The sequence below is a fragment of the Streptomyces sp. LBL genome, assembly GCF_029893585.1.
In the GTDB taxonomy this organism is placed as follows: Bacteria; Actinomycetota; Actinomycetes; order Streptomycetales; family Streptomycetaceae; genus Streptomyces.
Genome location: NZ_JARXYX010000037.1, coordinates 57,672 through 106,847 on the forward strand (window position 1 = coordinate 57,672; position 49,176 = coordinate 106,847).

General features: G+C 70.7%; 34 protein-coding genes and 1 pseudogene (1 of these 35 cut by a window edge). 19 read left to right on the forward strand and 16 right to left on the reverse strand.

Translation table 11 applies throughout. The features are described 5' to 3' along the window. Positions 1-516, reverse strand: partial view of a serine/threonine-protein kinase gene (locus M2271_RS34990; RefSeq protein ID WP_280891462.1) — the 5' end (the start) only. 720 nt of this gene lie to the left of the window's left edge; 516 of the gene's 1,236 nt are visible here — the first part of the coding sequence; the start codon lies at positions 514-516; its stop codon lies beyond the left edge, outside the window. Positions 517-651: 135 nt separating this feature from the next. Further along, positions 652-2,382: a serine/threonine-protein kinase gene (locus tag M2271_RS34995; RefSeq protein ID WP_280891463.1), complete on the reverse strand. Its 1,731-nt coding sequence runs from the start codon at positions 2,380-2,382 to the stop codon at positions 652-654. 412 nt (positions 2,383-2,794) lie between these two features. On the opposite strand from M2271_RS34995, the gene M2271_RS35000 reads away from it, so the two are divergent. From M2271_RS35000 to M2271_RS35020, 5 genes and pseudogenes are all read left to right on the forward strand, one after another. Further along, complete coding sequence (locus M2271_RS35000; protein ID WP_280891464.1) at positions 2,795-6,739, forward strand: FtsK/SpoIIIE domain-containing protein; 3,945 nt, start codon at positions 2,795-2,797, stop codon at positions 6,737-6,739. A 481-nt stretch (positions 6,740-7,220) separates the two neighbouring features. Beyond that, positions 7,221-8,615 carry an ABC transporter substrate-binding protein gene (locus M2271_RS35005; RefSeq protein ID WP_280891465.1) on the forward strand — a complete coding sequence of 465 codons (1,395 nt, stop codon included), beginning with the start codon at positions 7,221-7,223 and terminating at the stop codon, positions 8,613-8,615. A 48-nt stretch (positions 8,616-8,663) separates the two neighbouring features. Next, positions 8,664-9,977 carry a sugar ABC transporter permease gene (locus M2271_RS35010; protein WP_280891494.1) on the forward strand — a complete coding sequence of 438 codons (1,314 nt, stop codon included), beginning with the start codon at positions 8,664-8,666 and terminating at the stop codon, positions 9,975-9,977. Then, a complete protein-coding gene (locus M2271_RS35015) occupies positions 9,974-10,855 on the forward strand; it encodes a carbohydrate ABC transporter permease (RefSeq protein WP_280891466.1) in 882 nt (293 codons plus the stop codon). The genes M2271_RS35010 and M2271_RS35015 overlap by 4 nt, the downstream gene beginning before the upstream one ends. Positions 10,856-11,435: 580 nt before the next feature. Continuing rightward, positions 11,436-11,876 (forward strand): annotated as a pseudogene (locus M2271_RS35020) (hypothetical protein); the annotation flags it as partial. On the opposite strand, the gene M2271_RS35025 reads toward M2271_RS35020, so the two are convergent. Continuing rightward, positions 11,866-12,279, reverse strand: a complete 414-nt coding sequence (locus tag M2271_RS35025; RefSeq protein ID WP_280891467.1) for an organic hydroperoxide resistance protein — start codon at positions 12,277-12,279, stop codon at positions 11,866-11,868. The pseudogene M2271_RS35020 and the gene M2271_RS35025 overlap by 11 nt on opposite strands. Before the next feature lie 120 nt (positions 12,280-12,399). Between M2271_RS35025 and M2271_RS35030 the strand changes: the two genes are divergently transcribed. Continuing rightward, positions 12,400-12,942 (forward strand): MarR family transcriptional regulator, encoded by a 543-nt coding sequence (locus tag M2271_RS35030; RefSeq protein ID WP_280891468.1) that lies wholly within the window; start codon positions 12,400-12,402, stop codon positions 12,940-12,942. 50 nt (positions 12,943-12,992) lie between these two features. On the opposite strand, the gene M2271_RS35035 is transcribed toward M2271_RS35030, so the two are convergent. Beyond that, on the reverse strand, positions 12,993-14,594 hold the full coding sequence (locus M2271_RS35035) for a glycosyltransferase family 39 protein (RefSeq protein WP_348539220.1): 1,602 nt from the start codon (positions 14,592-14,594) through the stop codon (positions 12,993-12,995). A 384-nt stretch (positions 14,595-14,978) separates the two neighbouring features. On the opposite strand from M2271_RS35035, the gene galE reads away from it, so the two are divergent. Together galE and M2271_RS35045 are read left to right on the forward strand one after the other, a co-directional pair. Then, positions 14,979-15,971 carry a UDP-glucose 4-epimerase GalE gene (galE, locus tag M2271_RS35040; protein ID WP_280891469.1) on the forward strand — a complete coding sequence of 331 codons (993 nt, stop codon included), beginning with the start codon at positions 14,979-14,981 and terminating at the stop codon, positions 15,969-15,971. A 265-nt stretch (positions 15,972-16,236) separates the two neighbouring features. Then, positions 16,237-16,905: a DUF1707 domain-containing protein gene (locus M2271_RS35045; protein ID WP_280891470.1), complete on the forward strand. Its 669-nt coding sequence runs from the start codon at positions 16,237-16,239 to the stop codon at positions 16,903-16,905. Positions 16,906-17,065: 160 nt separating this feature from the next. Here the strand turns inward: M2271_RS35045 and M2271_RS35050 are convergent, their stop codons facing one another. Next, complete coding sequence (locus M2271_RS35050; RefSeq protein WP_280891471.1) at positions 17,066-17,692, reverse strand: TetR/AcrR family transcriptional regulator; 627 nt, start codon at positions 17,690-17,692, stop codon at positions 17,066-17,068. A gap of 292 nt (positions 17,693-17,984) precedes the next feature. Here M2271_RS35050 and M2271_RS35055 point away from each other — a divergent pair, with 292 nt between their 5' ends. Together M2271_RS35055 and M2271_RS35060 are read left to right on the forward strand one after the other, a co-directional pair. Then, positions 17,985-18,908 carry an ABC transporter permease gene (locus M2271_RS35055; protein WP_280891472.1) on the forward strand — a complete coding sequence of 308 codons (924 nt, stop codon included), beginning with the start codon at positions 17,985-17,987 and terminating at the stop codon, positions 18,906-18,908. Next, positions 18,901-19,782, forward strand: a complete 882-nt coding sequence (locus M2271_RS35060) for an ABC transporter ATP-binding protein (RefSeq protein WP_280891473.1) — start codon at positions 18,901-18,903, stop codon at positions 19,780-19,782. Before M2271_RS35055 ends, M2271_RS35060 begins: the two co-directional genes overlap by 8 nt. A 204-nt stretch (positions 19,783-19,986) precedes the next feature. Here the strand turns inward: M2271_RS35060 and M2271_RS35065 are convergent, their stop codons facing one another. Next, complete coding sequence (locus M2271_RS35065) at positions 19,987-24,921, reverse strand: NAD-glutamate dehydrogenase (RefSeq protein WP_280891474.1); 4,935 nt, start codon at positions 24,919-24,921, stop codon at positions 19,987-19,989. A 649-nt stretch (positions 24,922-25,570) separates the two neighbouring features. On the opposite strand from M2271_RS35065, the gene M2271_RS35070 reads away from it, so the two are divergent. Further along, a complete protein-coding gene (locus tag M2271_RS35070; RefSeq protein ID WP_280891475.1) occupies positions 25,571-26,137 on the forward strand; it encodes a DJ-1/PfpI family protein in 567 nt (188 codons plus the stop codon). A 265-nt stretch (positions 26,138-26,402) separates the two neighbouring features. On the opposite strand, the gene M2271_RS35075 is transcribed toward M2271_RS35070, so the two are convergent. Both M2271_RS35075 and M2271_RS35080 read right to left on the reverse strand, forming a co-directional pair. Next, the gene (locus M2271_RS35075) at positions 26,403-27,068 is read right to left on the reverse strand and encodes an HAD family hydrolase (protein WP_280891476.1); all 666 of its coding nucleotides are present in this window, start codon (positions 27,066-27,068) and stop codon (positions 26,403-26,405) included. 156 nt (positions 27,069-27,224) lie between these two features. Further along, positions 27,225-27,740, reverse strand: coding sequence for a hypothetical protein (locus M2271_RS35080; protein ID WP_280891477.1), 516 nt, complete (start codon positions 27,738-27,740; stop codon positions 27,225-27,227). Between the two features lie 361 nt (positions 27,741-28,101). Between M2271_RS35080 and M2271_RS35085 the strand changes: the two genes are divergently transcribed. Beyond that, positions 28,102-28,977 carry an Rv3235 family protein gene (locus M2271_RS35085; protein WP_280891478.1) on the forward strand — a complete coding sequence of 292 codons (876 nt, stop codon included), beginning with the start codon at positions 28,102-28,104 and terminating at the stop codon, positions 28,975-28,977. Between the two features lie 194 nt (positions 28,978-29,171). Here the strand turns inward: M2271_RS35085 and secA are convergent, their stop codons facing one another. Continuing rightward, complete coding sequence (gene secA / locus M2271_RS35090) at positions 29,172-31,982, reverse strand: preprotein translocase subunit SecA (protein ID WP_280891479.1); 2,811 nt, start codon at positions 31,980-31,982, stop codon at positions 29,172-29,174. 279 nt (positions 31,983-32,261) lie between these two features. Here secA and M2271_RS35095 point away from each other — a divergent pair, with 279 nt between their 5' ends. After that, on the forward strand, positions 32,262-32,834 hold the full coding sequence (locus M2271_RS35095) for a GNAT family N-acetyltransferase (RefSeq protein WP_280891480.1): 573 nt from the start codon (positions 32,262-32,264) through the stop codon (positions 32,832-32,834). Between the two features lie 60 nt (positions 32,835-32,894). Continuing rightward, positions 32,895-34,091, forward strand: coding sequence for a crosslink repair DNA glycosylase YcaQ family protein (locus tag M2271_RS35100; RefSeq protein WP_280891481.1), 1,197 nt, complete (start codon positions 32,895-32,897; stop codon positions 34,089-34,091). 18 nt (positions 34,092-34,109) lie between these two features. Here M2271_RS35100 and M2271_RS35105 read toward each other — a convergent pair whose 3' ends face one another. The 7 genes from M2271_RS35105 to mtnA all read right to left on the reverse strand — a co-directional run bounded on the left by M2271_RS35105 (position 34,110) and on the right by mtnA (position 43,159). After that, positions 34,110-34,856, reverse strand: coding sequence for a response regulator transcription factor (locus M2271_RS35105; protein ID WP_280891482.1), 747 nt, complete (start codon positions 34,854-34,856; stop codon positions 34,110-34,112). Between the two features lie 204 nt (positions 34,857-35,060). Beyond that, entirely contained in the window at positions 35,061-35,753 is a 693-nt protein-coding gene (raiA, locus tag M2271_RS35110; RefSeq protein ID WP_280891484.1) for a ribosome-associated translation inhibitor RaiA, read from the reverse strand. A gap of 312 nt (positions 35,754-36,065) precedes the next feature. After that, entirely contained in the window at positions 36,066-37,157 is a 1,092-nt protein-coding gene (locus M2271_RS35115; RefSeq protein ID WP_280891485.1) for a ComF family protein, read from the reverse strand. Between the two features lie 238 nt (positions 37,158-37,395). Beyond that, positions 37,396-39,120 (reverse strand): LpqB family beta-propeller domain-containing protein, encoded by a 1,725-nt coding sequence (locus M2271_RS35120; protein ID WP_280891486.1) that lies wholly within the window; start codon positions 39,118-39,120, stop codon positions 37,396-37,398. An 85-nt stretch (positions 39,121-39,205) separates the two neighbouring features. Next, positions 39,206-41,320, reverse strand: coding sequence for an MtrAB system histidine kinase MtrB (mtrB, locus tag M2271_RS35125; RefSeq protein WP_280891487.1), 2,115 nt, complete (start codon positions 41,318-41,320; stop codon positions 39,206-39,208). A 1-nt stretch (position 41,321) separates the two neighbouring features. Continuing rightward, positions 41,322-42,011, reverse strand: a complete 690-nt coding sequence (mtrA, locus tag M2271_RS35130) for a two-component system response regulator MtrA (protein ID WP_280891488.1) — start codon at positions 42,009-42,011, stop codon at positions 41,322-41,324. 8 nt (positions 42,012-42,019) lie between these two features. Next, positions 42,020-43,159 (reverse strand): S-methyl-5-thioribose-1-phosphate isomerase, encoded by a 1,140-nt coding sequence (gene mtnA / locus M2271_RS35135; protein ID WP_280891489.1) that lies wholly within the window; start codon positions 43,157-43,159, stop codon positions 42,020-42,022. Positions 43,160-43,299: 140 nt separating this feature from the next. Between mtnA and M2271_RS35140 the strand changes: the two genes are divergently transcribed. The 5 genes from M2271_RS35140 to M2271_RS35160 all read left to right on the forward strand — a co-directional run bounded on the left by M2271_RS35140 (position 43,300) and on the right by M2271_RS35160 (position 49,012). Beyond that, on the forward strand, positions 43,300-44,658 hold the full coding sequence (locus M2271_RS35140) for a hypothetical protein (protein WP_280891490.1): 1,359 nt from the start codon (positions 43,300-43,302) through the stop codon (positions 44,656-44,658). Positions 44,659-44,800: 142 nt separating this feature from the next. After that, positions 44,801-45,514: a DUF4129 domain-containing protein gene (locus tag M2271_RS35145; RefSeq protein ID WP_280891496.1), complete on the forward strand. Its 714-nt coding sequence runs from the start codon at positions 44,801-44,803 to the stop codon at positions 45,512-45,514. Further along, positions 45,511-46,713, forward strand: coding sequence for a DUF4350 domain-containing protein (locus M2271_RS35150; protein ID WP_280891491.1), 1,203 nt, complete (start codon positions 45,511-45,513; stop codon positions 46,711-46,713). The genes M2271_RS35145 and M2271_RS35150 overlap by 4 nt, the downstream gene beginning before the upstream one ends. Continuing rightward, a complete protein-coding gene (locus M2271_RS35155) occupies positions 46,713-47,702 on the forward strand; it encodes a MoxR family ATPase (RefSeq protein ID WP_280891497.1) in 990 nt (329 codons plus the stop codon). Before M2271_RS35150 ends, M2271_RS35155 begins: the two co-directional genes overlap by 1 nt. Further along, a complete protein-coding gene (locus M2271_RS35160; protein WP_280891492.1) occupies positions 47,702-49,012 on the forward strand; it encodes a DUF58 domain-containing protein in 1,311 nt (436 codons plus the stop codon). The genes M2271_RS35155 and M2271_RS35160 overlap by 1 nt, the downstream gene beginning before the upstream one ends. Positions 49,013-49,176 lie beyond the last annotated feature (164 nt).

Genomic DNA, 49,176 nt, shown 5'->3' on the forward strand with positions numbered 1-49,176 from the left:
CGTCGCCCGGGTCCGCTTCGGCGAATCGATCAGCTTGGCCACCCCGAAGTCGGTCAGCAGCGCCGGATGGGAGCCCCCCGGACCGAGCGGCCCCTGCATGTCGAGCAGCACGTTCTCCGGCTTGACGTCCCGGTGCACGACCCCGGCCGCGTGCGCGGCCGCCAGTGCGTCCGCCACGTCCGCCACGATGGCGACCGCCGCCTCGGGCGAGAGCCGCTTGTCCCGGTCGAGCCGGGTGCGCAGGTCCGTGCCCCGGACCAGGTCCATGACCAGCGCGAGGTCGTTGCCGTCCACCACGAGGTCCCGTACCGAGACCACGTTCGGGTGCTCCAGGCCGAGCAGCGCCGTGCGCTCCTGCACGAAGCGTCCGACGAGCTCCTGGTCGGACGCGAGGTCCTCGCGCAGCAGCTTGACGGCGACGGGCCCGTCCGGTCCCTCACCCAGCCACACCGTGCCGGCGCTGCCCCGCCCGAGGATCTGGTGGGCGGTGTACCGGCTGCCGATCTTCCGTGCCAAGGCTGCTCCTACAGACGCGTGTTGTCGCTAAAACTACGCGCCGGAAGAGCCAACCTTCACCGCGGAGACGGAAATCACCCGCCAGGTGTCGACAAATCCCGAAGCTCACCGCCGGGAGAGTCCTACCGGAGAGTCCTAGTTGGAGGAGCCCCCGCTGAGATCATCGATGAATCCGGTCACCTTGCCGAACCAGTCACCGAGCTGCGCCCAGTAGCCCTTGCCCGTCCCGATCCAGTCCTGGAGCGGGCTGAACTCCCAGACCAGCCAGCTCGCGACGAACAGGATGATGATCGTGAACAGGCAGCCCTTGAGGCAGCCCAGGCCCGGGATCCTCATCCGGTTGGCGCTGCGCTGCCGCGGCTCGCGCGGCTCGCGCGGGGCCCGCCGCGGCTCCTGCCGCTCCGGCGGCGGCGCGTACCGCTGCGGCTGCGGCTGCTGCCGGGGCTGCTGCTGCGGGGCGTACTGCTGGGGCTGCTGCTGCGGCTGGCCGTAGCCGGGTTGCGCGGGCTGCCCGTAGCCGGCCTGCGGAGGCCGCTGCTGAGGCTGCTGCTGGGGCTGTTGCTGAGGGGGCCGCTGCTGCGGCCGGGCGACCTGCCGCTGGGGGCGGCGGCGCAGCGGGTCCTCGTTCGGATCGAGGTACTGGACCTGCGTCTGCTCGTTGCGGTCACGGGCGGCGCGCAGCTGGTTCTGCCAGGGGTGCGGATCCTCGGGTCCACCGGACTGCCCGGGCTGCCCTGGCTGCTGCCCCGGCTGCCCCGGCGGCAACGGCGGCATGACGGCGGTCGGGTCCGCCGCGCCCCGGTTGGGGAGGACGGCGGTGGGGTCGGCGGCGCCCACGGGGCCGCCGGTGTGCGGCAGGACGCTGGTCGCGGCGGCGGGGTCGTACGCACCCGCGCCGTGCTGCAGCACCTGCGTCGGGTCGGCGGCGCCGGGCGCCCCCGGGACGGCCGCCGGGGTCGGATCGGGCGCCAGCAGTGCGCCGACGCCCTCGGCCGCGGCGATCTGCGCGGAGTTCGCGTGCACGCCGATGCCCTCGGCGACGGTGCGCAGGCCGCGGGCGAGGCTCTCGGCGCTCGGCCGTTCGTCCGGGTTCTTGCGCAGACAGCGCTCGATGACCGTCCACAGCGGGCCGGGGACCGTGGAGGGGCGGCGCGGTTCGGCGTTCAGGTGCTGGTACAGGACTTCGAGTGCCGTGTCACCGGCGAACGGCGGACGACCGGTGACCAGCTCGTACAGCAGGATGCCGGCACCGTAGATGTCGACGGCGGAGGTCTGCGGGCGACCCTCGGCGGACTCGGGCGCTATGTACGCGGGCGTGCCGACGAACTCGTGGGTGCGGGTCAGTCCGGGCGAGTCGGCCAGTCGGGCGATGCCGAAGTCGGTCAGCAACGGGTGCAGCTGGTCGCCGTACTGCCGGAGCAGGACGTTGGCCGGTTTCAGGTCGCGGTGGACTACGCCGTCCGCGTGACTGGCGGCGAGCGCGTCGGCGATCTGGGCGGTCAGCAGCGCGGCGCCGACGGGGCTGAAGGGGCCGTTCTCGCGCAGGTAGCGGTGCAGGTCCGGGCCCTCGACGAGGTCCATGACCAGGGCGAGCAGATCACCCTCGACCACCAGGTCGCGCACCCGCACGATGTTCGGGTGGGTCAGCCGGAGCAGGACGGAGCGCTCCCGCAGGAACCGCATCACGATGTCGGGGTCGTTCGCGAGTTCCTCCTTGAGGACCTTGATCGCGACGGTCTCCCCGGGCTGGCCCTGCACGGCCGCCTCGGCACCGGCGGCCTCGCGCTGGCGTGCCCGCCAGACGGTCCCGGTGGCACCGCGTCCCAGCGGCTCCTCGAGGAAGTACTTGCTGCCTACCGGCCGCACGTCATGCGCTCCCTGCTGCTTGCCTGTGTCCCGAGCTGCTTGCCTGTGTTCCGACCTACTGTAGTGCCGCCCCGCAGGACGGCAGCCTGTCGTCCGTCTGCGCCTCTTACGTACGGCTTGCCGTAGTTGTTCGAAGGAAAGACGCTCGGCCCGGTCGGCTGGTTGCCGGGTTCGGACGTGACCGATCTCAAGCGGCCCCCGTTGGGGCACCGGTCGGGCACTTTTGCGGGCAGAGCCGACCATTCAAGATCATTTGGTGCCGGGGGGCGGGCGCGTTGTCAGTGACAGGTGCGAGGATGCCTTCCGTACTGGCCGACGTGCTCGTGGTGGTGGGGGAAGTCCGCGGTGGGGGACCGCCGGGGCAGCTTCACCCCTGTCGCGGGCGCCCGCGCGGAAGGGACCGCTGACGGCGATGCAGATCCGGCTGACCGTCGTAGACCCGCAGGGCCCGCCCGATCGGGCGCGGGGCCACGCCGCGAGCTGCGATGTGCTGGTCACGGCACCCGCGGGCACCGCCCTGGCCGCGGTGGCGTCGGCGCTCGCCTCGGCGGTCTCCGCAGGCGACAGCCCGCTCGTGTTGTACGCCGGCGGGGAGCGGCTCGACGCCCAGCGCTGCACCCTGGGCGAGCCCCCGCTGATCGACGGCGCCGTGCTGTCCCTGGGCACCCCGGGCGAGCCGGAGGCCCACCCCGAGCTGGACGACGCCCCGACCCAGCTCCAGGTCATCGCCGGCCCGGACGCGGGCGGGGTCCATCTGCTGCACGGCGGCCAGATCCACCTCGGCCGCTCCGCCGACGCCGACGTCCCGCTCGACGATCCGGACGTTTCCCGGCTGCACTGCGCGGTGACGGTCGCCGCCGACGGCCGGGTCTCGGTCGCCGACCTCAACTCCACGAACGGCACCACGCTGGACGGCACCCGCGTGAGTACCCGCCCGGTCCGCTTCGCCCCGGGCGCCCTGCTGCGGCTCGGTGAGTCGGCCCTGCGGCTGGCTCCGGCCGGCGGCCCGGGGGCCCGGGTGCGGACGGCTCCGGACGGCGAGGGGCACGTGCGCGTGCCGACCGCCGACGGTACGGGGGACGACCCGGCTCCGGGATCCGGGTCCGAGGGCGGCCCCGCCCCCTCCGGCCGGACTCATCACGCGTACGGCTCGGCGGGCCGGAGGGCCTCGACACGCGCCTCGGGCGCCCAGGGCAACGGCCCCGTCGAACCACCGCCGGTCGCACCCGACGAGGGCGGGGCCCCGCACATCGGGGCCAGGGGTGCGCGGCCGTACGGCCGGACGAGCGCCGTCCCGCGGGACGGCTCCGGCGCGGGGCCCGGCGACAGCGGCGCGACCCACGCCGGGCGGTTCGGGGTGGGTGGCGTGGACGGCACCTCGGTACCCGGAGACCTCGGACAGACCCGCGGCGGTGCGTCCGGGGCCGACCACCCGCCCCGGGGTGTCTCCGGAGACTTCGGACAGCCCCCTGTGGAGTCGCCGCCCGGGGCGGATCCCTACGGCATCCGCGCGGGCCACGACCACGGAACCACCCGGGGACACGGGCGGGAACACGACCAGGGACACGGCCGGGACGACGGGTACAGCACGACGGACGACGGGTACAGCACGACGGACGACGGCACGGACCCCGCGGCCGCCGCCGAAGCCGGCCGCCGCAAGGGAACCCCTCTCCGGGGCACCGACGTCCCGCAGGGCCTGCGCAGACGCGGCGGCCTCTCGGCCTGGGCGCGTCGGCTGACCGGAGGACGCGGCGACCAGGACCCGACCGCGCGCGGGGTGTACGACGACGACGCCGAGGACACCGCCTCTCCCCCGGCGGAGCCCGAGCTCCTCGCCCCGCACTCCCAGGCCCCCGAGACCTGGCCGGACCCGGCGGCCCTGCTGCTCACCGCCCTGGGCCCCGGACCGCGCCTGTGGGAGCGCGGCCCCGGCCACCCGGAGGCGCTCACGGTCCGGTTGGGCACGGCGGACCGGGCGGCGCCCGACGGCTCGGGGCTGCTGCCCCTGGTGCCGGTGACCACCGATCTGCGCGAGGTCGGGGCGCTCGGGCTGGCGGGTCCGCGCGCGCGGCTCGCGGGGCTGGCCCGCGCGGTCGTCGCCCAGCTCGCCGCGCTGCACTCCCCCGAGACCCTCGAAATCGTCCTGATCAGCACGGACCGCTCCCGCCCCGTACAGGAGCGCACCGCCGAGTGGTCCTGGCTGGGCTGGCTCCCCCATACCCGCCCGGGACACGGCCAGGACTGCCGCCTCCTCCTCGCCTACGACCGCGAACAGGCCACCGCCCGCACCGACGAACTCCTCCGCCGCCTGGAGGACCACCTGGCGGAGGCGGGGTCCGGAACGCGGACGGCGCTCACCGCCGGCGCGGCCTCGGGGGCGGGCAGGCGCCCGTCCTGGGCCCGGGACGACGCCGGGGCGGACGCGAACGGCGAGGCGGGCGGCTTCCCCGGCCCGTACACCGTGGTCGTCGTGGACGGCGATCCCGGCGGCGCCGCCGTGCGGGAAGCGGTGGCTCGGCTGGCGCTCGAAGGCCCCCGGGCCGGGATCCACGTCGTGTGCCTCGCCGAGACGGCACCCGCGTCGCCCGCGTCCCCGGTGACGGAGACGTACGGGGCGGCCTGCGCGGCGGCCCCGGCGTTCCGGGACTGCGGTGCCGTCGCCCTGCTGAGCGGGGATGTGGCCACGGCCCTGCGGCTGATGCGGGTGGCGCGGACGGGGACGGAGCCTGCCGGCGCCGGGCGTGACACGTCCCGGACGGGCGCGGGACCGGACCGCTCTCGGACAGGAACGCCGGCAGACGCACCCGCCGCCCACGCCGACACCGGTCCCGGCCTCGCGGGACACGGTCCCGGCCCCACGGGACACGGTCCCGGCCCCACGGGACACGGCCCGGGCCTCGCAGGACACGACCCCGCGGTCGTCGGCGCCCCGGGAACCCACCCCCCGACACACGGCCCCATACCCCCCGGCACCGTCGCCGCCGTGGACGCCGTCTCGCTCGCCTGGGCCGAGCGGTTCGCGCGGGCGTTGGCGCCGTTGCGGGCGGAGGGCACCGCCGGTGGGCGGCACCCGAGAGTGTCGGCCCCGCTGCCCCGGACGGCCCGGCTGCTGGACGAGTTGGGGCTGGCCCGGGCCACCCCGGCGTCCCTGATGACGCGGTGGGCGGACGCGGCCGACGACACGGAGTCGCTCGGCGGACGGGCCTGGGCGGTGCTCGGTGCCGGACCACGCGGCCCGATCTGCGCGGACCTCGCGGCCGAGGGCCCGCACCTGCTGATCGAGGGACCGCCGGGCAGCGGACGTACGGAGCTGCTGCGGGCGGTGGTCGCCTCTCTCGCCGCCGCCGAGCGCCCCGACCGGCTGAGCATGGTCCTCATCGACGGCCGGGACAGCGTGGGCACGGACGGCGGCGGCCACGGCGAAGGCCTGCGGGTCTGTACGGACGTACCGCATGTCACCACCCATCTGACCGCCAACGACCCCGTGCGCATGCGGGAGTTCGCGCAGTCCCTGAGCGCCGAGCTGAAGCGGCGCGCGGAGTTGCTCGGTCGGTCCGGCTTCGCCGAGTGGCACACCGGCCGCGAGTTGTCGGGCCGCCTGATAACTCAGCGCACCCCGACGGCCCGCGGCACGACCGCGGCCGGGACGGACACGAAGGCCGCACCCGGGACCTGCGCCAAGAACGGCACCGCCACAAACCCCGACCCGGCCCCCAACCGCAACCCCACCTCCGCCTCCGCCTCCGCCTCCGACGATCACAACGGTGACCTCGACAGCGTGCCCAATCCCACCCTGCGGCTGCGCCCGGCGGCCGCTCGTCGTCGGCCGGAGGTGGCCCCGCCCCTGCCTCGGCTCGTGGTCGTCGTCGACGACCTGGACCTGCTGGTCTCCCCGGCGCTGGGGTCGCGGGGCAGGCCCGCGGCCGGGTCGGTGATACGCGCGCTGGAGGCGGTGGCCCGGGAGGGCGAACGGCTCGGCGTGCACCTGGTGTCCGCGGCCGGCGTCGACGGTCGTACGGCCCAGTCCGAGCCGGCGAGAAGGGCCACCCTGCACGTCACCCTCGACGCCCCGGCCTCCGGCCCGGACGAACCGGCACCCGGGCGTGGCCGCCTGACCTGGTCCGACGGACGGACGACCGTCTTCCAGGCCGGCCGGGTCACGGGCCGTATCCCCCGCACGGCGACCCTGCGCCCCACGGTCGCCCTCCTGGAGTGGGAACGCATGGGAGACCCCCCGGCCCGCCGCCCCGTCCGCGAACTGGGCAACGGTCCGACGGACCTGGCCCTCCTGGCCAGTGCCCTGGAGCGAGCGGCAAGAGAAGTCTCGGCAACGGCGGTTCCGTCGCTCCTGTGACCGATCTGCCGAAGCGCCGTCGCCCCGGCTGCCGTAGCCGCCGTCCCGGAGCGGCGGTTGGACCGGCACCGAACTGCTGTCGCGCCGTCACCGAGCTGCCGTAGCCGCCGAGGCCGCCGTAACCAAGCTGCTGTTACGCCGTCACCGCACCGCCGTAGCCGCCTAACCAAGCTGCTGTTACGCCGTCACCGCACCGCCGTAGCCCCCGCTACCCGAGCGGCCGTCAATTCTGACTCGGACAAGCTCAATTGGGCCCGTCCGGCAGAGGAGGACGAGGCGTTCAGGCCGATTGCGGGTGCCTCCGGGAGCCGGCGGCCCCCCGGTTGACACGAGCCGCACCCACCCCGCACCTGGTCACGACGGCATTACGATCTTCCGCTGGACACCGGATGCCATCTTGCCGCCTCCAACTCCCGGGCGTAGACCAGACCGCACGGGACAGCGCTCGAACGTTCGACGAGGCACCAAGAACGGGGCAGTGATGCACAGCAGGAGAATCACCATCCGGGCACATCGGAGCAGGGCCGCGAAAACCGCAGCCACAGTCGTCGCGGGAGCCCTCGCGCTCACGCTCACCGGCTGCGGAGGCGGCGACGACGGCGACAAGGGCGACGGAAAATCGGGCGGCGGCGCCACCGAGAGCGGCAGCTCCCTCCAGCTCCCCAAGCTCGACGGCCAGACCCTGGAGGTCGCAGCCGTCTGGACCGGACCCGAGCAGGAGAACTTCACCAAGGTCCTGAAGGAGTTCGAGAAGCGCACCGGCGCCAAGGTCGACTTCGTACCGACCGGCAACAACACCTCCACGTTCCTCGGTACCAAGATCCAAGGCGGTCAGCCGCCGGACGTGGCGTTCCTGCCGCAGGTCGGCGTGCTGCACCAGTTCGCGCAGAAGGGCTGGATCAAGCCCCTCGGCGCCGAGGCACAGGCCCAGCTGGACAAGAACTTCTCCAAGGGCTGGAAGGACCTGGGGGCCTACCAGGGCAAGCAGTACGGCATCTACGCGAAGGCCGCGAACAAGTCTCTGGTCTGGTACAACACGGCCGCCTTCGAGGCCGCGGGGATCACGGACCCGCCGAAGACGTGGAAGGACTTCATGTCCACCGCGCAGACGCTGTCCGACGCCGGCTCCCCGGCCGTCTCCATCGGCGGCGCGGACGGCTGGACGCTGACGGACTGGTTCGAGAACGTCTACCTCTCCCAGGCCGGCCCGGAGAAGTACGACCAGTTGGCCAAGCACGAGATCAAGTGGACGGACCCGTCCGTCAAGCAGGCGCTCACGACGCTCGCCGAGCTGTGGGGCAAGGACACCCTGATCGCGGGCGGCCGCAAGGGCGCGCTGGCGACGGAGTTCCCGAAGTCGGTCGTCCAGGCCTTCTCCGGTGACACTCCGGCCGCGATGGTCTTCGAGGGCGACTTCGTCGCCGCGAACATCAACGCCGACACCAAGGCGAAGATGGGCACGGACGCCAAGGTCTTCCCGTTCCCGGCGGTCGGCGCCGACTCCCCGGTGGTCAGCGGCGGTGACGTGGCCGTGGCCCTGAAGGACGGCAAGGGCCCCCAGGCGCTGCTGACGTTCCTGGGCTCGACCGACGCGGCCGAGATCTGGGCGGCGCAGGGCGGCATCCTCTCCCCGAACAAGGAGATGGACCCGAACACGTACAAGGACGACGTGACCCGGGGCATCGCCAAGGCGCTGATCGACGCGGGCGACAACTTCCGTTTCGACATGTCCGACCAGGCACCGGCGGCGTTCGGCGGCACCCAGGGCATCGGCGAGTGGAAGGACCTGCAGGACTTCCTGAAGAATCCGGGGGACGTGGCCGGCGCCCAGCAGAAGCTGGAGGCCGACGCGGCCAAGGCCTACAAGAACGGCTGACGGTTCATGTCGTCCGCCGTGGCGAAGACGGCGGAGGGCGCCGGCGCGATGCCGACGCCCTCCGCCGCACCGCGTAAGAGCGTGACGAGGAGCCGGTGGTGGGTGGCGCTGCTGTTCCTGCTGCCCGCCCTGGTCCTCCTCGGCGCGCTCGTGGTCTACCCGATCGGGTACTCGATCTGGCGCAGCCTCTACGACGCCGACGGTTCCGGGTTCGTCGGCCTGGACAACTACGTCGACATCTTCACCACCGACTCGACACTCACCGCGGTCCGCAACACCGCGATCTGGGTCGCGGTCGCCCCGGCCCTGGTCACCGCGTTGGGGCTGATCTTCGCGGTGCTGACCGAACGGGTGCGCTGGGGAACGGCGTTCAAACTGGTCGTCTTCATGCCGATGGCGATCTCCATGCTGGCCGCGGGCATCATCTTCCGGCTGGTGTACGAGCAGGACCCGGGACAGGGCGCGGCGAACGCGGTCGCGAAGTCGATCCACGACACGTTCGTGTCGTCGTCGGTCTATCCGAAGGCCCGTCCGAACGTCGCGGCGAGCGACCTGAAGCCGTCCGGTGGCGGGTCGTTCACCACGACCGGCGCGGTGAAGGCGGGCACCCCGGCTCTGCTGCCTCTCGTGGGCATCGCTCCGAACAAGCTCCCGGGCAGCCCCGAGAACGCCAGGGCAGCGAGCGGCTCCGGTGTCACCGGCACCGTCTGGCTGGACTTCAAGCTGGGCGGCGGCGGGACGAAGGGGCAGGTCGACGCGGGTGAGAAGGCGCTGAAGGCCGTCACGGTGGAGGCGGTGAAGGACGGCAAGGTGGTCGCCTCCGCCAAGACCGGCGCCGACGGCACCTTCCGCCTCCCCCAGGACGCCGACGGCGCCCGACTCCGGCTGCCGGGCTCCAACTTCGCGGCGCCGTACAACGGCATCGACTGGCTGGGCCCGACGCTGGTCACCCCGTCCATCATCGCCAGCTACGTGTGGATGTGGGCGGGCTTCTCGATGGTGCTGATCGCGGCCGGGCTCGCGGGCGTGGACCGCAATCTGCTGGAGGCGGCCCGGGTGGACGGCGCCAACGAGTGGCAGGTGTTCCGCCGGATCACCGTGCCCATGCTGGCGCCGGTCCTGGTCGTCGTCCTCGTCACACTGATGATCAACGTGATGAAGGTGTTCGACCTCGTGTACATCATCGCCCCGCAGCCCAGCCAGGACGATGCCAACGTGCTGGCACTGCAGTTGTTCCTGTCGTCGTTCGGCGGGGGCGGCAACTACGGCGTGGGCAGCGCGATCGGTGTGATCCTGCTGCTGCTCGTCCTTCCGGTGATGTACGTGAACATCCGCCGGTTGCGGAAGGAGCGTCAGCGGTGACCACTCTCGAAACGTCCGTGCGCGCCCGGCGTTCCCTCGCCGCGCGGGTGGCGAGCGGTGCGGCGGGCGGGGTGATGCGGGTCTTTCTGATCCTCGTCGCCGTGTTCTGGCTGGTGCCGACGTTCGGCCTGCTGGTGTCGTCGTTGCGCGAGCCGACCGACATCGCCTCCTCGGGCTGGTGGAAGGTGTTCACCGCGCCCGGCCAGCTGACCGCCAAGAGCTACCAGACGCTGCTGGAGAACGACGCGATCACCAGCTCGCTGTTCAACACCATCTGGATCACCGTGCCGGCGACGCTGCTGGTGGTGCTGATCGGCGCGATGGGCGGATACGCCTTCGCGTGGATGGACTTCAAGGGCCGCGACTGGTGGTTCCTGGTGGTCGTAGCGCTGCTCGTGGTCCCGGTGCAGGTGGCGCTGATCCCGTTGTCGGATCTGTTCGGCAAGATCGGAATCTTCGGCGACATCATCGGCGTGGTGCTCTTCCACGTCGGCTTCGGACTGCCGTTCGCCATCTTCCTGTTGCGTAACTTCTTCGCGGAGATCCCCCGGGAGCTCCTGGAGGCGGCGCGGCTGGACGGCGCGGGCGAGATCAGGCTCTTCGCCACGGTGGTGATGCCGCTCGCGGCCCCCGCCCTGGCGTCCCTGGGGATCTTCCAGTTCCTGTGGGTGTGGAACGACATGCTGGTGGCGCTGGTGTTCTCCAATGCGGAGTCGCAGCCGCTGACGGTGGCGCTGCAGCAGCAGGTACGGCAGTTCGGCAGCAACATCGAGATCCTGGCGCCCGGCGCGTTCATCTCGATGGTGATCCCGCTGGCCGTGTTCTTCGCGTTCCAGCGGCAGTTCGTGTCCGGCGTGATGGCAGGCGCGGTCAAGTAGCCCGCACGGCAAGCGAATTCGGAAGGAGGCGGGCCGTCACCGGCCCGCCTTCGGACGGTCACGGATGTTGACGGACGTTACCGGACATTGCCGGACGGTCGCTGACGTTGCCGTACGGTCACGGGCGGTGCCGTACATTCACGGACGTTGTCGCATGTCCACTGGCAGTCCCCCGTATGCAGCACACACCGTAACCGGGTCATTCCATCGGCTGTTTCCGGGCAGAACGCCCGCGCTCGCGTCGACCCATGGATGTGCCGTGCCCCGGTTCAGTGTCATTGCCCCCGCGTACCGGGTTAAGGCGCACCTGCACGAGTGTCTGGCATCGGCGCTCCGTCGCATCGCCCGCGCCTGCTGCCGCCGTCGCCGCACCCCGGGCCACCCCGTCCCCGCCCGTACCCGCCTCCGGCACACCCTCGTCCACCTGGGGCTGCACCGCACGTTCCGCGCACTCCAGTGGTCGTCCACCGCGCACCGCCGGGGCGTCAAGGCGACCGTCCGTCTCCTGAAAGCCCTGCCTACCACCGCCCTCCGTCTGCACTACCGCGTCCAGTCGCGCCAGCGCACCGACCGCGCGGCCTGCGTGGACTTCCTCACCGTGCAGGCGGGGGCGGTCGTCCAGCGCACACTGGATCCGGTCGGCTTCGCGCAGCCGCCGCGCTGGCCGGAGTACGCGTGGGCCGCGCGGCACATCGGGTCCGGCGAGGTCGTGATCGCCGACGGCTACCACGCCGTCCACGCGATCGCGGGCTACGGCCCGAACCTCGCCGCGCCCGCCTGGCCGGACCCGGCGCTGGACGAGCGGGAGCGGCTGCGGCGGCTCACCGACGTCCGCGCCTACCTCGCCCCGACGTCGACCCGCGCCGAACGCACGGCCGTCGTCCGCCGCTATCACGTGCGCTGGCTGCTGCTCACGCGCTGGCACCCGATGCCCGAGGAGGCGGTGGTGGTCGCGTGGAGCGCGCGGACGGGTGAGGTGCCGGCACGGGTCGGGCGAGGCCTTCCCGGGATTACTCGATGACGAGGTCGACCTCGATGTTGCCGCGGGTGGCGTTGGAGTAGGGGCAGACCTGGTGGGCCTGCTCGACCAGCTTGCGGCCGGTGGCCTCGTCCACGGTGTCGGGCAACTCGACGCGGAGGGCGACCTTGAGGCCGAAGCCCTCACCCTGCTTGCCTATGCCGACCTCGGCGGTCACGGCGGCGTCGCTCACGTCGATCTTGGCCTGACGGCCGACGGCGCCGAGGGCGCTGCCGAAGCAGGCGGCGTAACCGGCGGCGAACAGCTGCTCCGGGTTGGTGCCCTGACCGTTGCCCCCCATCTCCACCGGGATGCCCAGCGCGAGGTCCAGGGTGCCGTCGGAGGAGACGGCACGGCCGTCCCTGCCGTGGGTGGCGGTGGCGACAGCGGTGTAGAGCGCGTCCATGGAAACCATCCCTCTCGAGTTCACGTTGCGGCGGCCTGCTCCGACCGCCTCACGAAGACAAGTAGAGCACACAATTCAATTGTGCACAACTAAATGGCCCGCAAGGGCTATCCTGGACACATGAAAGGCCTGACCTCGACCTCGACGACTCCATCCGGCACCGCCACCGACGCCGCTACCGACGCCGCCGTCGCCGTCCCTCCTGAAGAGAACTGGCTGCGGCTGGACCGCCAGATCTGCTTCTCCCTGCACGCCGCCTCCCGCGCCTTCAACGGTGTCTACCGCGTGATCCTCAAGGACCTCGGTCTCACCTACCCGCAGTACCTGGTGATGCTGGTGCTCTGGGAGCAGGGAGAGCTGCCGGTCAAGAAGCTCGGCGAACACCTGCGGCTCGATTCCGGCACGCTCTCTCCGCTGCTCAAGCGGCTGGAGGCGGCCGGTCTGGTACGGCGTGAGCGCAGCGTCCGTGACGAGCGCTCGGTGGACGTACGGCTGACCGAGGAGGGCGTGGCGCTGCGCTCGCGTGCGGTCGAGGTGCCGCGCCGGATCGGCGGCGCGACCGGCGTCGACCTCGACGAACTCCGCGACCTGCGCGAGCGTCTCGACCACCTCACGTCGATGCTGGACTCGGCGGCGCTGGAGGAGACGCCGGCGTGCGAGTAGGTGGGGGCGCGGGCAGGTGAAGGCGTACGGGCAGGTGAAGGGGCGGTGGCTCAAGGTCGGCGGACGTAGAGGCGGAGGGTCACCCCACCCTGCACGGTGTACGTCCGGGACTTCTCGGGCACGAAGCGCTCCCGCAGCACGGCGAGCTTGACACGCTCGGCCGGATCGCGCGGGGACCAGTGCCCACGCAGGGCGTACGGCTCGGCCACGACCCACACCCGGCCCACCGCCGCCAGCCTGCGCCGCAACGCGTCGGTCCCGATCTCCCGCCCGTACAGCGTCCCCGACCGGGACCCCGACTCCCCCAACGCGATGTCCCAGGCCCCCCGGAACCCCTTCGGATACGCCAACGCCGGCCGCCGCGCGATCAAGGGCAGGAACAACACCGGTTCCCCCGGACGTACTTCCCGGTGGACAAGGGCGGAGACGACCGCGAGATCGTCGGGCCGGCCGGCCGGGGCGCGATCCTGACGGTAGAGCGGGAGGTACTGAACAAAGACGAGCCCGATCACCAGGGCACCGGCGAGGGTGAGGGCACGGGAGACCGACGGACGGCGCCTGACCGCCTGTTCAGTGAGCCGCCCCTCACCGGACCGCAGACGCCGGCCCTCAGCGGACCGCAGACGCCGCCCCTCACCGGACCGCAGAGGCCCGCACCCGTCGTGCCGCACCCCCACACGGTCCCGCACCCGAGTCCCGCACCCCAGCCCTTCCAGTACCGCCGCCACCCGATCCGCCCCCGCCGCCACCAGCAACGGCACCCCCACCAGCGCATACAGCACGTACCGGTCGTCGTACATCGGCTTCATCTGCGACACGGCCATCAGCAGCCCCGGCGGAATCACGACCAACGGCACCGCCACCACCGACACCCGCAGCGCGCTCACCCCCACCACCATCAGCAGCACGCCCACCCAGAACACAACCCCCATGGGCACCACCAAGAACTCCCGTGCCACCCGCGCCACACTCCCCCAGCCCGGCACCGGCAGCCACCCCACCTGCGCCGACTGCGTCGACGAGACCCACGCCAAGGGCAGCAACGCGAGCACCGCGACCCCGGCCGCGCACCCCCAGCGCGCCCACACCCTCTTCGGCACTCCCAGGCCCGCCAAGGCCGCCGCATGCGCCGCGACGACGAGCACCGCCATCTCGTGCAGGAGACACATCGCGGCGAGGAGCCCCCCGTACGATCCCCACCCCGACCACATGCGACGGGCCCGCCCCTCCACCGCGCGCAGCAACAGCAGCGTGGTGCCCGTCACTCCGGCCGTGACCAGGGCGTACGACCGGCCTTCCTGGGCGTAGTGGCCGACGAGCGGTGTGATGGCGTACAGCAGGCCCGCCCACAAGCCCACCCGGGCACGTCCGCCGAGCCGTGTGCCCAGGGCGCCCACCAGCCCGGCCGTCACCGTCGCCCCGCAGACGGAGGGCAGCCGCAGGACGACCTCGCCGGGGTGCGGAACCGCCAGCACGACATGCATGAGCAGGTAGTACAGGCCGTGCACCGCGTCCACTTCGTGCAGCAGCCGCCAGATCTCCGGCACCGACCGCCGTGCGACCTGGAAGGTGACCGCCTCGTCACGCCACATGCCACCCCGGTCGATCCCCCACAGGCCGACCACGAACATAACGACCGCGGGAGCGATCACCGCGGCGATTCGTCCGGCCCTCCCGGACTCCCCGGCCCTCCCGGACTCCCCGCCCCTTCCGGCCTCCCCGACCTGTCCGGACTCCCCGACCTGTCCGGCCCACCCAGCCCGCCCGGCCCACCCAGCCCGCCCGGACTCCCCGACCCTCCCGGCCTCTTCACAGTTCCCGCACTTCTCGGACTTTCCGGACTTCTCGTTCAACACAAGATAATTTTCTGCCGTTATCCACCGCTCGCTCACTATTCGCCCCCCACTGCGAGTCGCTGCCGCGGCACATCAAGTCATCACGCCTGCCGCATCAGGCACCAGCGCCTGCTTCACTGAGGACGGAAACGGGAGCCGATCCGCTCCACCTCAAGGCAACGGATGAGGAGACGGCCGCACATGACCTGGCTGATCACCGGCGGCGCCGGTTACATCGGGGCCCATGTCGTACGCGCGATGACCGGCGCGGGGGAACGGGCGGTGGTGTACGACGATCTGTCCACCGGCATCGCCGACCGCCTCCCCGCGGACGTACCGCTGGTGACCGGCTCGACCCTGGACGCCGAACGTCTGGCGCACACCTTCGCCACGAACGAGGTCACCGGGGTCGTCCATCTGGCGGCGAAGAAGCAGGTGGGCGAGTCGGTGGACCGGCCGCTGGACTACTACCGGGAGAACGTCGAGGGCCTGCGTGTCCTCCTGGAGGCCGTGACCGCGGCGGGCGTGCCGTCCTTCGTGTTCTCGTCCTCCGCGGCGGTGTACGGCATGCCGGACGTGGACCTGGTGACGGAGGAGACACCGTGCGTGCCGATGTCTCCCTACGGTGAGACGAAGCTGGCCGGCGAGTGGCTGGTCAAGGCGACCGGCCGGGCGACAGGCCTGGCCACGGCGTCACTGCGTTACTTCAACGTGGCGGGCGCGGCGAGCCCCGAACTCGCGGACGTGGGCGTCTCCAACCTCATCCCGATGGTCTTCGAGAAGCTGACCGAGAACGCGCCCCCACGCATCTTCGGCGACGACTACGCCACCCCGGACGGCACCTGCGTCCGCGACTACATCCACGTGGTCGACCTGGCGGAGGCCCATGTCGCCGCCGCCCGCGTCCTGCGCTCGTCCCCCGGCCGCGACCTCACCCTCAACATCGGCAGCGGGGAGGGCGTGTCGGTGCGCGAGATGATCGACCGCATCAACGCCCTCACCGGCTACGACCGCCCCCCGGCCGTCGCCCCTCGGCGCCCCGGCGACCCGGCCCGGGTCGTCGCCTCCGCCGACCGCGCCGCCACCGAACTCGCCTGGAAGTCCAAGCACGACATCCAGGACATGATCACCTCCGCCTGGGCGGGCTGGCTCCGCCTCCACCCGGAAGCGGCACGCGACCGGCGGCCCAGCTGAGCAGCGGTGACGGAGGCGGGCCCGCGATATGAGCCCTCCTCTGTGGATCCTCTTCGCAAGAACCAGGTGAACTGGCCCACGGGGTGCGGTTGTTGTCGCGACAGGGCCTCGGCATGATGGATGCCGCACGATGTGAATCGGTCACCGCCCATGGCCTCTCCGCAAGGGGGCCCGACAGGGATCCGTATCGCGATATAGCGTTAGTCTTCCACTCGCGCCGCTGCCTGTGTCGCGCGGCGACCTTCGACAGGACCGGGACGGAAGCATGTCGGGAGAGATTTCACCCACCGGGAAGCACTCTGGTCCTGGCTCGTCGCCCGAGCTTCGAGCCTCTCATGCGGACCGGGACCGGGTGGTGGATGTGCTGCGCATCGCGGCGGGGGACGGCAGGCTGACCGCGGACGAGCTGGACGAGCGCCTGGAAACCGCCCTGTCAGCGCGGACTCTGAGCGAACTGGCCGTGCTCACCGCCGACTTGCCGGCCGTGTCGACCACCACTGACGGCATCACGGCGGGAGTCGTAGAGGTCAAGGACGTCATCCGGATCGAGCAGGTGTTCAGCGGCGCGATCGAGCGGACGGGCCGCTGGGTGCTGCCGCGGCGGCTGGAGCTCGCGGTGACCTGGTGCGACGTGACGCTCGACCTCACCGAGGCTGTCTTCACGCAGGACACCCTGCGGATCGACGTGGCCATGGCGGGGAAAAGCCTGACGCTGGTCACGAGGCCGGGCGTCGAGGTCGATGTCGACGGCCTGACCCTGGTCCACTGCAAGCTCAGACACCATCGCATGGGGACGCCCCCGGACACACCGACCACGCTGCGAGTCGAGCTGGTCGGCCAGAAGGCCCACGGCAAGGTGGTGGTGCGGCCCCCGCGTCGGACGTTCGGTCAGTGGCTGCTGCGCAGATCCGCGCCCCTTTCCGCAGGCGCCTGACTCCATCACCCACGAACGCGAGTGGCCCAAGCCACTCGAACTTCGCTGAGAAACGCTTGGATGCGTTTCCCTCCCCGGCTCGAGCCGGGGATGCCCACGCAAGATCAGGGATGGGACCCATGGTTCTGCGGGGCCCGCCGGCACGAGTCGGCGACGGCGTTCAGAGCGCCTTGATCGCCGCCGCCGTGGCCCGCGCCAGCGACCCCAGATAGCCCTTCGGGAGCTTCGGGCTGCGGATCACCACCGAGCGCCAGTACAGGGGGCCCGAGATCAGGTCGAGGGCCAGGTCCTCGTCCGCGCCCTCACGGACCTCGCCGCGCTGCCGCGCCGCCACGACTATCTTGCTGGCGACGCCCTCCTGACCCTCTCGCAGGGCCTTCTGCACGGCCTCGGCGATGTCCGGATTGCGGGCCGCCTCGGCCTGGAGGTCCGGGATGATCTGCGAGGCGACGGGGTGACGCAGGGCGCGCGAGGTCACCTCGTACAGCAGGCGCAGGTCGCCCTCCAAGGAGCCCGTGTCGGGTGCCGGCAGCCCCTGCACGGCGATCGCCGAGACCACGTCCAGCACCAGGTGCAGCTTGGAGCGCCAGCGGCGGTACACCGCGGTCTTGCCGACGCCCGCGCGGCGCGCGATCCCCTCGATGGACATCCGCGCGTAGCCGACGGCCGCGAGTTCCTCGAAGACGGCCGCCCGGATGGCCTCCGTCACGTCCTCGCGGAGCACGGCGGCTCCCGCGGGGGCCCGGCGGCGCGGACGCGTCTTCGACTCCTCGGCATTGGTCGTCATACGAACCAGCATAGGGCGTTACGACGAAACGGTCCCGTCCCGACGCACCGCGTTACGACGAAACGGTTGCGTTCCGACGTCAGGTCGGCCTACGCTCACGCTGCGACGATACGGGCCCGTCCCGACGTAAGAAAACGTGAAGAGAAGCGTAAGAAAACGCCGGGACAACGGACCCATTGGTCCCGCCCACACCACGCACCACAGCCCCACGCATCGCAGCCCCGCCCACCACAACAGCCCCACGCACCACAGCCCCACGCACCACCCGACCCCCCGAGCGAAAGCAGCGGATGTGAGCCAGGTCCTCCACACACCGCCCCCCACGACGGTGACCGCACCCGCCGACGACGACCTCGCGGCCCTCGCCGCCCGCCATGGCCTCACGGTCAGCGGTGCCCGCCCCACCCTGTCCGACTATCTCCGGCAGCTCTGGGCGCGGCGCCACTTCATCAGCGCGTTCTCGACCGCCAAGCTCACCGCCCAGTACAGCCAGGCGAAGCTGGGCCAGGTCTGGCAGGTGATGAACCCGCTACTGAACGCGGCGGTGTACTTCTTCATCTTCGGCATGCTGCTGGGCACCAAGAAGGGCGTGCCGGACTACATCCCGTTCCTGGTCACGGGCGTGTTCATCTGGACGTTCACACAGAGCTCGATCATGGCGGGCACCCGGGCGATCTCCGGCAACCTGGGCCTCGTCCGGGCCCTGCACTTCCCGCGGGCCGCGTTGCCGATCTCCTTCTGCCTCCAGCAGCTCCAGCAGCTGCTGTTCTCGATGGCCGCCCTGGTCGTGATCCTGCTCTGCTTCGGCGTGCCGATCGCCGCCTCCTGGTTGCTGGCGGTCCCGGCCCTGGTGCTGCAGTTCACGTTCAACGCGGGCGTCTCGATGATCATGGCCCGGCTCGGGGCCAAGACCCCCGACATCGCCCAGCTCATGCCGTTCGTCCTGCGCACGTGGATGTACGTCTCGGGCGTGATGTGGAGCATCGACAACCTGCTCGGCAAGCACAACGACCTGCCGTCCTGGGTCGGCCCCGCCCTCCAGGCCAACCCGGCGGCCGTCTACATCGACCTGATGCGCTTCGCGCTGATCGACAGCTTCCACGCCGGCCAGCTGCCGCCGCACGTGTGGCTGATCGCCACGGGCTGGGCGCTGCTCGCCGGAGTCGGCGGCTTCATCTACTTCTGGAAGGCTGAGGAGACGTACGGCCGTGGCTGACAACACGCACACCGCGCCACTCGCGCCACTCGCGCAGGAGAAGGTCCCCACCGTCGTCGTCGACGGCGTCGACATCGTCTACCGGGTCAACGGCACCGGCGCCGGCCGAGGCTCCGCGACCGCCGCCCTGAACCGTATGCTGCGCCGCAAGCAGACCGAGAAGGCGGCCGGCGTGCGCAAGGTGCACGCCGTCCGGAACGTGTCGTTCGTGGCGTACCGGGGCGAGGCGATCGGTCTGATCGGGACCAACGGCTCCGGCAAGTCGACCCTGCTCAAGGCAGTCGCCGGCCTGCTCCCGGTGGAGAACGGCCACATCTACACCGACGGACAGCCCTCCCTGCTCGGCGTGAACGCGGCCCTGATGAACGACCTCACCGGCGAGCGCAACGTCCACCTCGGCGGCCTCGCCATGGGCATGTCCCGCGAGCAGGTCAAGGAGCGCTACGAGGAGATCGTCGACTTCTCCGGCATCAACGAGAAGGGCGACTTCATCACGCTGCCCATGCGCACGTACTCCTCCGGCATGGCAGCCCGGCTGCGGTTCTCCATCGCCGCCGCCAAGGACCACGACGTCCTGCTCATCGACGAGGCCCTGGCGACCGGCGACCGCTCGTTCCAGAAGCGCTCCGAGGCCCGCATCCGCGAGCTGCGCAAGCATGCGGGCACGGTGTTCCTGGTCAGCCACAGCAACAAGTCCATCCGCGACACCTGCGACCGCGTGCTGTGGCTGGAGCGCGGCGAACTGCGCATGGACGGGCCGACGGAGGAGGTCCTGGAGGCGTACGAGGCGTTCACCGGCGGCCCGGACAAGGCCAGGCCCAAGCCGAATCCGCAGCCCACGCCGAATCCGGCCAAGGTGCCTCTTCCCTCTTGATGCCTGCACACCGAGAAAGGGCACCCCGAGCCGTTATGGCCCGGGGCGCCCTGATGGTCGTAGGGATACCGAACCCGTAGGCGTACGAATCCGAACCCATAGGCGTACTCGGAACCCGTAGGCGTACGAATCCGCACGATGACGAAACCGTACGCCTACGAAACCTGTACGCCTACGAACCCGTGCGCCACGACCCCGTTCCGGTCACGAATGCGTCCGCAGCAGCGTCCGCATCGTCCGCATCGCCACCGACAGATTCGCCAGATCGAACGTCTCCGAGCCCTGGATCTCGTCCAGAGTCGTACGCGCCCGGCTCAGGATCGGGGCGTTCTTCTCCTCCCAGGCCTTGAAGCGCTGCTCGGGAATCGAGGTGCCGTTGCCCACCGCGAGGACGTCCGCGGTGAGCGCCGCGTGGGCCGCGTAGAGGTCCTCGCGAATGGAGGCGCGGGCCATGGACTGCCAGCGGTCCGCGCGCGGGAGTTCGGTGATGCGGTCCATCAGCTGGGTGATGTGGAGACGGTCGCCTAGGTCGTAGTAGACCTCGGCGACATCCAGCGGGTCCCGGCCCATGCGGTCGGCGACCGAGACGATGTCGAGCGTCGGGAAGGCGGAGGAGAACCCGGCCACCCTGGTGGCGACCTCGCCCGGGACACCCATGCCGGTCAGCTCGTCGTAGATCTTCTGGTACCACTCCAGGTCCGCGCCCCGCAGCAGCTTCGGCAGCTGCGACCACACCTGCTCGACGCGGTCGGCGAAGAAGTCGACCGTCTCCGCGAGTTGCAGCGGCTGCGGCCGGTTGTTGAGCAGCCAGCGCGTGCCGCGCTCGACGAGGCGACGCGAGTGCAGCCGGATGCGGGTCTGCACTGCGGCCTCGACCTTGTTGTCGAGGGCCTCCACCGCGTCCCACACGACCCCGGAGCGGAAGATCGCGCGGGCCGCGGTCTGCGCCCGGACGATCTCCTCCAGCGAGGCACCGGTCTCCTCGCGCAGACGGTGCAGATACGTCGTACCGCCGGTGTTGACCGTGTCGTTGACCAGCACGGTCGTGGTGATCTCGCGGTGCAGCGGGTGGGCGTCGATGCGCTCGGCGAGCGTCTCGCGCAGCGCCGCCGGGAAGTACGTGTGCAGCAGGCCGCGCAGATACGGGTCGTCCGGCAGTGAGGTGCTCAGCAGTTCCTCGGCGACCGTGATCTTCGTGTACGCCAGCAGGACGGCCGTCTCCGGGCTGGTCAGACCCTGCCCGGAGCCGAGGCGCTCGCGGATCTGGCGGTCGGTGGGCAGGAACTCCAGGGCCCGGTCGAGCAGGCCGGCGCGCGCCAGGTGGCGCATGTAGCGCTGCTGGGCGTGGAGCATGTCCTTGGACTGGGCGAGCGCGTTGGCGATGGCGGTGTTCTGCGCGTAGTTGTTGCGCAGGACCAGGTGGCCCACCTCGTCGGTCATCTCGGCGAGCAGCTTGTTGCGCTGCTTGATCGTCATGTCGCCGTCCGTGACCAGCCCGTTGAGCAGGATCTTGATGTTCACCTCGTGGTCCGAGGTGTCCACGCCCGCGCTGTTGTCGATGGCATCGTTGTTGATCTTGCCACCGTGCAGCGCGAACTCGATCCGGCCGAGCTGGGTCAGCCCCAGGTTGCCGCCCTCGCCGACGACCTTGACACTCAGGTCGGCACCGTCGACCCGGATCGGGTCGTTGGCCTTGTCGCCGACGTCCGCGTGGGTTTCCGTGCTGGCCTTGACGTACGTACCGATGCCGCCGTTCCACAGCAGGTCCACCGGCGCCTTGAGGATCGCCTTCATCAGGTCGGCCGGCGTCATCTTGGCGACCTTCCCCTCGATACCGAGGGCCTCCCGGATGTGCGCGTTGACCGGGATCGCCTTGGCGGTACGGGGGAACACGCCGCCGCCCGCGGAGATGAGGCCGCTGTCGTAGTCGGCCCAGCTGGAGCGCGGGAGCTCGAAGACGCGGCGGCGCTCGGCGTAGGAGGTGGCCGCGTCGGGCTTCGGGTCGAGGAAGATGTGCCGGTGGTCGAAGGCGGCGACCAGCCGGATGTGCTCGCTCAGCAGCATGCCGTTGCCGAACACGTCACCGGACATGTCGCCGATGCCGACGACGGTGAAGTCCTCGGCCTGCGTGTTGACGCCCAGTTCCCGGAAGTGCCGCTTCACTGACTCCCAGGCGCCGCGGGCGGTGATGCCCATGCCCTTGTGGTCGTAGCCCGCGCTGCCGCCGGAGGCGAAGGCGTCGCCGAGCCAGAAGTTGTACTGCTCGGCCACTCCGTTGGCGATGTCCGAGAAGGTCGCGGTGCCCTTGTCGGCGGCGACGACCAGGTAGGTGTCGTCCTCGTCGTGCCGGACGACCTCGGAGGGCGGAACGACCTCACCGGCGACCATGTTGTCGGTGATGTCGAGCAGCGCCGAGATGAAGGTCTTGTAGCTGCGGATGCCCTCCGCCAGCCACGCGTCCCGGTCCACGCTCGGGTCCGGCAGTTGCTTGGCGACGAAGCCGCCCTTGGCGCCGACCGGCACGATGACGGTGTTCTTCACCATCTGCGCCTTGACCAGGCCGAGGATCTCCGTCCGGAAGTCCTCACGCCTGTCGGACCAGCGCAGACCGCCTCGGGCGACCTTCCCGAACCGCAGGTGCACGCCCTCCACGCGCGGCGAGTACACCCAGATCTCGAACGCCGGCCGCGGGGCCGGCAGATCGGGGATCGCCTGCGGGTCGAACTTCATGGAGACGTACTCGTGCGGCCGGCCGCCCTCCGCCTCCTGGAAGAAGTTCGTGCGCAGCGTCGCCTTGATGACGGTGAGGAAGGACCGCAGGATCCGGTCCTCGTCGAGGCTGGCCACCTGGTCGAGCGCGGCATCCACCTCTTCCAGCAGCGCGTCGACGATCTCGAACCCGGCCCGCTGCCGGTCCGGCGACATCCTCGCCTCGAACAGCGAGACGAGCAGCCGGGTGGTGTGGACGTTGTTGCGGAGGGTGTCCTCCATGTAGTCCTGGCTGAACGTCGAGCCCGCCTGCCGCAGGTACTTCGCGTACGCCCGCAGCACCATCGCCTGCCGCCAGGTCAGCCCGGCTCCCAGCACGAGGGCGTTGAAGCCGTCGTTCTCCGCCTTGCCGGTCCAGCAGGCGGCGAAGGCCTCCTGGAACCGCTCGCGCCCGTCCTCGCCGAGGTAGTCGCCGCTGCCGCTCTTCGGCTGGGGCATGCGCAGCCCGAAGTCGTAGATCCAGGCCACGCTCCGGTCGGAGCAGCGCAGTTCGTACGGCCGCTCGTCCATCACCTCGACACCGAGCCGGTTGAGTACCGGCAGCACCGCGGACAGGGAGATGGACTCGCCCTTGCGGTAGATCTTGAACCGGCGTTCCTCGGGCGCGGCGCCCACGGGCTCGTAGAGGCTGAGCGAGAAGAAGCCTTTTTCCTCGCTGAGTTCTTCGAGATGGACGAGGTCGGCGACCGCGGAACGCGGGGAATGGTCAGCCTTGTAGCCCTCGGGGACGGCGGTGCCGTAGCGGCGCAGCAGTTCGGCGGCGCGCTCCTCGCCGAACTCGGCGTTCAGCGCCTCCGCGAAGCCGTCGGCCCAGGAGCGGGCGGCCTCGACGAGCCGTGCCTCGATGCGCTCCTTGTCGTTGTCGCTGAGCTGCTCCAGCTCGGTGCCCTGCGGAACGCGGACGACGAAGTGCAGCCGGGACAGGATCGACTCGGTGTTCCAGGCGGTGAAGTCGACGCTGATACCGCCGAGTTCTTCCTTCAGGATGTCGATGATCCGCAGCCGGACACCGGTCGTGTACCGGTCGCGGGGAAGGTAGACGAGGGCGGAGTAGTAGCGCCCGTACTCGTCCTGCCGCAGATACAGCCGCAGCCGCCGCCGCTCCTGGAGGTACAGCACGGACGTGGCGATGGCCTCGAGTTCGTCGGGCGGCGTCTGGAAGAGCTCGTCCCGGGGGTAGGTCTCAAGGATCTGCAGCAGATCGCGCCCGTCGTGGCTGTTCGGCGAGAACCCGGCCCGCTCCAGCACCTCCTCGACCTTGCGCCGGATGACCGGCACACGCCGCACGGACTCGGTGTACGCGGCCGAGGAGAACAACCCCAGGAACCGCCGCTCACCCACGACGTTCCCCTCAGCGTCGAACTTCTTGACGCCGATGTAGTCCAGGTACGACGGCCGGTGCACGGTGGCCCGGCTGTTGGCCTTGGTCAGCACGAGGAGCTTGTGCTCGCGGGCCTTGGCCCGGGCATCGGCCGGCAACCGCTCGAAGGCGGGGCTGACGGGGTGACTGTCCGCGTCGCCGTGCTGCGGATCGGACCGCAGTATGCCGAGCCCGGTGCCCGGGACGGCCGCCAGGGAGTCGTCCTCCCGGAGTCGGTACTCCCGGTAGCCGAGAAAGGTGAAGTGGTCGGCGGCCAGCCAGCGCAGCAGCTCACGGGCCTCCTCGATGTCCTGCTCGCGCAGATCGGAGGCGACGGGTTCCTTGGGCAGCTCGTCCGCCATGCGCAGGGCCGCGTCCCGCATCTTCTCCCAGTCCTCGACGACCTCACGGGTGTCGGACAGGACCCGCAGCAGGTCGGCGGTGATCTGCTTCAGATCGCTGCGGTCGGTCTCGCGGTCGATCTCGACATGGATCCAGGACTCGGTGTGCGTGTCGTGCGGAAGATCCTCGGAGGGAGGTGCACCGAGCACCTCGATGAGCTTGCCGGTCACGTCACGCCGGACGACGATCTGCGGATGGATGACGACGTGGATCCCACTCCCCTGCCGCGTGAGCTCATTGGTCACGGAGTCGACGAGGAAAGGCATGTCGTCGGTGACGACCTCGACCACCGAATGACTGCACGTCCACCCGTTCTCCTCCACGGTGGGCGTGTACACCCGCACGTTGGCCGTGCCCTGCGGGCGGTTCTCGGCCAGTCGGTAGTGCGAGAGTGCGGCGCCGAAGATGTCGACCGGGTCCCGGCCCGTGAGGTCCTCCGGTGCGGTGTGCAGGTAGTAGCGCTGGAGGAACGTGAGCAGGGTGTCCCGGTCAGGTGTGCTCTCGTCCGTCGTCCCGGTCGGTAGGTGGCCCCCGACCGGGCTGTTCTCAGCTACCCGGGCAGCCCTCTCGAGCAACTCGGCTTTGGCTTCGTCCAGCTTGGTCTGCATTGTCCTCTGGCTCCTGTCGCGCGCCGTTGCGTGACGTAGAAGGAAGTACGGTTTCTTCCCCAGTGACGTGACGCCATGACGCGGGATGTCCGGTCTGCTTCGACGCTATGCCGCAAGGTGAGATGAGCGCGGGGTTATCAGCCATTCTCGACACGCCCTCGGGGTGTGACACTGCTCTCTGTGGCGCGTACGTCCGGGGTGTGTACGGCGTCCTGGGGGCCCTTGTGCCCCCGTCCCGCCCGCGAAGACCAGCGACCGCCGCCCGGCCACGGAGGCAATCCGTGCTTTCCGGGCGCACGGCAGGGACAACTGGGCCCCCGCGAACTATCGCGCTGATCACGCCACCAAGGCTATCGCTCCTCCCAGGGCCCCCGTCATGAGCCGTATGTGTACAAAACCGGGGGTGGAAGTTTGACGTTCTGCACAGGGGCGGGGGCGGGGTCTCCGTGGGGTTGGGGTTTCCGTGCGGGCGGCGGGCGGCGGGCGGCGGGCGGCGGGCGGCGGGCGGCGGGCGGCGGGCGGCGGGCGGCGGGCGGCGGGCGGCGGGCGGCGGGCGGCGGGCGAGGAAACCCCACCCCGACACCAGCCACATCACCCCATCGGCGCACGCCCCCTTGGCAATCCGCTCCCGCAGATGCAGGTTGCCGACATGACCGCAAAAATCCTCATCGTCACCGGCGACGCCGCGGAGTCCCTGGAAGTCCTGTATCCCTACCAACGCCTGCGTGAAGAGGGCTACGACGTCCACATCGCCGCACCCACCCGCAAAAAGCTCCAGTTCGTCGTCCACGACTTCGAACCCGGCTTCGACACCTACACCGAGAAACCCGGCTACACCTGGCCCGCCGACCTGGCCTTCGCCGACGTCGACCCAGGCCAGTACGCCGCCCTCGTCATCCCCGGCGGCCGCGCCCCCGAGTACCTCCGCAACGACCCCGAACTCCGCAAGATCCTCAAGTCCTTCTTCGACGCCGACAAGCCCGTCGCCCAGATCTGCCACGGCCCCCTGCTCACCGCCGCGATCGACGGCCTCCGCGGCCGGCGCGTCACGGCGTACCCCGCCCTGGAGCTGGACATGCAGGCCGCCGGCGCCACCTTCCAGGACGCCGAGGCTGTGGTCGACGGCACCCTGGTCTCCTCCCGCGCCTGGCCGGACCACTCCAGCTGGATGCGCGAGTTCCTGACGGTGCTGAGGGCGAAGGCACCGGTGACCTGAGCCTCCACCGCCACCGCCACCGCCCGTGCCGCCGCGAACCCGCGGGTAATCCTGCCCCGCAGGCGGCACGGGCGGACACACCGGCACCTCACTGCCACGGCCGAGCACCTCCAGCCGTACCCCGGCACCGTCACGACCAGCCCACCCACTTCAGCCCAGCCCGACCGGCCGACTGACTGACCGACCGGCTGGCTGGCTGGCTGACTGACTGACTGACTGACTGACTGGCCCACCGGTCGACTCAACCCGCCACGCCACCGCTCCCCTACGCCGCCAACCGCTCCGCCTCCACAACCGCCTCCGCCAACGTGTCCACCACCGGCACCCCGAGCTCCTCCAGGCTGGCCCGCCCGTGCGACCCTCCGGTGTACAGCACGGCCCGCGCCCCCACATGCAACGCCGCCACCGCGTCATCCGCGGCGTCCCCGATCACCACTGTCCGCGCCGGATCCACCCCCGCGAGCGAAGCCAGATGCCGGACCATGTGCTCGGCCTTGCTCCCCCCGGACGGCCCGGTCCGCCCGTCCACCCGTATGAAGTGCGCCTCGATCCCGAAGTCCCGTACCAACGGGACGAGTTCGTCATGGACGTACATGCTCAGGATCGACTGGCTGCGCCCCGCCGACCGCCACTCCGTGAGCAGCTCCACCACCCCCGCCGTGAGCCCGCACCCCACCCGGTGCTCGGCGTAGTACCGGTGGAAGATCTCGTCCATGACCACCCACTCGGCGTCGGTGGGCAGCCTCCCCATCAACCGCTCGTAGAACTTCGGCACCGGCACGCAGTACAGCGCCCGGTACTGCTCCATCGTGATCGGCGCCAGCCCCAGCTCGGCGAACGCCGCGTTCGTCGCCCCGATGATTGCGTCGTTGTCGTGGAACAGCGTGCCGTTCCAGTCCCAGACAATGTGCGCGCCCGTCTTCTTCCCCATGTCAGAAAAGTACCCGCCGCCACTGACAATCAAGAGACCCACCGGTGAGACCGGAACGAAGACACCGCAGCGCCGGGCAGCCGAATCCTCGGACAGCGAAGGGCCGGCTCGCAGTCCCGCTCAGCCCCCAAGCCCCGTTCAGACCCCAAGCCCCACTCAGTCCCCCAGCCCCACCAGGTTCGGGATCTCCTGCGTCGCGAACCACAGCAGTTCGTGGTCCTCCGCCCCGTCCACCACGAACTGTGCGTCGTCGTCCCCGCTGTCCGCAGCCCCGAGCGCCTCGGCCGCGGCGGTCACATCCGCCACCGCGTCATCCGCGTCGACGTGCACGGCGGCCGCCTTGGCCAGCCGTACGGTCCCTGCGACCCGTACCTCGCCGAGTGCCGCCGGATCCAGCGCCCGGTCCGGATCGGCGGTCGCCGTCCCGTCGGGTACGTCCACGGCGACCACGACCCGGCGCCGCTCCGCACCCGGGTCCGCCGCCAGCAGCCTCAGCGAGGCCGACGCGGCCCGGTTCAGCGCCGCGTATTCCAGTTCCTCGATGTCGTCGGAGACGTACCACTCGCGCAAGGCCGGCGTGACCGCGTACGCGACGAACGGCCCGGACCCCAGCTCTCCCGTCTTGTACGCCTCGGCGAGACCGGGAAGGGTCAGGGGGACGTAGACGCGCATGGCTGGCCGCTTTCGTGGTCGGTTGTGTGGAAGTTCGCCTTGCCGGTTGCGTTGTCGGAGGTTCCGCACAAGCCTCGGCAGGGCGAGCCCACGACTGCAGGAGGGTCTCCAGGATACGTGCGGGCGTCCCCTTTCGAGTCCCTGCCCCCGTCCCCGTGGGCGTCAATCCGCGACCTCGAAAATCACCCGGCGCATCTCTCCGACAAGGCCTTTTCCCAGACTCGATCACTCGGATAAGTGAACTGCCCGTCGCCCCGACTCGAACCCGCGGCTCCTTGCCCTCACACCCCACGACCCCGTACAAGATCCCCAACCGCGAAGTTACTGCCCGGTACCTCCGGGTGATCGAACGGGGACACACATGAACAAGGTCATGACCAGGGCGAGCCAGGCCGGCCACCACCCCGGTACCCGCCCGCCGAGCCGCCGCGACCCACGCCGCCCCGGCGGCACACCCCCACGCACCCCGGGGGGCGGTACCGCTCGCACCACGACCTCCGACGGCCGCCCCCCGGGTTCCCCGGGCGATCGCGGCCCGTCCGCCCGCACCAGGCCCACCGACAACCGCCCACCGACCACGCCCACCGCCTGGTCGCCGGCGCCGGCGACAACGCCGGCCACGACTGCAGCCACCACCGCGCGGAGGGCAACCAACACCACGACCACGGCAACAACCGCCCCTACAACCCGCACCATCCCGACCAAGCGCAGCACCCCCACCAAACCGGTCACCCCCATCCCGACCACGCGCAACACCCCCACCAAACCGGTCGCCCCCACCCCGACCACGCGCAGCACCTCCACCCCGACCACGTCCGCCACCCCCACCCCCACCCCGCACGCTGCTCCCGCCCCCGTAGTCCCCGCCCGCACCCCCCGCAGGCCCGTCCCCCAGCCCCGCCCCACCGACGTCTTCGCCGACCGTCTTGTCGCGGTCCTGAGCGGCCGTCGCCCGGTCCACTGGATGCTCCGGCACACTGCGGGCCGCGCCTACGACGAACTGGCCTGGCTCGCCCAACGTGGCCCCCTGCGCACCACCCGGGGCACCGCGCCCGTCGTCCGCGACATCGGTTACGACGTCCCGCGTCCCGGCGCCATCGAGGCCTTCGCCCGCATCAGCGCCGGCGACCAGCTGCGCGCCATGGCCTTCCGCCTGGAACAGGGCCGGGACCTCCGCTGGCGCTGCACGGCGGTGGAACTGGGCGGCCCTCGCCCGCCCCGCACCTACGAGGACTGATCCCGAGCAGGCCCGGCACCCCGGGCACAGCCAACCTAGCCCGCGCATACCGAGCTTGCGCATACCGAAGGCCCGCGCATACCGAAGGGCCGCGCATACCGAAGGGCCGGGCATACCGAAGGGCCGGGCACCCTCAGGTGACCCGGCCCTTCACACCGCTAAAGCGCCGCAGGCAACCGCGGGCAACTCCAGCGTCACTTCTTGCGGCGCCGCCCGCCACGGGACTGCTTGCGACGCTCCGCGCGCGTGAGGCCGTCGGCCTCGGAACGCACCGGCTCCTCGTCGTCGGCGAAGTCGCCCTCGACGACGCCGCCCTCCCCGTCCACGGTGGGCGCGGAGAAGTGCAGCTCCCGGCGCTGCGGGACGTCGAGCCCCTTGGCGCGGATCTCGGGACGCGCGCCCGCCTGCGCCGGCACCGCGTCCTGCTTGTCGAGGGACGGCTTCTCGTCCTCGACCGGGACCTCCTCGACCTGCTGCTCGACCTGGACCTCCAGGTTGAACAGGTAGCCGACGGACTCCTCCTTGATGCCCTCCATCATGGCGGTGAACATGTCGAAGCCCTCGCGCTGGTACTCGACCAGCGGGTCCTTCTGCGCCATCGCGCGCAGGCCGATGCCCTCCTGGAGGTAGTCCATCTCGTAGAGGTGCTCACGCCACTTGCGGTCGAGGACCGACAGCACGACCCGGCGCTCCAGCTCACGCATGATCTCGGAGCCGAGCTGTTCCTCGCGTGCCGCGTACTGCGCGTGGATGTCGTCCTTGATGGACTCGGAGATGAACTCGGCGGTCAGTCCGGCCCGGTCACCGGCCGCCTCCTCCAGCTCCTCGACGGTGACCTTCACCGGGTAGAGCTGCTTGAAGGCGCCCCACAGCCGGTCGAGGTCCCAGTCCTCCGGGAAGCCCTCGGCGGTCTCCGCGGCCACGTACTCGTCGATGGTGTCGTCCATGAAGTGCTGGACCTGCTCGTGCAGGTCCTCACCCTCCAGGACGCGGCGGCGCTCACCGTAGATGACCTCGCGCTGCCGGTTGAGGACCTCGTCGTACTTCAGGACGTTCTTACGGGTCTCGAAGTTCTGCTGCTCGACCTGCGACTGGGCGGACGCGATCGCGCGCGTGACCATCTTGTTCTCGATGGGCACGTCGTCCGGGACGTTCGCCATCGACATCACGCGCTCGACCATCTGGGCCTTGAACAGGCGCATCAGGTCGTCACCCAGGGAGAGGTAGAAGCGAGACTCGCCCGGGTCTCCCTGACGGCCGGAACGACCGCGCAGCTGGTTGTCAATACGACGCGACTCGTGCCGCTCGGTGCCGAGGACGTAGAGCCCGCCGAGCTCCTTGACCTCCTCGAACTCCGCCTTGACGGCCTGCGCGGCCTTCTCCAGGGCGGTGGGCAGGGCCGCGGCCCACTCCTCGATGTGCTCCTCGGGGTCGAGGCCGCGCTGCCGCAGCTCCGCCTCCGCGAGGTCCTCGGGGTTGCCGCCGAGCTTGATGTCCGTACCACGGCCGGCCATGTTGGTGGCGACCGTCACGGCGCCCTTGCGACCGGCCTGAGCGACGATCGTCGCCTCACGGTCGTGCTGCTTCGCGTTCAGCACCTCGTGCTGGACGCCACGCTTGGACAGCTGCTGCGACAGGTACTCGGACTTCTCGACCGACGTCGTACCGACGAGGATCGGCTGGCCCTTCTCGTGCTTCTCGGCGATGTCGTCGACGACCGCCTCGAACTTCGCGACCTCGGTGCGGTAGATCAGGTCCGACTGGTCCTTGCGGACCATCGGCTTGTTCGTCGGGATCGGGACCACGCCGAGCTTGTAGATCTGGTGGAACTCGGCGGCCTCGGTCATCGCCGTACCGGTCATGCCGGAGAGCTTGCCGTAGAGGCGGAAGAAGTTCTGCAGGGTGATCGTGGCGAGCGTCTGGTTCTCGTCCTTGATGTCCACCCCTTCCTTCGCCTCGATCGCCTGGTGCATGCCCTCGTTGTAGCGGCGACCGGCGAGGATACGGCCGGTGTGCTCGTCGACGATCATGACCTCGCCGTCGATGACGACGTAGTCCTTGTCCTTCTTGAAGAGCTCCTTGGCCTTGATGGCGTTGTTCAGGTAGCCCACCAGCGGGGTGTTCACCGACTCGTAGAGGTTGTCGATGCCGAGCCAGTCCTCGACCTTGGCGACACCGGGCTCGTGGATGGCGACCGTGCGCTTCTTCTCGTCGACCTCGTAGTCGCCGGTCTCCTCGATGCCCTTGAGGGGGTTGCCGGCCTCACCGCGCTTGAGGCGCGTGACCAGCTTGGCGAAGTCGCCGTACCACTTGGTGGCCTGGTCGGCCGGACCGGAGATGATCAGCGGCGTACGGGCCTCGTCGACGAGGATGGAGTCGACCTCGTCGACGATGGCGAAGTTGTGGCCGCGCTGGACGAGTTCGTCCTGGGACCACGCCATGTTGTCGCGCAGGTAGTCGAAGCCGAACTCGTTGTTCGTGCCGTACGTGATGTCGCAGGCGTACTGCTCCCGGCGCTGGGCCGGCGTCATGTTGGCAAGGATGCAGCCGACGTTCAGGCCCAGGAGCTTGTGGACGCGACCCATCATCTCGGAGTCGCGCTCGGCCAGGTAGTCGTTGACCGTGATCAGGTGGACGCCCTTGCCGGAGAGGGCGTTCAGATATGCGGGCAGGGTGCCGACGAGGGTCTTGCCCTCACCGGTCTTCATCTCCGCCACATAACCGAGGTGGAGCGCCGCGCCACCCATCATCTGCACGTCGTAGTGCCGCTGGCCCAGGACACGCTTGGCGGCCTCGCGTACGGTGGCGAAAGCCTCGGGGAGCAGATCATCCAGGCTCTCACCATCGGCGTACCGCTGCTTGTACTCATCGGTGAGGGCCCGCAGCTCGGCGTCGGAGAGGTCGACGAAGTCCTCTTCGATGGAGTTGACCTGGTCCGCGATGCGGTGCAGCTTGCGCAGGATTTTGCCTTCGCCTGCACGCATGATCTTCGAGAGGACGGACACGGGGGTTGGTCTCCTTGCCGGTCGGGCCTGGGACGGTCGGTTACCACTGGACTCACTGAGCAACGGCCATCGTATGCGAGGACACCGCCACGCCGGGAGGCCTGCCGCGACGACGCCTGTTCACCGCTTCGCGCACTGCTTCAAATCTCCTTCAAAGGGACAACGGCCGGGCGCCGCGGATGGTGCCGCGGCCTGCCGACGAATTGCGTGAATTGTGATCACCCGCTCACACACGGCTAAAAGTTGGCGCCCCCGGGGTCGGCTGAGCAGAATCGCCCGATGGACCCCGTCACACTCAGCACGGACCGCCTCGACCTGCGCACGGTCGAGGCGCGGCACGCCGACGCCGTGTACGCGGCCGTCCAGGACCCCGAGATCCAGCGCTGGACGACGATCCCCGCGCCCTATCTGCGGGAGCACGCCCAGAGCTTCACCCAGCAGGTGGTCCCCGACGGCTGGGCCTGCGGTTCGATGTTCACGTGGGGCGTCTTCCTCCCCGCGGGGGAGGAACTGGTGGGCATGCTCAGCATCACCCTGCGCTCCCTCGGTACGGCCGAGGTCGGATTCTGGGGCACGAAGGAGCACCGCGGCAACGGCTACCTCACGGAGGCCACCCGCGCCGCCTCGCACTGGGCCTTCACCCGTGCCTCCATCGACCGCATGGAATGGCGCGCCGAAGTGGGCAACGCCCCCTCGCGCGCGGTGGCGGAACGAGCGGGCTTCACCATCGAGGGCACCCTGCGCTCCGCCATCAACAACAAGGGAGTACGCCGGGACTGCTGGGTGGGTTCCCTGCTCCCGTCGGATCTGGGGCTGCCGTCGACGGCGCCGTACCTGCCGAGGCAGCCGTAGTCGCCCGCAAACCGGCAGCTCAGCCCGCACTGTCAGTCCCACCCCCTATCGTGCGAACGCATGACGACCCCGCGCCCCACCATCACGCTCTCCGCAGATGAGGCCCGCCGCGTCGCCCTGAGAGCTCAGGGCTTCCTCGGTGCCCCCGACCGGAAGTCCGGCGTCCGAGGCGTCCTCCGCCATCTCGGCGCGGTCCAGCTGGACACCATCTCGGTCCTGGCACGCTCCCACGAACTCATCCCGTACGCCCGCCTGGGAGCCGTGGGGCGCAAGACGGTCGAGAGCGCCTACTGGAAGTCATCCGTCGGTGCCCCTTTGGCGCAGCCCACCGCCTTCGAGTACTGGTCCCACGCCGCCTGCATCCTCCCCATCGAGGAGTGGCCCCACTTCGCCTTCCGCCGCCGCGCCTACCGAGGCCGCCCGCACTGGAACCACGAACTCCCGGACGGCGCCTACGACCAGGTCATCAAGCAGATACGCGCGGAAGGTCCCCTCACCGCCACGGAATTGGGCGGCGCCAAGAAGACCAACGAGTGGTGGGACTGGTCCGGCGCGAAGGTGGCCGTCGAACGCGCCCTGATGTACGGCGAGGTGGTCTGCGTCGAGCGCCGCGGCTGGAAGCGCGTCTACGACCTCGCCGAACGCGCCGTACCAAAAGCCCTGCTGCACGACGATCTGGACGACACGGAGTGTCTGCGCCGCCTGGTCCGCCTGGCCGGCCAGTCCCTGGGCGTCGGCACCCGCGCCGACATCGCCGACTACCACCGTCTCAAGGCCGAGCAGGTCGACGCGGTGATCGCCGACTCGGGCCTGGTCCCGGTCACGGTCGAGGGCTGGGGCAGGCGCGCCTGGGCCGACCCGGCGGCCCTGGAGACAGCCCCGCGCGGACGCCATCGCACCACGCTGCTGTCGCCCTTCGACTCCCTCGTCTGGGAACGGGCGCGCACGGAACGCGTCTTCGGCTTCACCCACCGGCTGGAGGCCTATGTCCCCAGGCCGAAGCGGGTGTTCGGCTATTTCGCGATGCCGGTGCTGGCCGGCGGCCGGCTCGTCGGCCGCGTGGATCCGGCGCGCGAGGGCCGCACCCTGGTCGCCCGGCAGGTCACCCTGGACGGCCCGAAGGCGGTCCCCTCGGTCGCCCAGGCCCTGGTCGAGGCGGCGAGCTGGGTGGACTGCACGGACGTACGGGTGGAACGGGTGGACGCACCGGAACTGCGCGAGCCCCTCGTGAGGGAACTCGCCCACGCCCTCACCTGACCGTGCCCGGCAGGACCGTCACCGGATCTCGAGGATCTTCTCCCGCATCGCGTAGACGACCGCTTCCATCCTGGAGTGCAGCTGCAGCTTCTCGAGGATGTTGCGTACGTGGTTCTTCACGGTGTTCTCGGAGATGAACAGTTCCTTGGCGATGTCCCGGTTGTTCATTCCCGTGGCGACAAGCTTGAGCACTTCCAGTTCCCGGTCCGTGAGCCGCGGCGCCGGCACGAGTCGACGCTCGTCGGTCCGCTGGATCATCGACTTGAACTCGGTGAGCAGTTTCGACGCCATGGACGGGCTGATCTGCGACTGCCCGTCGGCCACCGCGCGAATGGCGGTCGCCACCTCGTCCGTGGAGATCTCCTTCAGGAGGTATCCGGTCGCGCCCGCCTTGATCGCGTCGTAGAGGTCGGCCTCCTCGTCGCTGATCGTCAGCATGATGATCTTCGCACTGGGGGCCACCTCCTTGATGGAGGTGCACGCCTCGATACCGCCCCGCTTGGGCATCCGTACGTCCATCAGCACGATGTCCGGCAGCAGGTCGGCGGCCTTGTCGACCGCTTCCGCCCCGTCGCCCGCCTCGCCGACGACCTGGATGTCCTCTTCGGCGGCGAGCACGATCTCCAGGCCACGGCGGAAGAGGGCGTGATCGTCCACGACCAGGACACGAATCGGCTCCTTGCGTGGTGAGCCCGAATCCGGGCCCATGCCGACGACACCGTGGCCGGCGTCCGCGTCCTGCATCGGTCCGAAGCTGTCCGCCATCGTTCCTCCCCCTGAAGGCTGTGGCCTGTGGTCCTGTGCCATCGCCAACCCAAGGCAACGACCCAACGGTTGGGCCGGTTCGGCCATGATTTCATGCCCGGACGACAGTGAGGTGACAGAGCGGGGCGCGAAGTGGTCGCACACCGGTGCCCCTGGGGGCGCACACGCGCACCAGGGGCACCGGTTCAGTCGTCGGCCAGGCGGTCAGCCGCCCAGCATGCCACCCGCCGCGGGGGGTTGCGCCTGGGTGACCATCGGGTCCGTGCTGAGGTGGATGACGCCGTAGTCGTAGGCGTGCCGCCGGTAGACGACACTGGGTTCCTTGGTCTCGGAGTCGATGAACAGATAGAAGTCGTGCCCGACCAGTTCCATCTCGTAGAGAGCCTGGTCGAGAGTCATCGCAGAAGCGACGTGAGTCTTCTCGCGGACGACGAGGGGGCCCTCCCCCGTGACTTCCAGCGAGCCGATCTTCTTGGTGGGTACCCCGTCGGGCTCGTCGTCGTGGACGGCATGGCCGTTGCCGTTGAGGGTCGCCGCGCCCGGAACGTGGTCGGGGACCTCGGCCGCCGTGAGTCGGCGTGCACCTCGACGGGTGTGGCGCTTGTCGTGCTGCTTGCGCAGCCCGGCGTACAGCTTCTCGGCCGCCAGGTCGAGTGCCGCGTACGGGTCGCTGGCTGCCGCTTCCGCCCGGATCACCGGACCGCGGGAGCGGAGCGTGATCTCCACTCGGTCACAACGGTCGGCCTGTCGGGGGTTCGGCTCCTTGGACACCTCGACGTCGAGGCTGATCACCTTGCCATCGAGCTTCTGGATCTTCTCCAGCTTCAGCTTCTCGGCCACGTGCTTGCGGAACCGCTCGGGCACCTCGGTCTTGCGGCCCTTGACGACGATGTCCACGCAGAACTCCGTTCCCGGATCGCTCCGCCTCGTTGCGGAACGTCTCCCTCTTGCACCAGGTTCCGGTGAGTCCCGGAACCTCCGGACTCGGCGACTTCCACCTCCTCCCCCATGGGCAAGATCTCCACGCCACCGGTGCGGGTGATGATGAAAATCCCGCAGCACGGCATCCGGATTTGAGAGGTTTGGCCTGCGCCTTTCTCTCACAACCGAACATATCTCGCCCGGACGGATGTCGTCACCCTCTACCGCGGTGTACCTCCGTTCAGGTGAATTACTCCTGTTATTACCTGCAACGATGCAACTTTCGAGTCAGTTCCGGTTTATTTCGAAAGAATCCGGCGTGGCCGCGACCACGGCCGCGTAGATCAGCTCGTCCATGGCGCCACCGACCATCATTTCCGGCCGTCCAGGCACCCACCTCGCCGTCTCCTCCGTCGCCGGAGTCATCCGTTCCTCTCTGCTTTCCCGACTTCCCGCCGCGTACACCGCCGCGTTCCTCCCGCCGCACACGGCCGGCTCACCGACTCCCATCGCCCCGTCGCGGGCCACCCCCGCCTGCCGTCCCCTCACCGAGGCATCTCCCCCAACGACCAACAGCTTCCCTGCCGGGCCCCGATACGCCACCTCTCCGCTCTCAGCCCCTGCCTGCACGTCCCCTCCCGCTTCCTCGGTCGTTTCCGCTGCCTCCGCTGCCTCCGCCAGCGCCACCCGCACCGCACGCGCCGCCTCCGCCAACGACGCCCCGGTCGTCATCAGGTCGTCGACGAGCACCACCGGACCACCGGCGAGCAGCCGCCCACCACCCCCCACCACCGCCAACGCGCCCGCCAGGTTCGCCAGTCGCTCCCGGGAGTTGAGCCCCGCCTGGTCGGCCACGGCCCGCCGCTGCCGCAGCACGGCGGCCACCCGCGCCGGGGTCCCCGTCCGCCGTAACTCACGGGCCGCCACGAGCGCGATCCGCCGCGCCGGATCGTGCCCCCGTGCCCGCACCGCCCTCCGCGCGGACGGCACAGGAACCAGCACCACAGTCTCGTCACCCCACATGGCCCCGGCCCCCGGCCCCATCGGCTCCCCGCCCGGCCGGCGGCCCTCGCTCCCTCCGCTCGCATCCCCTGCCCCAGCCCGCACAGCCCCCGCCAACGCCACTCCCAAAGGTGCCGCGAGCGCCAACGCGCCCCGCTCCTTATGGGCCAGCAAGGTCGCCCGTACCTCGTCCGCGTAACGTGCCGCCGCGTGCACGACCGGCAGACCCGGCGGCTCCGAGACCGGTCGCACCCGGCGCGGTACGGCCCCGCTCAGAGCCGCACGGCACGTCGGACAGAGCACCGTGCGCGGCTTCCCGCACCCTCCGCACTCGGCCGGCAGCACCAGGTCGGTGAGGTCCTGCCACCACCCCCGCATGCCCACCACTGTGCCAACACCGGCACGCCCCTGCCACCCCTGTGGACAACTGCCTGTGGACAACTCCAGCCATGACGGAACGGCCGCCTCCGCCGGGGTCCCGCCCCGGCGAAAACGGCCGCTCACCTGGCCGGTCCCGCAGTTCACCGGCCGCAGACCAACCGCGGTCCCGATTCACCCGGAACTCGCCGACACTCATCCGGAACTTGATCCGGAACTCCCCGGAACGAACCGGCACTCACCCCGGATAAACCGGCGCCGTCCCGTCCGCGTCCACCTTCTGCCACTGCCCCCCGGACGGCAGCCGCACGATCCCGTCCTCCGAATACGCCACCAAAGGCAGCTGGTCGTCCTCGGACGCGGCGATCTCCTTGACGCCTGTCAGCGCCGTCGGCGTCGGTCCCTCCGGCGTGGAGCCGTCGACCTGGACGTAGCGCATCTGCTGCACGCCCCCCTTTTCCCGCCCGACCACCACAAGCCTGCTGTCACCGGCCCACGAGATGGTGCTGACCTCCTCCAGCTCCGGAGTCGTGGCCCGCATTTCCTGCACCGAGACAGACGGGCGCCCGCCCGACTTCTCGCCCCGTTCGATCCGTCCGATGAGCAGCGACTGCTTGCCGCCCTTCTCCACGACGAGCGCGATCCGCACTCCGTCGGCGGCCACCCGGACATCCCTGATACGCCCGTCCAGCCCCGGAACGTCCACCTTCAGCGGCTCGCCCGCGCCCCCCTCCAGCACCAACAGCCGCGGGTCGTGCGGGTTGCGGTCGGCCACCCACAGGTCACCCTCCGCGTCCCAACTGGGCGTCGTCAGCCGGTCGTCGGCTGTGGCGCCGCCGCTGGTCAGCACGGGCTCCCCGAGCGACCCACCCGACGCCAGCGACGCGACGTACAGCGGCCTCCCGCCGATTCCGACCCCGGCCGCCTTGTCCTCGTCGCGCGACACCGCCACCGACTGGAGGTCCTTGTCGCCCTCGCCCAGCCCGCCGGGCACCGGATTGGGCTTCGTAACGCTGTCCTCGGCCGGTATTCGCACCAGCCGGTGCTTGCCGTCGACGAAGTACAGGTACTCGGGCTGGTGCTGCACCGAGCCCCGCGCGGCGACGGCGTCGGCCCCGGCGAGCGCGCACAGCTGCTTGCCGCCCGCCTTCAGCTCGACCTCGTCCACCGCGGGCGTCACGTCCTCGAGGGTGAACAGGATCTGGGCCGCCATGTTGTCGCACACCGTCGAATCGACCCGGGCGGCCTTGTCGTTCAGTGGCACGGTCAGCTTGCTCTGGTCGTCCGGCGTCAGCGAGGTGACGTCCTTCTGCAGCTCCGCCCCGGTGGGGAAGCTCGATCTGGCGACCGGCCGGAGCCAGGTCGTGGGCCCGCTGATCAGGGAGCGCACCATCTGCGTCATGGCGTCCACGCGCTCGCGCACGTACACGGGATCGGCGACCGCCACGGTCTGTGGGCCCGTCGTGTGCGAGGCGAAGTAGTACTTGTTGACGGACATGTAGTTGCGCTGAAAATCCGACTTACCCATGACGACGCCCTGCGGCAGCCCGTCGATGCGCCACTGGTGGGTCTTCTGGTCCCGGACCAGGTGCACCGACTGTTGATAGCTCCCATGAGCGGGTGCGTACGACCCCTGCTCGTCCACCGTGCCGACCTTGCTGCCGGTCAGCCTGAACGAGAGGTCGTTGGAGTCCTCCCGGCTGCCCGAACGCTCGACCTCGATGCGCAGCCCTTCGGCGAGCACCGTGGTGGTCCGCTCCGGCTCCCAGGTCTTCGCGGTATCAGCCGTCAGATACTGGCGAGCCGTCTCATAGTGCGGATCGTCGCTGGTCAGCGCCTCCAGGAAGCCCTGCACGATCTCCTGGGACTGCGCGTTCTCCTGGGGTGGCATGGCGAAGACCCGCACCTGGGTGTCCTGGCGGGGCGTGGACTCCACACCGCGCAGATCCCCGCTGTCGGGCATCGAGGCACACCCTGCCAGCAGTACGACGCCACAGGCGGCGTACGCCGCCGCGCGCCCCGTTCCCCGCCGGACGCCCCTTTCGCGGTCAGCGCCCACGGAATGCCTCCCCTTGTTCGTACGACTCCGCCGACGCATCTTCCGAAGAGCTCGCCGGCGCATTCTCCACCCCGGTGTCCGGGCGGCTCGCGGTCCCACCTCGCGGCCCCTCACCGGAGGCCGTCTCCTCCTGCGATCGCGTCCCCGAAGGCGGCCGGGACACCACGCGGGCGCCGTTGCCGGGCAGCGCCGTCGGGTCGGCCGTGGGCGCCAGAGTGGCCGGACGCGGCGCGATCGGGTCCCGCGACGCCGTCTGGTCACTCGCCGACTGGGCGGGCACGGTGGCCGTCTTCTCGCCGCCCCCACGCGGCAGACCGGCCTCGTTGAGGCCGCGATTGCGGCGCGAGTCTCTGGGTTCCAGCGGTATCGGGGAGCCCCGAAGCGGCTCGTCCGCGGTGCGCGGCATCGTCAGCCGGAACTGCGAGCCGCCGCCCGGCTCGCCCCACGCCTGCAGCCAGCCGCCGTGCAGGCGCGCGTCCTCCAGGGCGATCGACAGCCCGAGGCCCGTACCGCCGGTGGTACGCGCGCGTGCCGGGTCGGCCCGCCAGAAGCGGCTGAAGACGCGGGTCGCCTCGCCGGGCTTGAGACCGACGCCGTAGTCCCGCACCGCGACCGCGACCGCCCCGCCCGCCGCCGCGAGCTTGACGACGACGTCCTTGCCCTCGCCGTGCTCCACGGCGTTGACGACGAGGTTCCGCAGCACCCGCTCCACGCGCCGGGCGTCCGCCTCCGCAACCACTGGCTGCTGGTCGCCGACGACCCGGATGGTCGTCCCCTTGCGCTCGGCGAGCGGCGCGGCCCCGCTGACGACTCGCCTGACGACCTCCCTGAGGTCGATGGGTTCGGCCTCCAGCGCCGCCGCGCCCGCGTCGAAGCGGCTGATCTCCAGCAGGTCCGCCAGCAGCGACTCGAACCGGTCCAGCTGGTCGGCGAGGAGTTCCGCCGACCGCGCGGTCACCGGGTCGAAGTCCTCGCGCGCCTCGTGAATGACGTCGGCGGCCATCCGTACGGTCGTCAGCGGCGTCCGCAACTCGTGCGACACATCCGACACGAACCGCCGCTGCATCCGCGACAGATCCTCCAGTTGCTGGATCTTCAGCTGAAGGCTCTGCGCCATCTTGTTGAAGGCCTCACCGAGCCGCGCGATGTCGTCCTCTCCGGTGACCTTCATCCGCTCCTGCAGCCGCCCGGCGGACAACCGCTCCGCGATCCCGGCCGCCATCCGCACCGGAGTGACGACCTGCCGCACGACGAGCCAGGCGATGGCGCCGAGGAGGACGACGACGAAGAGACCGGCCGTCGCCAGGGTCCCCTTGACCAGGCTGAGCGACTTCTCCTCCTGGGTCAGCGGGAAGAGGTAGTACAGCTGGTACGGGTCACCGTTCGGGTCGTTGACCTGCTTGCCGATGACGAGCGCCGGCTGGGAGTCCTTGCCGGACGTGTTGTCGTAGGTGATCCGCGTGTAGCTCTGGGCCGCGACCGCATTGCTGTCGACGCGCGCACGCAGGTCCTCGGGCACGCTGGCTGCCCAGTCGACGTCACCGGAGGCGCGCGGTCCGCGCCCGCCGCCGCTGTCGTCGCCGACGGCAGGGAGCGTCACCACGTCGAAGGCGCCCTGACCGCCGCTCGAGAGCGACTCCACCAGGTCACTCATCCACTGGATGACGTTCTGCTCGGTACGGCCGTCCACCGGAGCGCCGTCGTCGCCGGTCCCGGCGGCCGCCTCGTCGGACTTCTGCTTGGCCACCGCGAAGCCGCCGGTGGCCTGGCTCTGCGAGGCCTTGACCTTGGCGTCCAGCAGCCCGTTGCGCACCTGTCCGATGACGACGAAGCCGAGCAGCAGGACGACGCCCAGCGACATCAGCAGGGTCGTGGCGACGACCTTGAGCTGGATGTTGCGCCGCCACAGCCGCATGACCGGCAGCAGCGGCCGGCGCACCCAGCGCATGAACAGACGCAGGACCGGGCTGCCCTGGACTCCGCCCTGCAGTAACCCGCCCTCGAGGAAACGCCCCCACCGGGAGCCTGACGTCTTCCGGTTGACAGGCCGCTCCGCCTGAACCCCGGTCCGCCCGGGCGACGAAGCGGCACTGTCTTCGGACATGTCAGCTGGGTCCTGCCTTGTATCCCACACCGCGGACGGTCACCACGATCTCCGGCCGCTCCGGGTCCTTCTCGACCTTGGAGCGCAGCCGCTGCACATGCACGTTCACCAGCCGGGTGTCCGCCGCGTGCCGGTAGCCCCACACCTGCTCGAGCAGCACCTCACGGGTGAACACCTGCCACGGCTTGCGGGCCAGCGCGACCAGCAGATCGAACTCCAGCGGCGTCAGCGCGATCGACTGCCCGTCCCGCTTCACGGAGTGACCGGCCACGTCGATGACCAGATCGCCGATGGCGAGCTGCTCGGGCGCCGGCTCCTCGGACCTCCTGAGCCGCGCCCGGATCCGGGCCACCAGCTCCTTCGGCTTGAACGGCTTCACGATGTAGTCATCGGCACCCGACTCCAGGCCCACGACGACGTCGACGGTGTCGCTCTTGGCCGTGAGCATCACGATCGGCACCCCGGACTCCGCCCTGATCAGGCGGCACACCTCGATACCGTCCCGGCCCGGCAGCATCAGATCGAGCAGCACGAGATCGGGCTTGGACTCACGGAAAGCGGCCAGCGCCTTGTCGCCGTCGGCTACGAAAAACGGCTCAAAACCTTCACCACGCAACACAATGCCGAGCATCTCGGCCAGTGCGGTGTCGTCATCGACGACAAGGACTCGTCCCTTCATGAATGCCATCATCCCATTAACTAAATCGTTACCTGGCGTGACCTGTCACACACCTCTGCAAGCGCCTCAGCCGTCACGGGAGACACGGCGCCCTCTTCGGTGACTATCGCCGTCACCAGCTCAGGAGGCGTCACATCGAACGCCGGGTTGTACGCCTGGGTCCCCAGGGGTGCCACCGGAATCCCGCCTCCCGCTCCCGTCACCGTCACCTGCGGTGACGTGATCTCGGTCACCTCGAACCCGGGGCGTTGCTCGACCTCGATGGCCGCCCCGTCCGGTGTGTCCGGATCCACCGTCGTCACCGGTGCCACCACGATGAACGGCACATGGTGGTACCGCGCGAGCACCGCGAGCGGATAGCTCCCCACCTTGTTCGCCACCGAACCGTCGGCCGCGATGCGGTCCGCCCCGATGAGCACCGCGTCCACCTCCCCGGCCGCGAACAGCGAGCCCGCCGCGCTGTCGGTCAGCAAGGTGTACGCCATACCGCGGCGAGCCGCCTCGTACGCCGTCAGGCGAGCACCTTGCAGCAACGGACGCGTTTCGTCCACCCACAGGCGCCTCAGCCGCCCCGCCCGATGCGCCGCCAGCGCCACCGCGAACGCCGTCCCCTCGCCACCCGACACGAGCGATCCCGTGTTGCAGTGGGTGAGGATCCGGTGCCCGCCGCCGGGCAGCAACTCATCCAACAGCGCCAGCCCCCGCTCGGCCATCCGGGCGCTGGCCTCGGCGTCCTCCCGGTGCAGCGTGCGCGCCGCGGTCAGCGCCGCCTCGGCGGCCTGCCGGGCATCACCGCCCTTGCCGAGTTCGGCCCGGTACGCGGAATGCGCCCTGCGCACCCCGACGGCCAGATTCACCGCGGTGGGACGCGCCCCCGCCAGCGCGGCCGCGGCGTCCTCCACGTCGAACCCTCGCGCGGCGGCGAGCGCGACGCCGTACGCCCCCGCGATACCGAGCAGCGGCGCCCCGCGCACGGCGAGCGAACGGATCGCCTCCACCAGCGCGGACGCGTCCGTACAGACGAACTCGACCTCCTCGGTCGGCAGCCTCGTCTGGTCGAGAAGTACCAGTACGGGACCTTCGGGGGGCTCTTCCCAGCGGATCGCCGGAATCTCGGTCGCTCTGCTGTCCTCGGCGGGTTGCGCGTGCTGATCAGCCATGTGATCAGTCTGCCCCTTATCCGGCGGACAATCGAAGGTGCCCAGCCCATACCGCGGCTGGTCACTCGGTGACCACCCCATGGCACGATGGCTGCCAACCTGCCGCCGCGACCGCGGACGGGCACCGTGAAGGAGCGACGATGAACGACACTCCGGGCTGGGCGTCGCCCGGATCCGCCCCGTCGGACGGGCAGCGGCCAGGTGCGTCCGGGCCCACCGAGCCCGTCGACCGCCCCGGACCCGCGGAGCAGCCGGGAGCGGAGCAGCCGGAGTCGGACCCGCAGCGCCCCGGCTCGCAGTGGTCCAAGGAACAGCCGCCTCGGGGCCAGTGGTCCGCGCCCACCGGCCCCGAGGCCCCCGGCCAGGCCCCGCCACCCCCGGCGCCCGGTCCCGGCTGGGGCACCCCGCCCCCGCCGGCCCCCGGTGGTCCCGGCGGCTTCGGCCCGCTCGCCGGACAGAGCGGATACGGCGGCTGGGGAGGCGGCCACCCCGGTTACGGAGGCTGGGGCGGCCCGCCGCCCGCGGCCAAGCCCGGGGTGATCCCGCTGCGCCCCCTCGGCGTCGGTGAGATCCTCGACGGCGCGGTCTCCACCATGCGCACCTACTGGCGCACGGTCCTGGGTATCTCCCTGACCGTCGCCGTCCTCACGGAGATCGTCGTCATCCTGCTTCAGGGCCTGGTCCTGAACGACACCGCCGGCACCGAGGCCCTCAACGACCCGAGCGCAACGTTCGACGAACTGACCCGCGCCATGGGCGAAGCCATGCTCGGCTCCGGCGTCGTCTTCCTGATCACGCTGATCGGCACGGTCGCCGCGACCGCGCTGCTCACCACCGTCACCAGCCGCGCGGTGCTCGGCAAGTCGGTCACCCTCAGCGAGGCCTGGCGCGACGCGCGCCCGCAGGTGCTGAAGCTGTCCGGCCTGATCATTCTGCTGCCGCTCATCGCCCTCGGCATCGTCTTCGTGGGCACGGTACCCGGCATCCTCCTGGCCGTCTCGGGCCAGACCAAGGGGGGAGGCGTGGCACTCGCCGTCCTCGGCGGCTTGGGCGCCGGCGTCGTCGCCCTGTGGCTGATGGTCCGCTTCTCCCTGGCCTCGCCCGCACTGATGCTGGAGAAGCAGAGCATCACCAAGTCGATGAGCCGCTCGACGAAGCTCGTCAGCGGCTCCTGGTGGCGGATCTTCGGCATTCAGCTGCTCGCGGGAGTCATCGCGAACATCATCGCGGCGATCGTGGTCCTTCCCTTCACCTTCCTCGCCGCCGCACTCAGCGGAGACGGCATCGGCAGCTTCCTCAACGGCACCGGCGACCTCGGCTGGACCTTCCTCGTCGTCAGCGGCATCGGCTCGGTGATCGGCTCCATGATCACGTTCCCGATCACGGCGGGCGTCGCCGTGCTCCTCTACGTCGACCAGCGCATCCGGCGCGAGGCCCTCGACCTCGAACTGGCCCGCGCCGCCGGTGTCCAGGGCTACGGCGCCACTCCCGGGAGCTGATGCGGTGAACCTGGCGGGGGGAGTTCTCACAGCGGTTCCGACACTGCCGCACCCGGTCGGCCCAGCCGTACGACTCGTGCTGCGCGCCGCCGGCACATCCGTACAGGCCGTGCTGCGCGCCGCAGACCCATCCGTGCGGGCTGTGCTGCGTGCCGCCGACACGGCGTCCGTCCTGTCGCTGACACGCTCCGCCGACGCACCACCGCTGACGACCTCACGCGACCCCGCGCGGGAGGCAGCCCGGCGCGAACTGTCCAAGCGGATGTACCACGAGAACGATCCCGGCCTCTTCCAGCGCGCCCTGAACGCGTTCTGGGACTGGGTCGGCAAGCTGTTCGACGCCGCCTCGTCCGCGGCTCCCGGAGGGCCGCTCGGCCTGGTCGTCGTCATCGTGGCCGTCCTCGCGGTCCTGGGGGCCCTGTGGTGGCGCCTGGGCACCCCACGCCGCCAACCCACCTCCGCCGCCGCCCTGTTCGACGACCGCCCCCGCAGCGCCGCCGAACACCGGTCCGCCGCCGAGGCACACGCGGCCCAGGGCCACTGGAACCAGGCCGTCCAGGAACGCATGCGGGCCATCGTCCGCTCTCTGGAGGAACGCGCCCTCCTCGACGTCCGCCCCGGCCGCACCGCCGACGAGGCAGCCGTGGAGGCCGGCCGCGCCCTGCCTTCCAGGGCAGACGGGCTGCGCACCGCCGCCCGGGACTTCGACGACGTGACATACGGCGGCCGAAGGGCGAGCGAGCAGTCGTACCACCGCATCGCCGAACTCGACCGCGACCTGGAGCGCACCAAGCCGCAGCTCGCGAGCAGCAGCCACAGCGCGGCCCACAACGCCCGCCAGGGAGCCGCCGAATGACCGCCGAGGCCACGCTCTCGTCCACCTCGGCCTCGCCCACCGCCCGCCAGGTGTGGCCCCGCGCGCGGGGCGTGGTCCTCGCGCTCGTGCTCCTCCTGGTGGGAGCCGTCACTATCGCGGCCATCCGCTCCGACGCCCGCCACGGCAGCCTCGACCCGCGCTCCGCCGACCGTTACGGCAGCCGAGCCGTGGCCGAACTCCTCGCCGACCGCGGCATCTCCACCCGCGTGGTCACGACTCTGGCCGAGGCGCGCGCCGCGGCCGGCCCGGACACCACCCTGCTGGTCGCCGTCCCCGATCTGCTGACCGAGCAGCAGCAGAGCCAACTGCACTCCGCGACCAACGCCTCCGGGGGCCGCACTCTCTTCGTCGCACCGGGCAGTTGGTCCGTCGAACGACTCGCCCCCGGCGTCGTCGCCGGCCCCGCCACCAGCCTCGACTCGACACTCGCCCCCGCCTGCGCCCTGCCCGCCGCTCGGCGCGCGGGCTCGGCGGACACCGGCGGAGTCCGCTACACCGTCACCCGACCGGGTGCGGACAAGTGCTATCCCAGCGAGCGCCTGGCCACCCTGGTGCGCCTCCCGGACCCATCCGGGGACGGCGACACCGTCGTAGTCGGCGCGCCCGACATCCTCTACAACGACACCCTCGACGAGCAGGGCAACGCATCGCTCGCCCTCCAACTCCTCGGCTCCCGCCCCCATCTGGTCTGGTACCTCCCCTCGCTCTCCGACACCTCCGCCGCCGACCCGGACGACGAAAAGGACTTCTTCGACCTGCTCCCCTCGGGTTGGCTCTGGGGCACGCTGCAGCTCTTCATCGCCGCGGCCCTCACCGCCCTCTGGCGGGCACGCCGGCTCGGCCCCCTCGTGCCCGAAAAACTCCCCGTGGCGATCCGCGCCTCCGAAACCGTCGAAGGCCGCGCCCGCCTCTACCGCAAGGCGAACGCCCGCGACCGCGCGGCCGCCGCTCTTCGCTCCACCACCCGCACCCGACTCGCCCCCCTCGTAGGCGTCCCCGTGGCCCAGGCGCACGCGCCCGAGGCCCTGCTGCCCGCCCTGTCCGCCCACCCCCACAGCCATGGGGACGGACAGGCCGTGCACGCTCTCCTCTTCGGGCCGCCGCCCAGCGACGACACGGCCCTCATCGCCCTCGCCGACCAACTCGACGCCCTCGAAAGAGAGGTACGCCGTCCATGATGGACCCGACCACTGACAACGCCGCGCACACGGGGGATCCGGACGCCGCCCGGGCCTCCCTGGAAGCCCTGCGCGCCGAGATCGCCAAAGCCGTGGTCGGCCAGGACCCCGCCGTGACCGGCCTCGTCGTCGCCCTCCTGTGCCGCGGACACGTTCTCCTCGAAGGAGTCCCTGGAGTCGCCAAGACCCTGCTCGTCCGCGCCCTCGCCTCCGCACTCGAACTCGACACCAAGCGCGTCCAGTTCACGCCCGACCTGATGCCGAGCGACATCACGGGTTCACTCGTCTACGACGCCCGCACCGCCGAGTTCTCCTTCCAGCCCGGCCCGGTCTTCACCAACCTCCTGCTGGCCGACGAGATCAACCGCACCCCGCCCAAGACCCAGTCCTCCCTCCTGGAAGCCATGGAGGAACGCCAGGTCACGGTCGACGGCACCCCCCGCCCCCTCCCGGAACCGTTCCTGGTCGCCGCGACCCAGAACCCGGTGGAGTACGAGGGCACCTATCCCCTCCCCGAGGCCCAGCTGGACCGTTTCCTCCTGAAGCTGACGATCCCGCTCCCCTCCCGCCAGGACGAGATCGACGTCCTCACCCGCCACGCCGAGGGCTTCAACCCACGCGACCTGCGCGCCGCCGGGCTACGCCCCGTCGCCGGCCCCGCCGACCTGGAAGCAGCCCGGGCCGCCGTCGCCAAGACGACCGTCTCCCCCGAGATCACCGCCTACGTCGTCGACATCTGCCGTGCCACCCGGGAATCGCCGTCTCTCACCCTCGGAGTCTCCCCGCGCGGGGCGACGGCCCTGCTGGCCGCGGCCCGCGCCTGGGCCTGGCTGACCGGCCGCGACTACGTCACCCCCGACGACGTCAAGGCGCTCGCCCTCCCCGCCCTCCGCCACCGGGTACGACTTCGTCCGGAGGCCGAGATGGAAGGCGTGACCACCGACTCCGTCATCAACGCGATCCTCGCCCACGTCCCCGTCCCCCGCTGATGGCACTCACCGGACGCGCCGCCCTCCTCGCGGCCCTGGGTTCTCTCCCCGTCGGCTTCTGGGACCCCAGCTGGGCGGGCATCCTCGCCGTGAACGCGCCCCTGGCCGTCGCCTGCGCCTGCGACTTCGCGCTGGCCGCCCCCGTACGCCGCCTCGCCCTGACCCGCTCCGGCGACACCTCCGCCCGCCTGGGCGAGGCAGCCGACGTCACTCTCACGGTCACCAACCCGTCCCGCCGGCCGCTCCGCGCCCACCTGCGCGACGCCTGGCCCCCCAGCAGCTGGCTGCCCGGCACAGAGGTGGCGGCCTCCCGCCACCGTCTGACGGTGCCCGCAGGCGAACGCCGCCGCGTCACCACTCGCCTACGGCCGACCCGCCGCGGCGACCGCCAGACGGACCGGATCACGATCCGCTCCTACGGCCCCCTCGGCCTCTTCTCCCGCCAGGGCACCCACAAAGTTCCTTGGACGGTACGCGTCCTGCCCCCCTTCACCAGCCGCAAGCACCTGCCCTCCAAGCTGGCCCGCCTGCGCGAACTCGACGGCCGCACCAGCGTCCTGACGCGCGGCGAGGGCACGGAGTTCGACAGCCTGCGGGAGTACGTCCCCGGGGACGACACCCGCTCCATCGACTGGCGTGCCACCGCCCGCCAGACCACGGTGGCCGTACGCACGTGGCGCCCCGAACGCGACCGCCACATCCTCCTGGTCCTCGACACCGGACGCACCTCCGCAGGCCGTGTGGGCGACGCCCCGCGCCTCGACGCCTCTATGGACGCGGCCCTCCTCCTGGCCGCCCTCGCCTCCCGCGCCGGCGACCGCGTCGACCTGCTCGCGTACGACCGTCGGGTACGCGCCCTCGTCCAGGGCCGCTCGGCAGGCGACGTCCTCCCGTCGCTGGTCAACGCGATGGCCAGCCTCGAACCCGAACTCGTGGAGACGGACGCCCGAGGTCTCGCGGCGACGGCACTCAGGTCGGCCCCGCGCCGCTCCCTGATCGTGTTGCTCACAGCCCTCGACACCGCGCCGGTCGAAGAGGGCCTCCTGCCCGTCCTCCCCCAGCTCACCAAGCGCCACACGATCCTGCTGGCATCGGTCGCCGACCCGCACATCGCCCGCATGGCGACAGCACGTGGAAACACCGAGGCGGTCTATGAGGCCGCAGCCGCCGCGCAAGCCCAAACTGAGCGCTACCGCACCGCGGCACAACTCCGCCGACACGGTGTGACGGTCGTCGACGCCACCCCTGACGATCTGGCTCCGGCACTGGCGGATGCGTATCTGGCGCTGAAGACAGCAGGACGCCTGTAAAAATACTGGGACTGGGGTGGGCTGGAGCTCGGGCATGTACCTCCCCCCAATACCCCTTGATATCCCCTGAACGCAGGAAACCCCGCACCAACCGGTGCGGGGTTTCCTTCAAAAATTGTTCGGCGGCGTCCTACTCTCCCACAGGGTCCCCCCTGCAGTACCAT

Coding starts and splice junctions, on each gene's coding strand:
- M2271_RS35000 (WP_280891464.1), top strand. CDS start 2,795: ATGCAGATCCGGCTGACCGTCGTAGACCCGCAGGGCCCGCCCGATCGG.
- M2271_RS35005 (WP_280891465.1), top strand. CDS start 7,221: ATGCACAGCAGGAGAATCACCATCCGGGCACATCGGAGCAGGGCCGCG.
- M2271_RS35010 (WP_280891494.1), top strand. CDS start 8,664: ATGCCGACGCCCTCCGCCGCACCGCGTAAGAGCGTGACGAGGAGCCGG.
- M2271_RS35025 (WP_280891467.1), bottom strand. CDS start 12,279: ATGGACGCGCTCTACACCGCTGTCGCCACCGCCACCCACGGCAGGGAC.
- M2271_RS35030 (WP_280891468.1), top strand. CDS start 12,400: ATGAAAGGCCTGACCTCGACCTCGACGACTCCATCCGGCACCGCCACC.
- galE (WP_280891469.1), top strand. CDS start 14,979: ATGACCTGGCTGATCACCGGCGGCGCCGGTTACATCGGGGCCCATGTC.
- M2271_RS35045 (WP_280891470.1), top strand. CDS start 16,237: ATGTCGGGAGAGATTTCACCCACCGGGAAGCACTCTGGTCCTGGCTCG.
- M2271_RS35050 (WP_280891471.1), bottom strand. CDS start 17,692: ATGACGACCAATGCCGAGGAGTCGAAGACGCGTCCGCGCCGCCGGGCC.
- M2271_RS35065 (WP_280891474.1), bottom strand. CDS start 24,921: ATGCAGACCAAGCTGGACGAAGCCAAAGCCGAGTTGCTCGAGAGGGCT.
- M2271_RS35070 (WP_280891475.1), top strand. CDS start 25,571: ATGACCGCAAAAATCCTCATCGTCACCGGCGACGCCGCGGAGTCCCTG.
- M2271_RS35075 (WP_280891476.1), bottom strand. CDS start 27,068: ATGGGGAAGAAGACGGGCGCGCACATTGTCTGGGACTGGAACGGCACG.
- M2271_RS35080 (WP_280891477.1), bottom strand. CDS start 27,740: ATGCGCGTCTACGTCCCCCTGACCCTTCCCGGTCTCGCCGAGGCGTAC.
- M2271_RS35085 (WP_280891478.1), top strand. CDS start 28,102: ATGAACAAGGTCATGACCAGGGCGAGCCAGGCCGGCCACCACCCCGGT.
- M2271_RS35095 (WP_280891480.1), top strand. CDS start 32,262: ATGGACCCCGTCACACTCAGCACGGACCGCCTCGACCTGCGCACGGTC.
- M2271_RS35100 (WP_280891481.1), top strand. CDS start 32,895: ATGACGACCCCGCGCCCCACCATCACGCTCTCCGCAGATGAGGCCCGC.
- M2271_RS35105 (WP_280891482.1), bottom strand. CDS start 34,856: ATGGCGGACAGCTTCGGACCGATGCAGGACGCGGACGCCGGCCACGGT.
- M2271_RS35115 (WP_280891485.1), bottom strand. CDS start 37,157: ATGCGGGGGTGGTGGCAGGACCTCACCGACCTGGTGCTGCCGGCCGAG.
- M2271_RS35120 (WP_280891486.1), bottom strand. CDS start 39,120: ATGCCCGACAGCGGGGATCTGCGCGGTGTGGAGTCCACGCCCCGCCAG.
- mtrB (WP_280891487.1), bottom strand. CDS start 41,320: ATGTCCGAAGACAGTGCCGCTTCGTCGCCCGGGCGGACCGGGGTTCAG.
- mtrA (WP_280891488.1), bottom strand. CDS start 42,011: ATGATGGCATTCATGAAGGGACGAGTCCTTGTCGTCGATGACGACACC.
- mtnA (WP_280891489.1), bottom strand. CDS start 43,159: ATGGCTGATCAGCACGCGCAACCCGCCGAGGACAGCAGAGCGACCGAG.
- M2271_RS35140 (WP_280891490.1), top strand. CDS start 43,300: ATGAACGACACTCCGGGCTGGGCGTCGCCCGGATCCGCCCCGTCGGAC.
- M2271_RS35150 (WP_280891491.1), top strand. CDS start 45,511: ATGACCGCCGAGGCCACGCTCTCGTCCACCTCGGCCTCGCCCACCGCC.
- M2271_RS35155 (WP_280891497.1), top strand. CDS start 46,713: ATGGACCCGACCACTGACAACGCCGCGCACACGGGGGATCCGGACGCC.
- M2271_RS35160 (WP_280891492.1), top strand. CDS start 47,702: ATGGCACTCACCGGACGCGCCGCCCTCCTCGCGGCCCTGGGTTCTCTC.